Genomic DNA, 56477 nt, shown 5'->3' on the forward strand with positions numbered 1-56477 from the left:
CCGCGCCCCCCGAGACCAGGCGGTTGGAGACATAGTAGCGCAGACGACGACCGGCCTTGGTCGTGTGGGTCGGCGTAAGCCGGTCGCCGGTCTCGTCGCGCAGCTTGCCCGTGAGCCAGGCCGGCGACGGGGACGTGGTCTCATTGGTGTCCGAATGACCGCCTCGCGTGCGGGAGCGGCCGGAGCGTGTCTGCAATAGGGTTTGAACGCGCTCCCAGAGCGCGTCGTCGATGAGGGCGTCGTGCTGCCCGGGCCAGACCTTGTCCTTGTGCCGGATCCGGCCGCAGTAAAGCGGATTGCGCAAGATGTGATAGATCTGCCCGCGCGAAAGCGGCTTGCCGCCTGTGACCACGTCTTTGGTGCTCTTGCGTTCCTTGGACCGAAGACCTTCACGCCTCGCGGCGTCTTCGACCCGGCGCAGGCAACCGTGGTCGGAATAGAGTTCAAAGAGACGGCGGACCGTTCGGGATTCCTCGGGATTGACCCTGAGTACGCGCGTGGCACCGTCAGGAGGTCGATCATACCCAAGAGGCACGTTGCCCCCCATCCAGAGCCCCTTCTTTTTCGAGGCTGCTATCTTGTCGCGGATGCGCTCGGCCGTGACCTCGCGTTCGAACTGGGCAAAGGACAGGAGCACATTGAGGGTCAGCCGTCCCATCGACGACGATGTGTTGAAGGCCTGCGTCACGGACACGAAGGAGCAGCCGGCGGCCTCGAGCCGGTCGACCAGCCTCGCGAAATCTGCCAGCGACCGGGTCAGGCGGTCGATCTTGTAGACGACCACCATGTCGATCCGGCCGGCGTCGATCTCGCCCAAGAGCCGCTGCAGGGCAGGGCGCTCGAGTGTGCCCCCGGAGATCCCGCCGTCGTCGTAGCGGGCAGGCAGCCTCTTCCAGCCCTCGTGCCGCTGGCTGGCGATATAGGCCGCGCAGGCCTCGTGCTGGGCATCGAGCGAGTTGAAGTCCTGATCTAGCCCCTCGTCCGAGGACTTCCGGGTGTAGATGGCACAGCGGATCGTAGTCCTGGTCATGACCGGCCTTTCCCCGTGAGGCCGAAGAACCTCGGCCCGGACCAGTGTGCCCCGGTGATCTCCCGCGCGATGACCGAGAGCGACCGCCAGGTTTTGCCGTTCCAGAAAAAGCCCTCCTCGGTTACATCGACCACATGGGTGACGCCGTTCCATTCCCGCAAGAGCCGCCCACCGGGTTTGAGGCCGGGCGTGGTTGCCTTGCGCTTGGCCTCTCCCGAACGTGCGTTCAACCTGACCAGTACATGTTTTGGCAGGCCACCCATCTGTCGCGCCTGAACTTCGAAGGCGAGAAAACGGCGGAGGAAGTTCTGGCTCATCCCCTTGGGGACAGGGGATTGGAAAACCTCCGACCAGACCGCGACAAGCGCGGCCCGGTCCATGGTCTCCAGTTCCTCTACGCGGATCATTCGGTTGCCGCGGGCGACGCCGTGATCCGGTAGCGCGCCGCGCCCCCCTTGCCGTCGCTCGGGGTGGAGCGTTCAACGGTGTGGCCCGCCTTGCGAAAGCGGCTCAGCGCCGCCCGCGCCGAATGCGCCTGCCACCCGGTCGCCTTGCAGATCGCGTCCAGCGTCGCACCGTCCGCCCGCTCCAGCATAGCGCGGACCTTGTCCTTCTTCGTCTGTTTGGGTTTTGCCATGGTGTTCTCCTCTGGTTGCCGGGCCGGTCCAATGCCGCCCCCGGTACCGAGGCGCGCCCGGAGCGGCCGGGCGTGTGACCACTGACGCTCTGTTCGCGTGGGTAGTCCAGTGGGAAACGGGTGTTTAAGGAACTGATAGGTGGGCGGGAAGCGGTCATTCGCTGCGGCTTGAACCAATGTCGGCATTGTTGGGCCTCACACGCCGGGGGGACAACGCGCTCGGTCAGAACCTTCGCCAGATCGCGACCGTGTCGGCGCGTCGCCACCATCACGTTCATTTCTTTACGACCAATGCCGGATGTCTACCTCGCCAGTATCGTGTTATTTTGACGCTGGAACCACGAGGAGGAGCGCCGTTTTGCTGGAACATGCACTCGTTCTGGATTCTTTGGGGTCGCCGATCCGGCACCAGCAGAAGACGCATTCAGCTGATTGGGACGAAGTGGAGGACTTCTGCCGGTCGGTCTATATGCGATATCGGGTGCGGCCTTTGGATCGCTTGTCCCTGCCGGATGCGACCATGATTTCGGCGAAGGCGGGCTGTGTGACCATGACCCGGTTTGCCTACGGCACGGGTATCCACCTTGACCGGTTCGATCCTGACGCCGGAAACATCCTTGTTCTGAACACCTTGCGCGGGGCACTGGATCATCAAACCGATGGTGGTTCTATTGAAACCGGGGCCGGCGAAAGCTTTGTCGTAGATTGTTCCAGGGCTGAATACTGGCTTGAGGGTGATCCCGACCATATGCAGCTCAACCTCACGATCCCGCATCAGGCGATGGTTGATACGGCCGAGCGGTGGTTCGGTTTCGTGCCGGATGACCGCCTGTGGACGAGCCGCGTCAAAATTGGCGGCCCCAACTCGGCCTGGCCCGCGCTGCTCGATTATGCCACCCGTGCGTTGACGCGCGAGGGCGAAGTCTCATCCGACGCAGTGTTGGCGCGGCATATCGAAGAGATGCTTTGCGTCGAACTTCTGCGACAGTGGGCATCGGCGGCCGGGTTGAGCCTCGAAACGGGGGCCCGCTGTGCAGCTCCCGCGTACGTTCGCGCAGCCGAAGAGATCATGGAAGCCGAAGCGCGCGAGGCGCCTTCAATCGGCGATGTGGCCAAACGTGTCGGCGTTTCTGCGCGGACGCTGTCTGGTGGATTTCGGAAGTTCCGGGGCGTATCGCCCCGCGCTTTTCTCGTGGCGCGGCGGCTTGAGGGCTTTCGCCAAGATCTCGAAACGATGGCTGAAGATGTGACCATCACCGCGATCGCGTCCGACTGGGGCTTTTCGAACTTCGGTGCGCTGGCTGGACGGTATCGCGACCGGTTCGGAGAAACGCCGTCGCAGACTCGTGGTCGCTCGGCGAGACGCGTCCGCCGACACTGATTTGGCTTCCGAAATCAGACAGACCATGCCGGTCGCAGACAGCGCGCACGCCCGATGTCCCGCATTCTCCCCTGCACGTCTTCAAGGGAGGAACCAATGAAGGACATCAACACAAACGATCTGAAAGCCCGCTGTGACGCCGTTCTGAATGGGCTGGTCACCGGTCCGTCGCGTGTGCCCGGTGTTGTCGCGATGGCGACGGACCGCAATGGCGACATCTATTCCGGCGCGGCTGGAGAGCGGCGTCTGGACGGCGAGCCAATGACCGAGGACACGGTCTTCGCCATTTTCTCGACCACCAAGGCCATCGCGGGCACGACAGCCCTGCAATGTGTCGAGGAGGGTCTGTTGGACCTCGATGCTCCTGCGAAGAACTACGCCCCGGCCATCGGTGCGTTGAAGGTGATCGACGGGTTCGACGCGGACGGAACCCCCCGCCTGCGCGCCCCGAAAAGCGACGTCACGACCCGCCAGCTGATGCTGCACACGGCCGGTTTCGGGTATGACTTCTTCAACGAGACCTACAAACGCCTTGCAGAAGAGCAGGGCCAGCCCTCAGTCGTCACCGGAAGCCGTGCCTGCATCGAGACGCCGCTGCTGTTCGATCCGGGCACGAAGTGGGAATACGGCACAAACATCGACTGGGTCGGACAGGTCGTCGAAGGCATCCGTGGCAAACGCTTGGGCGAGGTCATGAAAGAGAGGATTTTCGACCAGCTCGGAATGCAGGATATCGCCTTTACCCGGACGCCTGACATGAAGGAGCGGACCGCGACCATCCACGCGCGGGGCGAGGATGGCGGGTTGACCCCGATGGACGATTTCGCACTACCCGATGATCCCGAAGTCCACATGGGGGGCCACGGGCTGTACGCGACCGTGCCGGAATACATGAAGTTCATCCGTATGTGGTTGAATGAAGGTGCCGGTCCGAACGGGCGGGTCCTGAAACCCGAAACCGTTGAATGGGCCGTGCAGGGCGCGCTTGTCCCGCCGCAGAAGGTTACCATGTTGCCCGGCGTCATCCCCTCGCTCTCGAATGATGCAGAGTTCTTTCCGGGCATGCCCAAGGACTGGTCCTACACCTTCATGGTTAACGCCGAAGAGGCCCCGACCGGGCGCCCAGCAGGAGCTATCGGCTGGGCCGGGCTGGCGAACAGCTACTACTGGATTGATCGGAAAAACGGGATCGGCGGCTATTGGGCAACGCAGATCTTGCCGTTCGCAGATGGGGTCTCCTTTCCAGGGTATATGGATTTCGAGAGCGCGGTCTACGCGGCCCTATCGGGGCAATAACAGCATTTTCCCGCTAGGCTGAAGGACGGGGCGCGTGCGCGCCCCGTCCGACTTGGCGGGTTTCGGGCCTTAGATAAGTTATGATTTCAAAGAAGCCATTGGCCGCGCTTCGTCACTATCATCAGACCAACTTTCCGGGGTTCAATATTCCCTTCGGGTCCACGCTCGCTTTCAGGTGCTGCATGAATTGATACGCCGCGCCGTGTTCCGCGTTCATGTATTTCCGCTTGCCCAGGCCGACCCCGTGTTCGCCCGTCACGGTGCCGCCGAGGGACAGCGCGATATCATTCACGCTGGCCGCAAGCGCTTTGGCCCGCTCTAGTTCGTCCGTGTCTGCCGGGTCGATCAGGATGTTCAGATGGAAATTCCCGTCGCCGACGTGTCCGACCAGCGGGGCCAAGAGACCCGCACTCTCGATCTCGACCTTCGTGCGTGTGATGCACTCTGCAAGCGCCGAGATCGGCACGCAGCAATCGGTGATCAGCCCTTTCGCGCCCGGCTTAAGCGCCCGACCTGCGTAATACGCCTCGTGCCGCGCCGCCCAGAGCGCATTGCGTTCCTCCATCTTCGTCGAAGACGCGAAAACGCTCGCCCCATGCTCCTCCGCCACTGCTTGGAACAGGTCCACCTGCTCGGCGACACCGGCTTGGCTGCCGTGGAATTCAAGGAAGAGGTGCGGCTTCTCCTGCAGGCCCAGCTCGGGCTTGAACAGGTTCATCCCCCGCATCTGCACGTCGTCCAGAAGCTCGATACGCGCCATCGGCAGGCCCATCTGAATCGCGAGGATCACGGTGTTCACGGCATCGTCGACGGTGTCGAACGCACAGGTCGCCGACAAGATCGTGTCGGGCTGGCCGTGCAGTTTGACGGTCAACTCGGTGATGATGCCAAGCGTGCCTTCCGCACCTATGAACAGATGGGTCAGATCATAGCCGGACGCGGATTTGCGCGCGCGGCTCCCGGTCCGGATCACCTCGCCGGTGGCAAGAACCACTACCATCGCAAGGACGTTTTCGCGCATCGTTCCGTACCGCACCGTATTGGTGCCGGACGCGCGGGTCGACGCCATGCCGCCCATCGACGCATCTGCGCCGGGGTCCACGGTGAACATCAGGCCGGTTCCGCGCAAAGCGTCGTTTAGTTGCGTCCGGCGCACGCCCGGCTGCACGACAGCGTCGAGGTCGTTTTCGTTGATCGCCAGAACGCGGTCCATTCGGCTCATGTCGAGGCTGATGCCGCCCGACGCAGGCACGACCTGACCTTCCAGCGATGTGCCGAAACCGTAGGGCACGATCGGGCAGTCGTGGGCCGCACAGATCTTTACGATCCGGGACACTTCCTCAGTGGTTTCGGGAAATGCCACGGCATCCGGACGGACCGGTGGGGTGTATGCTTCGTCATGCGCATGCTGATCGAGAATCGAGGGGCCGGTGGACAGACGGTCACCCAGAGCTGCGCGCAAGTCATCAAGCGCCGCGTCGATGTTCGTCGTGCGGGTCATATCGTTCATCGGTCGAAATCCTTACGTCTCGGGCGGCGGGGTTGCTGCCGGCGCGCCCATGTTCATCGCGATCTCGCGCCCACCGTAGCGCTCGATCATCGCGTCCTGATCGGCGAAGGCGAGGTCGTTCATGGCGCCCGGATCGCAGATCTTCTCAAGCTCCGCTTCCATCTGGGCGACGACCTCGGCATAGGCCGGATCCGTTCCCAGATCGGTCATTTCCTCGGGGTCGGCCTCCAGATCGAAAAGCTCCGGGGCGAACCCGTGATAGTGGATGAGCTTCCACCTGCCTTTGCGCACCATGTAGGCGGCCGAGACGGCGCCCACTGCGTGATATTCCGAGAAGATGACGCGCTCGGCGTCTTCCTCTGCGGCGGCGATGTCGTATAGACTTGCGCCGGGCCGGTCGCCCGGTAACGACGCGCCGAAGTGCTCGATGATTGTCTGGGACACGTCGAGCAGGCTGACGGGCGTCGCGCAGCGCGCGGCCTTGGCGCCCGGTTCGGACAGGATCATCGGCACGGCCACCGACTCTTCATACATGTTCGATTTGCCCCACAAGCCACGCGCACCGACGTTGTCGCCGTGATCAGAGGTGTAGATGACAGTCGTGTCGTCCATCTGGCCGCTCGCGTCGAGCGCATCCATCAGGTGCCCGATATTGTCGTCAAGGAAACTGCACAGCGCAAAGTAGCAGGCGACAGCGGTCAGGCGCTCTTCTTCGTCCTTGAACGCCTTGTCGCCGCGCAGCGCGTTGTTCTGCTTCGCGACCCAAGGGTGCTGAACATACCCGTCGTCGGGCCGGCTCTTGATGGGCGGCAGGCTGTCCAGCGGATACATGTCCAAATACTCCTGCGGCACGATCAGCGGGAAATGCGGCGCGACGAGGCCCACGTAAAGGCACCATGGCTGGCCATCTTTGCGGGCGGCCGCATCGGCAAGCCAGTCGCGTGTGCGGCTGACGACGGCCTGATCGTAGCGCGTGTAATTGCTTTCCCCGGCACCGATATAGGGGCCCAGCATACGCCCATCCTTATAGACCCGTTCGTCCTCGCGCCGGATGGAGCCCCACACCATGCCCACCCCGTTAACGACCTGCATCGGGATGTGTTCGACGTCGAACCCGGCGTTGTCAGCTTCGTCGCGGTAGTGAAGCTTGCCAATGGATTCGACCCGCACGCCCTTGTCCTGAAGCGCATGCCCCCAGCCCCGGGGATCGCCCGTGTACGGCATGGCATTGTCCCACAACCGGATGTCATGGACATACCGGCCAGTCGCAAAGGCCGCACGCGCGGGCACGCAGATCGGCGACGGCGTGTAGGCGTTCGTGAAGGTGATGCCGCGTTCTGCGAGCTTGTCGAAGTTCGGCGTCTTGACCAGCGGATGTCCGAGATAGGACATGGCGCGGGCCTGATGCTCGTCCGACATGATGACGAGAAGGTTCTTTGATCTGTTCATGCGCTTGGGTCTTCTTTGTCGAATTCGGTCAGCTCGGCAGCGGCGCTCAGCTTGGCGAGCGCGCTGACGATCATGTTTTGCTCGGCAGAGGACAGCGCCGCCATCAGCCGCCGGTTCCGGTCGTCGAGGATCGGGCCGAGTTGGTCCAATACCGCCCGGCCTTTTGGCGCGAGCTTGAGTTCCGATTGCCTCTTGTCGCTGGGGTGGGGTCCAACCTCGATCAGGCCTTGTTCGACGAGACTTCCGATCGTTTTCGAAAACTGGCTTTTGTCGAACCCGAGCGTCTTGCGCACGGCGGTGGAGCCGGAGGCGACCTGCATTCCGATAACGCGAATGATGCGCCATTGCGGCAGGGTCAGTCCGTCCTGGTTCGACAGCACGGCACGGGCCTGAGCGGCGAGTTTCATGTCGAGTTGGTGGATCTGATAGGCGAGCGGCAGGAATGTCTCGAACGGGTCGAGTGTATCGTCGGTGCTGTCGCGATCTCGTGGCATCTGGTCGTCCTCCCGTTCTTAGTCATTTTCCAATAAGGTGGACAAGTCAACCTTTTTCGTTGACTTGTCCACCTTATTGCGGCACGAATCTCCCATCCAAGGGAGGACCTCATGACCACTATTATTAAACCGCTCATCGCGGCTGCCGCTCTGTGCGCCGCACCCCTCGTCGCTCAGGCACAGGACTGGACACCGCCGGGCCCGATCACGATGTACATCGGCTTCGCTGCCGGTGGCGGGGCCGACACGCAGGCCCGTCTGATCGCTCAGGGTCTGGAAGAAAAATTCGGCTGGACCGTCATTCCGCAGCAAGCCCCCGGCAACTCCGGCCTGAACCTTGCAGCTGAACTCGCGAACGCACCGGCGGACGGCACCGCGATCGGGATGGTCGTTTCCGAAACGCTGACCTACTCCGCGCTTGCAGCCGGTGATCCCGCGCTGCAACTGGACAAGTTCACCCCGGTCGCGACAACCGCTCAGTTCCAGATGGGTCTGGTTGCGATGAGTGGCGGCACCTTCGACAGCTGGGACAAAGTCAAAGCCGCAGCCGAAGCAGGCACGCCGATCCGGTTCGCCACCGCTTCGGACCGTCAGGCCGACATGGCATGGCATCTAGGCCAGAAGGTCGGCATCGACTTTAACATCGTCGAGGTTCGTGGCGGTGCTGGCGTCATGGACGGCCTGCGCGGCGGTGACGTCGACATCGGCTGGGTTGCGGGCGCGCAGTCCAAATCCGTCACGCAGGGCGAGATGACCAACATCGCGCGCGGTATCAAGACGCCGCTGGCCGACACGCCCGATGCACCCGTCATCACCGACCTCGGCAGTGACTACCTGCTGGACGGCTACTTCATGTTCATCGCCCCAGGCGACATGGACCCTGCCGCTCGCGCAGCGATCGGCGATGCGATCCGGGCCGTGGCCGAAGACAGCTCGACCGACGCGAACGGCATGCTGACCAAAGCCTTCGGTGGCCCTGCGGTCGTCACGGGCGAAGATCTCGACATCTACATGCAGCATTCCGTCGAAGACGCCGCCAAGCTGATCGAAGCGGTGAACGGCTAACCGAGCCGCAATAGGAAAAGCCAGTGCGTCGCATCAATCAGAATATGGTCCTCGGGGCCCTGGTCGTCGCACTGGCGCTTTTTGCACTGGTCGTTTGGGTGCCGAACGACACCGTCTCCGGCTTCGTCCAGTCCAAGCGCGGACGCGTCACGATTGGCGACGCGATGGCCCCCGGCCTCGCATTCGGACTTATGCTCCTGTCCGGATTGATCCTGCTTCTGGAGGCCCGGAAAAAGGACATGGAGGGCGCGCTCGGCGCGCGCAACTTCGCCTTCCTGACGCTCGCCATACCGACCTGCATTGCCGCGTTCATCGTCATGGCCTGGGCCGGGCCGCTCGCCGTCGCGATCTTTAGCGGCGAGGGCGACACCTACCGGAACCTGCGCGACACGGCGCCTTGGAAATACCTCGGCTTCGTCCTTGGCGGCACCGGTCTTGTGATGACGCTGATTTCACTGGTCGAAAAGACGGTGACGCTGAAGGCCGTCCTGATCGGACTTCTGGCGACGCTCGTTCTCATCGGTGTCTTCGACCTAGCCTTCGACAACCTTCTTCTGCCCCCGAATGGTGATCAATGAGCGAGACGCTCCAATACATCGGCCTCGGGATCATGTCGGTCCTGAACGGACCCGAGTTGTTCTCGATCTTCGGGGTCGGCATTCCGATCGCGGTCGTCATGCTGATCGCCGGCCTTTTCACCGGGGTCGCCGTGGGGGCGACGCCCGGCCTTGCCGGACCGATGGCAATGGCGATCTCGCTCCCGCTCCTAATCTCGGCGTTCGGGTTCACGCCTGACGCGCTGCTGCCGGTCTTCGCCTTTCTAATCGGGATCATGAAAGGGGCAACGATTGGCGGCGCGGTCCCCGCGATCCTGTTCAATCTGCCCGGCACGCCGGACGCGATGATGACCACACTCGACGGGCATCCGATGGCGCGCAAGGGACAGCCAAAGCGGGCGCTGCGCATCGCTCAGATCTCCTCGGTATCAGGCGACACGTTCTCGGACCTCGTCCTCTTTATCTGCGCGCCGTTCCTCGCCGTCGTGGTCGAGCGCTATCTCGACCTCCCGGAGAAAACCGCACTGCTCATCTTGTCGATTTCGTTCATCGCAGCGGTCATGGGCGCGTCGGTCGGCAAGGGACTTTTGTCCGTTAGCCTCGGCCTCATCGTCGCGTTCATCGCTTCCGGCAACGATCTGTCGCCCCGCCTGACACTTGGCCTGCTTGCGCTGCGCGACGGGTTTTCCCTGATCTCGGCGGTCCTCGGCGTTCTGATCGTCGGGGAAATCCTGTCGACCCTCGAAGAGCTCTGGCGCAACAAGTTCGCTCTCAAGGTCACGGATGTCGGATCGGACGGCGCGGCAGACGGGCTTCAGCAGGGCGACATCCGCCGGATCGTCCCCTACATCGGCAGGGGCGCGGTCGTGGGCACAGTGATCGGCGCACTTCCGGGTGTCGGATCGACCCTCGCGGCCACCCTTTCATACACGCTGGCCGACCGGCGGCACCGTGCAAAGTCGCCGCCGGGTGGCGCGAAGTTCGGAACGGGTGCGCCAGAAGGGATCGCAGCGACCGAGGCCGCAAACTCGGCCGTTTCCGGCGCGAACCTCATCCCGGTGCTGTCTCTCGGCATTCCGGGCAACGCGGCGGCGGTGTTCCTGATCCTCGCAGCCGACAGCATCGGCGGCTTCAATCCTGGCCCGGCGGTGTTCACATTCACGCCGAACGAGATCAACCCCGAGCTTGTCACTGCGTTCGGCATCTTCACTCTGATGGCACTCGGCAACATTCTGAACTGGACCGTTGGCGGCTCGTTCATGCGCGCGTTGGGCGTGCTCGCCAAGGTCCCGGCACACTACCTGTTGCCCGTCGTCCTGCTGGTCGCACTCACGGCGATCTACGTTCAGGAAACCTCGATGTTCGCGATCTGGACGACGCTCGGCTTCGGCCTATTCGGTTACTTCATGCGAAAGATGCAGGTTCCAGTTCTGCCTTTCGTCATCGCCTTTATTCTTGCAGGACCGATCGAACGAAGTGCCCGCGAAGCGTTTTCGGCCTCCGGCGCCGACCCGTGGTTCCTGTTCAAAAGCCCGATATCGGTCGCGTTCCTTTTCTTGTCGCTCGCGGCTTTGGTTTTCCTGTCGCGCAGCAGCAAAAGGTCGAAGTAATTCAAGCGCGCGATGCGGAGTTGGTTTGCCGCTCCGCAATCAGTCTCACCAAGAGCAGACGTGCGTCTCGTCCGGCTAGAACGGCCTGTATGGGCCGAAGGCGATACCAGGCGGAAACCCGTGCGTAAACGTAGCCGTCAACACATGTGAGCACCCAACACTGCAATGTCGCCGTGAGACGGTCTGTGTTCTTCGATCTGACCAACCCGAACCGAGAACTTTTTCACCTGCTACGGCAACGTCAACCCGTCAAATTGCAATAGTAATTTGTTTTCTAATGGGTTTCTGGATCGAGGAATGGAATCGTCAAAAATCACTTTCCTCGTAGACATTTAATCTCAAATTGCATATGCATTTTGATGCGCACAACGGGAACATGATGTCCGATCAGACCAATCGGTTCGCCGATTTCAGGGGACTTTTCGACCTGAAAACCAGCGCTCAAGACGTCCGTCGTGGTGGGTCGCGACGCAAAACCGATACCAAGCTCAGGGAGGAGCGAATGTTCAATAAACTTGTAGCCAGCGTCCTAGCCGGTTCGATGCTGTTCGCCGCATCGTCCGCCACCGCCCAGTCGGACTGGAAATCGAGCCCAGAAGTGGAGGAGCTTTACGCAAAGGCCAAAGAGGAAGGCTCTGTGGTCATGTGGGGCACCAACGGGCGCGAAGTCGAGTGGATTCCGGCCGCCTTCGCCGCCGAGTTCCCGGGCATCGACGTGCAGGTCGTTGGCGACAATGACATCGTGACCAAGGCGATTGCGGAAGCACGTGCAGGGCGGCACGAGGTCGACGTTTTCTGGCATTCCATCACCGGCGTTCAGCCTTTGAACCAGCGCAGCCTCTTCAGTGCTGTGGACTGGTCTCTCTTCGGTGTCGATCCCGCAAACACGGCCTTCGACGAGGGTATGGGGTTCACCAACAACATCGTCTACGTGTTCGCCTACAACACGGAACTGGCAGACACCGAGAACCTGCCGACCAACTGGAAGGATTTGCTCGACCCCAAGTACAAGGGTCAGATGGCAGGGAGCCTTTTCCTTGCACCCCGTCTCGTTTCGGCCCTGTCGATCGAGTGGGGTCAGGAAGAAGCACTCGATTTTGCGCGTGGCCTGATGGAGCAGGACATGCTTCTGACGCGGGCGCCGCGTGACACGTTTCTCCAGTCCGGTGAGCGCATCTATGCAGCCATCGAAGTCGACACGCTTCCGAAGCTCTGGGCGGAAAGCGGTCTGCCGGTCGATTTCGTCGTTCCCGAACCTGCGGTCCTTGGACAGTTCGGCTCGGTTCTGATGAACGATGCGCCGCATCCGAACGCAGGGCTTCTGCTGGCGGGCTGGCTCGCGTCCGAAGAAGGCAAGGCGGCGCGCAAGGCCGCGATCTTCGAAGACGACCTACGCCCGAATGCCGATAACGAACTGGCGCAGATGATCTGGGCCGATGGCAAAGCGGTCGTGGACGATACGCCTGAGGTGATCGAGGCGCGGTCGGCCCTGTACAAAGAAGCTGGCGATATCCTGTCCGGTCAGGCCGACTAAACGCAGATGGCTGAGATTTCCATGACACAGAGTTCCGAACGGAACCGCGAGCGGCGCCCCAGGCGCCGCTCGGAACTTGGCCTCGCGGCGTGGATCATCATCATCGCCGGAACGGCGCTTGCGATCTACCTGATTGCCGTTCCCTTGCTGATGCTCCTCTTCACAGCATTCAGGGGCCCTTCCGATTTCCTGCCCTTCGAGCCCGGGGCGGGCTGGACACTGGGCAACCTGATCGACGTCTACACCTCGTCGGTGCTTTATACCCGGATCATCCCGGACACACTCATCTTCGCCGGCGGCTCGGTCACGCTGAGCTTCACGGTCGGGTTCACGCTTGCGTGGCTCATCGAGCGTACCGATCTGCCCGCGCGCGACACATGGTTCACGTTGATCCTGTTCCCCATGCTGGTGCCAAGCATCGTTCTGGCCATCGCGTGGATTTTTCTTATGGGTCCGCAAGCCGGATGGTTGAACGTCGCGCTAGAACAGGTGTTCGGTGTAAAGGGCGTGGTGAACGTGTTCTCCATGGGCGGCCTGATCCTGTGTCAGTCGCTTGCAACCATTCCGTTCACCTATCTTTTGCTTTCCTCGGCCCTGCGCACGATGAACCCCTCGCTGGAAGAGGCGAGCGGCGCATCAGGTGCCTCGTCCCTGACCACGTTCAGGAAGGTGACCGTGCCTGTGCTCCTGCCCGGTCTGCTCGCGCCGCTGATCCTCGTGACCCTCGTGACACTGGAGCAATACGAACTGCCCTCCGTCATCGGCGTGCCGGCCCAGATCAACGTGTTCAGCTACCGGATCTTGTACGAGCTCAATCCGGCCGACGGCTTGCCGAATTACGGCGGTGCGGCAGCGGTGGCGCTCCCGTTCCTGCTGATGGGTATTCTTCTGCTCGCGCTCTACAACCTGGCCGTCCGGCGCGCCGACAAGTTCGTGACGGTGACGGGCAAGGCATATCGCCAGCGGCGGCTGGAGCTTGGTCGCTGGAAAGTGCCGTCGATGCTGTTTCTCAGCGCCTATGTGCTGCTCGCCGGGATCCTGCCCGCGCTCGTCCTTGTCTGGACCGCGTTCTTCGGCTTCGCCCCTCCGTCACTCGCCTCGTTGTCATCTTTCTCGGCCGAGCCGTTTCAGAGGCTCTTTGCAAGCCGCGAGTTCTGGCTGGCGATCCGCAACACGTTCTTCGTGGCGGCTGCTTCCGCAGCGATCATCACCATGCTGGGTGGTCTCGTCGCGTGGGTCGTCATGCGGTTGAAGTTTCCAGGGCGCACGCTCCTCGACTTCTTCTCGTTCATGTCTATCGGCATTCCGTCGGTCATCGCAGGTTTGGCGATCATGCTGCTCTACCTGACGCTGCCTGTGGGGATCTATGGGACCGTATGGATCCTCGTGATCGCCTATAGCTACCGCCTTGCCATCTCCACTCGGCTGGCAAAGGCGGGGCTCTTGCAGATGCACAAGGAACTGGAAGAGGCCTCGTCCGCGTCCGGAGCGACCTGGATCAGCACACAATGGCGCGTAGTTCTTCCCCTGATGCGGCCGGCACTGTTTTCCAGCTTCGTTCTGCTCTTCATCGTGGGGGTGCGCGAGTTCACACTGCCGCTTATCCTGCACAGCCCGGACAATGTGGTTCTGTCCGTGCTCCTGTGGCGGCTGTACCAGAACGGCGACACCATCGGGGCGGCGGCCCTTGGATCGCTCATCGTACTGCTCGTCATTCCCATCGTCATATTGGCGCGCCGCGCGCTGTCACGTTCGTCCTGAGGTCAAACCATGTTGAAAGTCACGAAACTCACCAAGTCCTATGGCGCGGTTCAGGTCATCCACGGGATCGACTTCACGGTTCCCGAGGGCGAATGCTACGCGCTACTCGGCCCGTCTGGTTGCGGCAAGACAACGACACTGCGCTGCGTTGCAGGTCTCGAAACCGCCTCTAGTGGGCGGATCGAAATTTCAGGCCAGGTGGTGTCCGATAGCGAACGGGGCATATTCGTGCCGGTTCATGAGCGGCCCATCGGGATGGTGTTCCAATCCTACGCGATCTGGCCGCACCTCAATGTATTCGAGAATGTGGCCTACCCACTCCGGGTCCAGCGTCCGCGCGTCGCCAAGTCCGAGATCAGGGAACGGGTGAATTCCGTGCTGAACACGGTCGGCATGTTGAAGATGGCGGACCGGTCAGCGACCCAGCTTTCAGGTGGCCAACAGCAGCGCGTGGCGCTGGCCCGGGCTCTTGTGCGCGAGCCAAAGCTCTTGCTTCTCGACGAACCTCTTTCGAACCTCGACGCACAGCTTCGCATCACGATGCGGAACGAACTGGCGGACATGATCCAGCGGGTCGGCGTCACCGCGTTGTTCGTTACCCACGATCAGGCCGAGGCCTTCGTGCTTGCGGATCGAATGGCCGTGATGAACGGGGGCTTCATCGCGCAAGAAGGAAGCCCGCGCGAGATTTACCGCATACCGGAGGACCCTTTCATCGCGGAATTCCTCGGGTCGGCCAACATCCTGCGCGGTAGGGTGGGGGAACTCGCACCCGGCGGTCGCGCTGCGCTTCACATACACGGCGGCCCCGACCTTACGCTTGCCTATGAAACGCCCGTGACGGCGGGAAGCGAGGTCGATCTGGTTCTGCGGCCCGAGCGCCTGCTCTTGTCCGCAGAGAAGCCCGAGATCGACGCCAACGTATTCGAGGGCCGCATTCGGAAGCTGAGTTTTCAGGGCAACGTCACCGAGTGCGAGATCGACATTGAGGGCGGCCTGACCCTGCGTGCTGTCTCGGCGCTTGACGACGATCTGGTCGAAGGGATGCCAGTCTGGGTGCGTGCGCCGCACGCGACGGTCATTCCAGCGAAACAGGCGGCTTGAAATCCACACATTGAAAAGGCGCTGCAACCCGACCGGTTGCAGCGCCTGTTTTGTTTTGGGCCCGCCGCATCAAGCGGTGGGCGTTTTCGCTTATGCGTTGGGCGCGTCCTCGATCCAATTGCCCGCCGGGCTGTCGATCCATTCTTCGCCGGGCACGAAGGCCACACCAACCGGGTCGCCGCCTTCTTGCACGATCTTCACCTGCCGCAGCATGAATCGGCGGAGCATGACGATGGCCTGGTCCGTCGTCCCGAGGTGCTCATGGTTGTGCCAGGTAATGTCGCCCTGTGCCTTCTGCGCTTCATAGTCACCCGGGAACATCTGATGCTCCTCCTCGGTCAGGTCCTCCCACAGCTTGCCGTTTTGGCGCGAGCGGATGCCTGACAATTCACCCTCTTTCGTGACGCGGCCGACCGTATAGATCCGGAAATGGGTGTCGTCGATCGGCAGGACAAAGCCGATGGATTGGCAGCGACCCGGTGTCAGCAACGGAGAAGGCACGACACGTAGCGTCGGGATCTGAACCTCCGTGATCCGGCGCAGGCGCTTGCCGTCGCCAAGGTCACGGTAGGACGTCGTGCGCACGCCAAGCGGTTCGTTCGTGAAATCGCACTCCGGCATGGTCGCCATTTCCGGCACGAACTGCGTTCCCGAGAAGGTCGAGTGCAAGACCACCACATGGAACGGGTCCATCACGTTTTCCCAATGCTGGAACCAGTTGAAGTCGGCGATAACAGGGCCGCCGCTTCCGATGGAAATGTCATTGGCCTCGAGGAATTCGCCATCCTCGAACTCCTCAAGCAGTTTGTATCGGGGCAGCAGCGGCTTTTTGTCGGCCGGTCCCATGTAGGCCCAGATGAGGCCATACCGTTCCTCGACCGGATACCACGGCTGGCGAACCTTCTCGCGCTGCCCTTCGCCCATCTTCGGCTCGCAGGGTTGTTCCAGACAGTTGCCTTCGGCGTCGAAAAGCCAGCCGTGATAGCAGCAGCGGATGCCACGGTCTTCGACCTTCCCGTAGTAAAGCGACGTGCCCCTGTGCGCGCAGCGTGGGTGAACGACGCCGACGGTTCCCGAGCCATCGCGGAACAGGATCAGATCTTCGCCCAGAGCGCGGATTTTTCTTGGTGTCGCGGTGGCATCCGCCGCCAACCCGACCGGGTGCCAGTAGCGGCGCAGGAGTTCGCCCATAGGCGTGCCGCGCCCGACGTCCGTCAGGTTCGTGTTTGGTTGGGGCGCTTTCAGATTATACGCCGTGTCAACGATGGGCATCGACCCTTCCATGTCTTGTCCTCCACTTGTTCAAGCAATTCTGACGCGCGTTGCGTTGCGTGCAGATTAGCCCGCTCAACTAGCAAATTGCAACTGCAATTAAAGGCGCGCAGATGAGCCTGCGCGGGAAGGTGGAATTTTTATTCTGCCGGGTTTTCTGCTGTGTTTTCGATCAAGTGGTCGATGTGCGTGCCATCATCGACCCGCTTGCGCACGATGGCCAAGAGTCGAAACAATGTGTCACGATCCTCGTCAGTCAGATCACTCAGGAGCCATTCGTTTCGACGCTGGGAAATGGGGGAAATGCGATGATAAATTCGCCAGCCTTCGTCGGTAACCGTGGCCGGGCCGAAATAGCGTTTGTCGCTGCCGCCAGACCATTCGACCAACCCTTTTGCGCCCAATGAACGCAATCCGCGACTGGCCTGAGGCGGGCTGATGTTGCAGGCGCTGGCGATTTCCTTTCCGGTTTTCGGCCCCCGCGTGCAAAGTGTCAGCAGGCAACGCCATTCGAGCATGTTCAGCCCGGCGACCTTGTGAAGGATCTTGTTGGTCTGGTGTTCGACCGCATCGTTCAGCCATGAAAGACGGACCGAAAGCATCTCGGCCATGACGACGTCGCCTTCGTCCCGACGCGGCGGAATTGCCAGTTCGTCCGGACGTAACTCGCGCACGGCCTGAAGGTCCGACATAGCTCTCAAATCCCTTGTTTCACTCGCAATTTACGTCTAGCACGCCCGGCCAAGGCCAACAAGCTTCGCTACGCGGCATTAATTACCCTTGCAAATTGCATATGCAATTTGTAGGACGAGAGGTGCGAAACAGGCCCTCGAGCCGCAGGATCACGGAGACAATTGCGAGTGAAGGACGGAATGCGACAAGTGCGGGTGCGCCTGATGCGATGGGAGTGTACCGGCGTGCTTCGGGTCGAGTTGGAGCCGCTGGCCGGCGAACTCACTCCGCCCGAACCAGGCGCCCATATCGACGTTTCCATTCTAGACGCGCCGTTGCGCCAATACTCGCTGACGGCGGGCAGCGATACGGGGCATTACGTGCTTGGCATCCGCCGCGAAGTGCAGAGCCGAGGCGGGTCCGAGGCGGTTCACGACCGACTGCGCCCCGGTGACGTCATCGACATTTCTGAACCGCGCAACACCTTTCCCTTGGCGGCGGATGGCGAGGTTCACCTGATCGCCGGGGGAATCGGGGTGACGCCGATTCTGTTCATGGCCGAAGCACTGGCCAAAGTGGGCCGCTCCTATCGCTTCACCTATTGCGCGCGTTCGCGGACCGACGCCGGGTTTTTAAGCGACGCTCTTACCCTTGGTGCGACCCTTCACTTCGATGACGAAGACGGAATGCCCGATCTGGCCCCACTGACTTCAATGGCCCCGGACAACGCGCATCTGTTCTGCTGCGGGCCGGCGCCGATGCTCGACGCTTTCGTGGCGGCCTGTGCGGACCGGCCTGCCGACCATGTCCATATCGAACGCTTCGAGCCCCCGAAACTCGAAGCAGGGGCAGGCGAATTCGTGGTCGAGCTTGCTAGAACCGGGGCCGAAGTCATCGTGCCGTCCGACAAAACTATTTTGGACGCCCTGATCGATGCAGGTCTTTCGCCGGAGCATTCCTGCGGCGTGGGCGTCTGTGGCACCTGCGAAACGCGCGTCCTCGCGGGCGAGGCGGACCACCAGGACCTTGTCCTGACCGACGAAGAACGCGCGGAGGGAGCGATGCTGATCTGCTGCTCCCGCGCCAAGACAGACCGTCTTGTGCTCGATTTGTGAAGCGCGACGACGACCCGGCCAGTGGAGGAGCCAGCCAATGAACGAAATGACCGCTTACAACCTGAAAGAGCCGGTGCCCAACCCGCTCCTCACAGAAACCACGCGCGGCACGCCGATGGGCGAACTCCTGCGTCGTTACTGGCACCCGGTCGGATTGTCTGAAGATGCGACTGCGACGCCGAAGCGAATTCGCGCGCTCGGAGAGGACCTGATCCTGTTTCGCGACGGCTCAGGCACGGTTGGCGTCGTCCACCCGCGCTGCGCCCATCGCGGAACGTCGCTCTACTACGGCAAGGTCGAAGACCGCGGCATTCGCTGCTGTTATCACGGCTGGCTTTTCGACGCCGAAGGCAATTGCCTGGAACAACCCTGCGAGCCGAAGATGGGCGAAGGGCAGCGCGAGAAGGTTCGCCAGCCGTGGTATCCGGTCGAGGAACGGTATGGCCTCATCTGGGTCTACATGGGACCACCGGAAAAGAAGCCGTTGCTCCCGCGATACGAGCTTCTTGAAAACCTTGACGACGGCGAGTTGCTGGAAACCGACGACACCTCTATCGGCGGCGGCGGTCCGGTGATCTGCGATTTCAACTGGTTCCAGCATTGGGAGAACATCATCGACCCGTTCCACGTGGTCGTGCTGCACGGCACGTTCTCGGGTTCACAGTTCGTGCCCGAGATGATGACCATGCCCGACTGCCACTTCACGACCGAGGACTTGGGCGTGCGCACGACCTCTTTCCGCGATCTGGGCGATGGCAAGCGGCTGCGGCGGATTTCCGAGGTTCAGATGCCGACGCTCCGCGTCGTTCCCAGCCCGATCCTTGCCGAGGGAAGATGCCAGTTCATCGGGTTCTGCCTACCGATCGACGATGTGAACTTCCGCATCTACACGGTCGGCCGCGTCAAGACGGCGGGCGAGTTGCGGGGTCATCGTGGCACGCGCGGTGAAGGGAAATACTGGGAAGACCTGAGCGAAGCCGAACGACGCGAGATGCCTGGGGATTACGAAGCCCAGAAAGGGCAGGGCGACAAAACGTGGCACAACCACGAACACCTCGGCACGACCGATCAGGGCATCGCCATGCTCCGGCGCTTTGTCCTGCGTCAGGTCAAGGCGGTGCAGGAGGGTGGCGATCCTGTCGGAGTGGCCTTCGAGCCGGGCCAGGAATGGATCGAAACGCCCGCCGGAAACTGGATCGAAGAACCGGCTTGAGCCCGATATCTATCCCGCATCCGAAAAGCTGGAGATCATCCGCCACGTCGAAGGTTCGCATCTGCCGACGAAACGAACCTTGGACAAGGTGGACTCCCTAGAACCACGTTTTATCGCTGGTATAACAGGTATCAAACCGGCGGGCCTGATGCACTTGAGGACCGCCGCCCCAGACCGTCGCGGGTCTGGATCGTATCCCGGAACCTATTCGCGAGAAGGTCAAGGACCTGGCCCTCATGAGGCGCTCACTGAAGCGAATTCGGGGCCAGGAACTCTATGGAGACGATACGGAGCTTGAATTGAGTGCGCTCTTCTTGGAAATGATCGCATTTCCGACTGCCAACTGGGAGCCGAGGACTTATGAGGTCCTAAATGCTGAAATCGATCGAGTCCTCGAAGAGGAAGGCTGCGAAAGGCCAGCATAAGGGCTTCTGCTACTCTCCTACAGAAGAAAGCGTGGCTATCGGCATGTTCCTTGAGACAATTGTCGTCAACGAAGCCGAGCATATGACTTCTGCCTCCTCTCTCTAATTGGTTCCGCTTAGATGCTGGAGGCGCCTCCGAAAGCTCACTCGTTCTCACGACTGTTAAGGTTGCTGAGGTTGTCCACAAACCGGCGCAACATGTCCGTGAACGCTTCAATCTCCTCGTACGTGAATCCATCAAGGAGCATGCGTTGGCGTTCGAGCGCCTCTTCGAGTATGCAGGCGTGTAGTTCTTTGCCTTTTTCGGTCAACCACCAGCCTCGACTGCGCCCGTTTGCGTGGAGGTCGCCTTTCCGCACCAGCGCAAGCTCCTCCAGCCGCGAGATGCAGCGGCTTACGGCTCCTTTGTCGATCCCTATCGTGTTGGCTGACTCCGTCACGGTCGCCCCCGGCTTTCGCGTGAGCATGACCAGCATGCGCCAATCTACAGCACCAATCCCGAACTTTTCTGCATAAGTCTTGGCCGCGGCTCGCGTGAAACGGTTGGCGGCGAAAGTCAGCAGAACGGTTGGGCTTCGCGAAAAGCTCAAGGTGCGGCTTGTTTCACCATCCTCATCCTCGACGTCGACCAAGAATAGGGAGTCGAATGAATCAAATTCGTTTTTCATGAAGAGACGTTAGACAAACTCTCCGGCGGACAACAGCGGACTTTTTGTTGTCGCCACAACATAAAGTTGACGCAACAACATCGGTTTCTTAACGTGGCGATGCAGCGGGTCGATTCGCCCGTCGCTATTGGGAGGAGTTACTGATGAATGCACCGGTGAGCCGGGCGGCCGCGGGCTGTCCGATGGATCAAGCGTCGCGCGAATTTCAGCCATTCGAGCATAGCGGGATGTATGAGTTCCTCGCTTCGATTCGTGAGGCGGTCCCAATCTTCCATGCGCCGGAAATCGGCTATTGGGTTGTGACGCGCCGAGAGGACATCGAGGCGATCATGCCCGACAGCGAACGATTTTCGGCGGCGTTGGCTACGCAGCCAGTCTTTCCTTGGCCGGAAAGTGTTGGGCGTTACCTGACGGACCGGAAGTTCACCAATGAAGCTGTCCAGGTGGCCTGCGATCCACCACGCCATACCCGCATCAAGACTTCAGCAACCAAGTTTCTGAATATCCGGCAGTTCATGTCCTATGAAGACCGGATCCGCGAACTGGCCCGTAGCTATATCGATAAGATGCGCGGCAAGGACACAGTCGACTTGGTGCAGGCGTTAACCTATGAATTCCCCGCGCAAGTCGTGTTTCTGCTGCTCGGCGTCACGGATTTTGATCCAAGGAAGATCAAAGAATGGGGCGACCTGAGGCTTCATATGATCTGGGGCCATGCAAGCGACCAAGAGCTTGATCAGGCTGCGCGCGATCTGGCTGATTTCTGGGACTACACCGTCGATTTGGTGGAAGACCGCAAACACGCCCCAAAAAACGACTACCCCAGCCTGTTATTCCAGATACGCGACGGCGATGATGACGTTCTGACCGAGAACGAGATCAGAAGCCTTGTCTTCGGCCTCCTTTTAGCGGGGCACGAAACGACGACGAACGCGGCAGGCAACATCATTCTGGAGTTGATGTATCATCCTGAGCAATGGAACGCGGTCGTCGAGGACCTATCGCTTGCAAAGAATGCGGTCGAAGAAGGTCTTCGTCATTCGTCTTCGGTGGTGGCTTGGCGGCGGCAGGCGAAAGAACCGGTGTCAGTCGGAGGGGTCGACTTGCCCGAAGGCGCAAGACTTCTTCTGTCTCTCGCATCTGCGAACCGCGATCCGGGCAAATTTGACGCGCCCGATACTTTTGACATTCGACGTAGCAACGCGAGAGAGCATATGGCGTTCGGAAAGGGGCTCCATCATTGCCTCGGCGCTCCGCTCGCGCGACTGGAACTCCGGATTTTGATCGAAGAACTCGCTACTGCATTTCCCAACATGGAGCTGGCAAACGACGACATCGACTTCACACGGACTCTCTCGTTTCGGGGACCTTCGCGGTTGCCGGTGCGATTGAACGAAGCGCGCTAAGATTTGGGGTGAACATGGTTCAGATCACTTTTGTTCGACCCGATGGAGTGCGCATTCCAGTCAAGGCCGAAATTGGAAATTCCGTCATGGAGACAGCGCAGCGCGCTGGTGTTGACGGGATCATCGCCGAATGCGGCGGAGCGATGGCCTGCGCGACGTGCCATTGTTTCTTCGACCCGGCGACCATGGAGAAGATCGGCCAGCCGGAGGGAGCCGAGGACGACATGCTCGATTTCGCCGCGACCGAGCGCACCGAACACAGCAGGCTAAGCTGTCAGGTGAAGGTGACGCCTGCTTTGGAGGGCGCAGACATCACCATACCCGAGGACCAGTTCTGAGGGACGAGCCCGCCTCAGGGCGGGTAAACGAGTTTTCATTTTCAGGGAGGAAAAACATGAAAACGACAAAGAGGATCCTTGTCGCCGGTATTGCGGCGCATTTTGCGACAGCCGCTTTGGCGCAGGACGACCCGCGTGTGTTGACGATTGCCTCTTGGGCCGGACCCAATCATGTCGTGAACGCCGATATGTGGCCTGCGTTCGTGGACCGCATCGAAGAGGTTTCCGACGGCGCTCTAACCGCCGAGATCAAACTCAATCTGGTGCCGCCGCCGGCCATGGCCGATTTCGTGCTAGATGGCGGCGCCGACATTACCTTCATTTTTCATGGATACAACGCGGGGCGTTTCGTCGTCCCTCAACTGACCGAGTTGCCGGGGGTCGAGGGTAATGCCGAGGCTGCCTCGATTGCGTATTGGCGGGTCTGGAAAGAGCATCTTGAAGCTGCCGGCGAACAGGACGAATTCAAAACTATCGCGATGTTTCAACACGGTCCGGCGCAACTTCATTTGACAGAGGAAATCGAGAGCCTTGCCGAGGTGGACGGAATGAAGATCCGAGCGCCGGGAGGGGTCGGCTCAATGGCGATCGACGGGCTCGGCGGAGTAGGTATCCAAGTCCCGGCCACCAAAGTCTATGAAACTTTGTCAGCGGGCGCAGCAGATGCCGTGAGCATGAATGTGGACGGGCGCATCGGCTATAACTTGGATGAAGTTGCCCCGGTGATGTTCGAGGTTCCCGGTGGCCTGTATCGTGGCTCCTTCGCGGCCATCATGTCAAAGGACACGTGGGAGAGCTTTGATCCCGAATTGCAGGCGGCACTCGATAAAAAGATCTTTGGTGAGCCGATGTCGGCCCTGTTCGGGCGCCTCTGGGACGGCGGCGACGTGGCCGCACTCGAAAACACCCGAAGCCTGGGAAATCCGATCATTGAAGCCTCCCAGGCAGATATCGACCACTTTGCCCCGATCATTGAAAACATCAAGGCCACCGTAATGCAGCGAGTCTCTGAGCGAGGTGTGGACGCAGTGGCAGCAAAAGCGATGTTCGATGAAGAGATGGCCAAAGCTATGTCGGAGATCGGCTCTTGATGCGAACGACAATCGAGCGCGCGGTGCAATCGGCCGCGCGCTTGCCCCTCTGGATCGCTGGTGCCAGTCTGCTCACTATGATGGGTCTGACCTTCGCGGATGTCGTCATGCGATCTTTCGCGAGTGCCCCTATCACCGGGGCAGCGGAGATAACCGAGATCCTACTTGCAGCGACAGTTTTTGCCGCCATGCCCGCTACTTCACTCTGGGGCCGGCATATCTCAGTGGATCTGTTCGATAGTTATCTGTTCGCTCGCGCGCGCGACGGCCTGATGAATTTGATTTTCGGGGTGCTTCTCTGGTGGCCCGTCATAAAATGTTGGGAGAGTGCGGCCCGGACAATGGGATACGGCGAGGTGACGCTTTATTTGCGGATACCCGTGGCTTGGCTACTGTTTTTCATCGCAATTGGTCTCGGGCTATCGGCGGCGGCAATGATCTTGCGCGGGATATTTATCCTATTCCTTCCGCGCGTGAATCCCGATGACGGTGCGCGCGGCGTTACCGAAGCCGAGTCGCAATGACACTTCAATTCTGATTTCGAAAAGGACGCTGAAATGACACTCGCCCTTATCGGTTTTGCCGCCGTTCTCCTTCTCGTCTTCCTGCGGGTGCCAATTGCGTTGGCCATGGGGTCTGTCGGTCTTGTGGGATATGGCTATGAAACGTCCATGCAGGCTTCGGTGTCGATGACCGCACGGCTGGTAACGGACTCAGCTCGTGACTATGGTCTGTCGGTTATACCGCTTTTCGTCCTGATGGGGCTCTTCGTGAACCAATCCGGAATGAGCCGCGAAATCTATCGCGCGGCGAACGCGTTCCTCGGTCATTGGCGCGGTGGACTTTCCATGGCGACCATTGCTGCCTGCGGAGTATTTGCGGCCATCTCAGGTTCATCGCTGGCGACTGCGGCCACGATGAGCCGTGTCGCCATGCCCGAGATGCGACGCTATGGATATTCCGATGGGCTGGCGACGGCCTCCATTGCGGCAGGAGGCACGCTGGGTATCCTGATTCCGCCCTCGGTCATACTGATCATCTACGGCCTGCTTACTCAGACATCTATCGCCTCGCTTTTTCTGGCTGGGCTTGTTCCCGGGCTTCTCGGCATTCTATTTTATCTCGCCGCCGTCGCATTCGTCGTGTGGCGCAAGCCAGAGTCAGGACCAAGGGGCGAACGTCAGCCTTGGTCCGAACGGCTCCAGGCATTAAAAGGCGTGGGTGCGGTTGTGGCCCTTTTCGTCTTCGTGATCGGTGGGCTTTACGGCATCCTTGATTTCTGGCCATTGAACCTGAGCTTTTCTCCGACGGAAGCGGCTGGAATGGGTGCAATGGGCACCTTTGTGATCGCTTTGTGGCGCCGGAAATTGCCTTGGCTCGCACTAAAACGCGCACTCGCTGAGACCTGTATCACGTCCGCCGGACTTTTTGCCATTCTGATAGGCGCATGGGTGTTTTCCAACTTCGTGAACATCGTAGGGCTGCCTGAAGCACTCGTGGCATTCGTGACTGGGAATGACATCCCTCCGATTGCGGTAATGGGGCTGATCCTCTTAATCTACATCGTTCTTGGTTGCGTGTTCGAGAGCTTGTCGATGATGGTCCTCACGGTGCCGGTATTTTTCCCTGTTGTAAGCCAGCTTGGTTTCGACCCGGTTTGGTTCGGGATTGTTGTCGTGGTCGTTACTGAAATTAGCCTGATAACGCCGCCAGTCGGCCTAAACGTATTCATCATGCGTTCGGTCGTCGGCGATGTGTCGACCGGGACAATCTTTCGAGGTGTCACGCCTTTCTGGATCGCGGATATCTTTCGGCTTTCCGTGGTTGTCCTGCTGCCGGCAATCGTTCTGTTCCTGCCGCGGCTTTTGAACGGCGCCGGATGAGTTCAGATTTTCAAACGAATGCTATGGTGGAGTTCGGCTACAGAGAAATCGAGATAGCGGCTCGTTGAGTCCAACCCTTTTCTCTGCAATTGGGCAAGGATTGAGCCAAGCGAACTCACGGTTCGCAGCACCTGTGGCCAATACTTTTCGAAATTTTCCGAATAATCTTGAGTTGCGGGCCAAACAGGGAGAAGCAAGAGTAATGTCGGACATCGTCGTCGTCGGGTCAGGGCAGGCCGGAGCCGCCCTCGTCGCCAAGCTGCGACATCTGGGTCACGAGGGGGCGATCACGCTGATCGGGGAAGAGCCCGTGGCCCCCTACCAGCGTCCGCCCTTGTCCAAGGCCTACCTGCTGGGCGACATGACGCTGGAGCGGCTCTACCTGCGGCCCGAGACGTTCTATCCGGAGCATGACATCACGCTCGTGAAGGGCACCCGGGTCGACGCGATCGACCGGGAGGCCAAGCGCGTCCACCTCGCAAACGGTGAAGAGATCGCCTACGATCAGCTCGCGCTGACCACCGGCTCGGTGCCCAACCGCCTGCCCGCCGCGATCGGCGGGGACCTGCCCGGCGTCTACACCGTTCGCACGCTGGAAGACGTGGACGCGATGGCGCATGAATTCGCCGAAGGACGCAAGGTGTTGGTCGTGGGCGGTGGCTACATCGGGCTCGAGGCTGCGGCGGTGGCCGCAAAAAAGGGCATGCACGTCACGATCATCGAAATGGCGCAGCGCATCCTGCAAAGGGTCGCGGCGCCCGAAACCTCGGACTACTTCCGCAAGCTGCACCGTGACCACGGGGCGACCGTGCTGGAAGACGTGGGCCTCGCCCGCCTGACCGGCGGGGAGCACGTGACGGGGGCGGAGCTGACCGATGGCTCGAAGCTTGACGTGGATTTCGTCATCGTCGGCGTGGGCATCAAGCCGGACACTGCACTGGCCGAAGCTGCCGGGCTCGACATCGAGAACGGCATCAAGACGGACGAGAAGGGGCGCACCTCGGACCCGGCGATCTTCGCCGCGGGCGACTGTGCCTCTTTCCCGTACAAGGGCACGCGCATCCGGCTGGAAAGCGTCGGCAACGCCATCGACCAGGCCGAGCTCGTGGCCGAGAACATGCTGGGCGCGGAGAAGGATTACCTGGCCAAGCCCTGGTTCTGGTCCGATCAATACGACACCAAGCTCCAGATCGCCGGGCTCAACACCGGCTATGACAAGGTCATCACCCGACAGGACAGCGAGACGGCGGTGAGCTACTGGTACTACGCGGGCGATGACCTGGTTGCGGTGGACGCGATGAACGATCCGCGCGCCTACATGGTGGGCAAGCGGCTGATCGGGGGCGGCAAGAGCCCGGACCCGGCTGCGGTCGGCGACACGGACACCGACCTCAAGGCGCTTCTGAAAGCGTAGGTTTCTCCCGTCGTGCCCACTGGGAAATCTATTCCCGGTCTTGTCAGAGGAAATTGATCAAGTAGTGTTTGAAGCGGGAATTTCAGCGCCGGTCGCTTTCACAGGCCCTGTCAGAGGAACTTGGCTTGAGGTGGGGCAGGGCGCTGGTTAGCGTTCGAGCAAGCCCAAGCCGAGCCCCTTCAGCTACTTCAAAACTTCGCCCGAGATCATCCGTTTGGCGGTGATGCTGTACTTTCGATTTCCGCTCTCGCTGCGAAATGTAGAAGACCTGCTCCATGAACGCGGGATCGATGTGAGCCATGAGACAGTCAGGTACTGGTGGCATCGGTTCGGGCCGATGTTTGCTGCCGAGATCCGCAAGCGCCGGATTGAGGGAATGCGCTCCAGTCGCTGGCGCTGGCACCTCGACGAAATGTTCGTGAAGATCAACGGTGAGCGGCACTATCTTTGGCGGGCTGTGGATCACGAAGGAGAGGTCCTGGAGAGCTTCGTGACCAAGACCCGGGACCGGAAGGCCGCCATGAAATTCTTAAAGAAAGCAATGCGCAAGCATGGCGGGCCGGAGACGATCGTGACCGACAAGCTCCGGTCTTACGGTGCTGCCTTGAAAGAGCTCGGAGCGGATACGCGGCAGGAAACGGGCCGCTGGGTGAACAACCGCGCCGAGAACTCGCACCTGCCGTTCCGAAGGCGGGAACGTGCCATGCTACGTTTCCGGCGCATGCGAAGTCTCCAGAAGTTCGCTTCCGTCCACGCCTCAGTCTCAAATCATTTCAACCAGGAACGCAGCCTCTCGAGCCGACCCATTTTCAAGGCCAACCGCGCCGCCGCTCTGACCGAGTGGCGTGGTCTCTGCGCCGAATAAGAGGCAGCGATCCTGCCCTAGCTGAGACTGGTTCGAATTAGTCTGCCAGCACCTTTATCGCCAGAAACGCGAAATCGAGATTGCGGAGCAGATCCTTGATGACGCCCAGCGCGACATTTTGAGCTATGGCTGCTCTGAGAGAGCCTATCTCGAAATGCTTTATGAAGCTGGCCGCACGCTTTGCTCAATGGATATCGACTTCAAGATTGTTCGCGCTTACTCGAGCTACCTGAGGCCTTGCCTGGTGCGGTCGCGTAGCCGGGGGTATGGAAGATTTGTGGGTCTTGCGATGCGGTATTCTGATCTCGCTCTAGATAGGATAAGCGAGCGGATCCGGTTGATAGGTAGTGATAAGTGGCAGACTGTTATTGAGTCCGCACTTGACGACGAAATCAATCATATTTCGAAGGAGAAGATAGGGAAAGAAGGCTTCTTAGAGGTTGATCCTCTTTTTGGCTATTATGCTTCCGGCTCTCAGCAAGTTATCAAACGTCTTCGCTCTGAAAAAGGTGTCGATGCTGAGCGCGCCTTTGTGTTGGGTGACCTGCGCTAAGTTTTGAGTTTGCATTAGTCCCAGTCGACCAATTTAACCAATAAGGCACATTAGTTGGAGAAGGTTGGATGTGAGGCCCATCCCCTCCGCCATTAAGTCCTATCTCTGTCAGCGCAATCTTTCTTTCCCTGTTTTCTGCCGTTTTCCCGGGCACTTGGGCTATGCCATCTGACAGAGAGGCGGTCGAAATGCCGTGAGCTGGCGCGATTTCTGCGTTGTGACTCTGTAGGCACCATCACGGGATTCGGTTGACCAAGACGAGTTCAAACTCGCCACACGGCGCCGACTACCCGCCCAGCCCGGTCAAAGGTCAGTCAGCGTCCCCAGTGCGCGTTCGGCGGCGAAGGCGATGGTTTCCGACAGGGTGGGGTGGGCGTGGATGGTCAGGCCGATGTCATCCAGACGTGCGCCCATCTCGATGGCCAGCGTGACCTCGGCCAGAAGTTCCCCCGCGTTGCGGCCCACGATGCTGGCCCCGAGCAGGCGGTTGGCGGCCGGGTCGTAGACCAGTTTGGTCAGGCCGTCCCGACCGCCCGAGGCGAGGTTGCGCCCGCTGGCCGCCCAAGGGAAGGAGGTGGCCTTGACCGTGCGGCCCTCGGCCTTCGCCTGCGCCTCGGTCAGGCCGACCCAAGCGAGTTCCGGGCTGGTATAGGCGACCGACGGGATGAGCGTGGTATCGAGCGCGGCACGGTGGCCGGAGATGACCTCGGCGGTGATGTGGCCCTGATGCGTGGCGCGGTGGGCCAGCATCGGATTGCCGGTGACATCGCCGATGGCGAAGATGCTGGGCACATCCGTGGCACCCGTGGCATCGGCTTCGATCACACCGCGATCCGAGACGCTAAGCCCAGCAGCCTCGGCCCCGACCTTGTCGCCATTGGCGCGGCGGCCGACGGACTGGATCACGGCCTTGGCCTTGATCTGGCCCTCGAATGCGCCGGTGCAGGTCAGGGTGACGGTGGCCTTGGTCGTGGTGACCTCGGTCACCTGCGTGCCGGTATGGGTGGTGATGCCCTCGGCCTCCAGTGCGTCACGCAGGATGGCAACGGCCTGCGGGTCGGCCCCGGGTGCGATCTGGTCCGCGAGTTCGACGACGGTGACCTCTGCGCCAAGCGCGGAATAGACCGTGGCCATTTCCAGCCCGATGATGCCGCCGCCGACGATGGCGAGGGTCTTTGGCACGTCCCGCAGCTCAAGCGCGGAGGTGCTGTCCCAGATGCGGTCGTCCTCGGGCCAGCCCGGCAGTTGCACGGGGGCCGAGCCGACGGCGATCACCGCTTTGTCGAAGCGGATTTGGGTGCCCTCGATCTCGGCGCTGTTGGGTCCGGTCAGAGTGGCTTTGCCTTGCAGGGTCGTGACCTTGCGGCGGCCCGCCAGCCCGGTAAGCCCGCCGGTTAGGTGCCCCACGATCTCGTCCTTCTTCGCCCGCAAGGCATCGAGGTCGAGCTTCGGCTTGCCGAAGGTGATGCCCCAATCGGCCATGTGTTGCGCTTCGCGGATGATTTCGGCGGCATGTAAAAGGGCCTTGGACGGGATGCAGCCTTCGTTCAGGCAGACCCCGCCCAGCCGGTCGCGCGCATCGACGAGCGTGACGGAAAGCCCCAGATCGGCCGCGCGAAAGGCACAGGCATAGCCGCCCGGACCTGCGCCGATGACGAGAAGATCGGTGGTGTCAGTCATGGCATCCCTCAGACCAGCATGTTGCGGGGATCTGCGATCAGGCCCGCGTAGTGGGTCATGAACCGGGCCGCATCGGCACCGTTGATGACGCGGTGGTCGTAGGACAGGTCCAGTGGCACCATCGGGACCGGGCGCGGTGTGTCGCCGTCCCAATGGGTCACGGTCTCGGTCCGCGTGATGCCGAGGATCGCCACCTCGGGCGGGTTGACGATGGGGGTGAATGCCGTGCCGCCGATGCCACCCAGATTGGTGATGGTCATCGACGCGCCGCCCATTTCGTCCTGCCGGACCTTGCGGGCCTGGGCGCGACCGGCAAGATCGGCGATCTCGGCCCCGATCTGCCAAAGTCCCTTGCGGTCCGCGTCCCGGATCACCGGCACCATCAGGCCATGCGACGTGTCCACGGCGATCCCGATATGCACGTAGTCCTTCAGCACGAGGTCTTCCCCATCCGGCGTCAGCGAGGCGTTGAAACGCGGGAAGGCCCGCAACGCACGGGACAGGGCGACCACGTGGAAGGCCAGCGCGGTCAGCTTGACGCCGCGCGCCTGCGCCTCGGCCTTCCAGTTCTTCCGCAGCGCCTCGATGGCCGAGACATCGGCACGCTCGTGGTGGGTCACCGCCGGGATGAGCGCCTGCGCCGCCGCGAGGTTTTTCGAGGCCACCTGCGCGAAGCGGCTCATGGGTTCCTTGGTGACCGGACCATACTGGCTGTGATCGAGATCCCAATAGGAGGTATCCCCAGCACTCGCCGCAGGACGGGCGCTCCCGGATACATCCTCGGCACTGATGGTCGTTCGGCCGAGCTTTCGGGCGAGGGCGTCGATGTCGACTCCCTGTTCGCGGGCGAGACGGCGGGTGGAGGGGCTGGCAATCGTGTCTGACATATTCGCCCCCTACCAGTCGGCGGAGATGTATTGGGTTTCCATGAACTCGAGCATCCCTTCGTGGCCGCCTTCACGCCCCAGCCCGGATTGTTTGGTCCCGCCAAAGGGCGCAGCCGGGTCGCTGACCAGACCCCGGTTCAGGCCGACCATGCCATAATCCAGCCGTTCGCAGACCTGTAAGGCCCGTTTGAAGTTTTCGGAGAAGACATAGGCGACAAGGCCATATTCGGTGTCATTCGCTCGACGGATCACGTCCTCCTGGTCGGTGAAGGTCTGGATCGCGGCGACGGGGCCGAAAATCTCGTCATGAACGCAGTCGGCGTCTTCCGAGACGTTCGACAGAACCGTGGGCGGGTAGAAGTAGCCCTTTCCCTGTGGGACGTCGCCGCCGCATTCGACCTTGGCCCCCTTGGCTACGGCATCGGCCACGAACGCGGCCACCTTGTCGCGGGTATCGGCGTTGACCAATGGTCCCACGTCCACCGACGGATCGGTGCCGTCCCCTACCTTGAGCGCGCTCATGCGCTCGGCAAGGCGCTTGGTGAACGCCTCGGCGATGTCCGCGTGCACGTAGATGCGGTTGGCCGCGGTGCAGGCTTCGCCCAAGTTGCGCATCTTGGCGAGCATCGTGCCTTCGATGGCGGTGTCCATGTCGGCGTCTTCAAAAATCACCACGGGCGCGTTGCCGCCCAGTTCCATCGCCGGTTTCAGCACCTGATCGGCGGCACCTTTCAGCAGCTTTCGACCCACTCCGGTGGAGCCGGTGAAACTGACCACACGCACGCGCGGGTCATGCAGCATGTGATCGACCAGCGCGCCCGTCCGGCGCGACGGCAGGACATTGACCAGCCCCGGCGGCACGCCGGCCTCTTCGAGGATCGGCATCAGCGCGAGCATGGTCAGCGGCGTTTCCGAGGCGGGTTTGATGATGACGCCGCAGCCCGCAGCCAGTGCCGGGGCGATCTTGCGGGTGCCCATAGCAGCCGGGTAGTTCCACGGCGTGACCAGCACGGCGAGGCCCGCGGGCTTGTGCTGCACGACGATGCGGGCGCCGCTGGATGGCGCGTGGGTAATCAACCCGTCCGCGCGCACCGCTTCCTCGGCGAACCAGCGGAAGAATTCGGCGGCGTAAGTCGCCTCGCCCTTGGCGTCCGTTCCGGCTTTGCCGTTTTCCAGCGTAATCAGATGCGCGAAATGGTCGAGTTTCGCGGTCATCAGTTCCCATGCCTTGCGCAGCACCTCGGAGCGTTCGCGCGGCGTGCGCGCGGCCCAGTCGGCCATTGCCGTTTCGGCGGCGTCCAGCGCGGCATCTGCATCGGCGATATCGGCAGAGGCGACCGAGGCCAACACCTCTTCGGTCGCGGGGTTTATCACGTCGAAGCGGTCGTCGGTCTTGCGCCATTCGCCGTTGATGTAGAGATCGGTGTAGTCCATTTCGGTCTCCGGTCAGATCAGAGCAGGTGGCGGAGCGGCTGCTCCACCCGGCCTGCGAAGTCGGAAAGTAGCTGGATCGCCGCGCGCGCTTCCATGTCGGCGGCGGTGCATTCCAGCGTGAGGATCAGCCCCGCGCCGTGCGCGGTGAGCGTGAGAACAGGCGTATCCTCGCCACCCAGATCTATCCCCGTCAGCGATGTGCCACGCAGGTCGCGGATCGTCAGCGCCGGGGCGTCTTCGGTTTCGCTCACGCCGGACAGGGCCCGGCTGGCGGGCAGGGCATAGGTGGTCGATTTGCCGAACCGTTCGACAGCCACCGGGGCGGCGGCGTGCAGAGAGGCGGCGGCGAGCCCGGCGATCACCGCGTCGGGATCGATCGGGCCGTGCGCCTCGGCGATCCAGTCGGTGAAGGATGGAAGGCCATCGCGCGCGATCTCGGCCACGAGCCGGCGCGATGCGGTCGGGGCCGCGGATGCAGGGGCCGCATCGGGCATGGCATGCAGCGTGTCGAGGTCGGCCACATGGTAGGGCTGCGGATGGCCCGCCTTGGCCAGACGTTCAAGGTCCAGCCCCTGTTCCATCGCAAGGCGGCGCGCCTTGGGCGAGGCAAGGATGCGGTCGCCTGTGGCGGCGGCGGGTTTCGGCGCAGGACGTTTTTCTGCTTGTTCAGGCGGCGTCGCCTCGGCGGCGGGCGTCTGCTCCGCCTTGAGCGAAGGCGTCGCCTTGGCGCTGCGGGCCACGGCGTTGTCCGGCTTTTCGGCGCTTATGATGGCGACGGCGGTGCCCACGGGCACCTCTTCACCGGCCTCGGCCAGTGTCGCCGCAAGGTAGCCGTCGCGCCCGGCCTCGACCTCCATCGTGCTCTTGTCCGTCTCGACCTCGAACAACACATCGTCGGCGGACACCGCGTCGCCCGGTGACTTGTGCCAACTCACGAGCAGGCCGGAATCCTGCGTCATGCCAAGCTGCGGCATAGTGACGGCGTGACCTTCGGGCAGGTCATCCGCGGCTTCTTTCGGTCCAGTTTCGACCGGCGCCTGCGACGGGGCGGGGGTGTCATCCTCGGCACTCTCCGAGATCCGGGCGATGACGGCGCCCACCGGCACATCCTCGCCTTCGCCCGCCGTGACACCCGTAAGGAACCCGTCCGCCTGTGCCTCGACCTCCATCGTGGCCTTGTCGGTTTCGACCTCGAACAGCGCGTCGCCCTTCGACACGGCCTCGCCGGGCGACTTCAGCCAAGACACGATCTTGCCCGCGTCCTGTGCCATGCCCAGTTGTGGCATCGTCACGTCATGCGGCATGGATAAGCTCCCCGGCGCAGAGTTTGCGCGCGTTTGCCACCACGCCCTCAGGTGTCGGCACGGTGATGTCCTCGAGCGCGGGGCTGAACGGCACCGGCACGTCCATCGCGCCCATGCGCAGCACCGGCGCGTCGAGATGGTAGAACGCCTTTTCGTTCAGACGCGACGCGATCTCGGCGGTGACGCCGTAGCTTTGGTGTCCCTCGTCGATCACGATGGCGCGCGAGGTCTTCTTCACGCTGTCGAGCAGCGTCTTTTCATCCAGCGGCACGATGGTGCGCGGGTCGATGACCTCGGCTTCGATCCCTTCCTTCGCGAGCATCTCGGCGGCCTTTTCCGCCACCTGCACCATCGAGGATGTGGCGATCAGGGTGATGTCCTTGCCTTCGCGTTTCACGTTCGCTTCGCCGAAGGGGATCAGGTATTCCTCCTCCGGCACCGGGGCCTTGTCCTGATACATCAGCTTGTCTTCGAAGATGACGACCGGGTTGTTGTCGCGGATCGCGGTCTTCATCAGCCCCTTGGCCTCGTAGGCCGATGAGGGCAGGGCGACCTTCAGCCCCGGAATATGCGCGACCAGCGCCTGAAGCGACTGGCTGTGCTGCGCCGCCGAGCGGCGGGTCGCGCCGAGGTTGGTGCGCAGGACCATCGGCACCGACAGCTTGCCGCCAGACATATAGTGCTGCTTGGCCGCCTGATTGCAGAGCTGATCCATCACGAGATAAAGGAAATCGCCGAACATCAGGTCCACGACCGGCCGCGCGCCGGTCATCGCGGCACCCACGGCGAGGCCGACGAAACCGGGTTCCGAGATCGGCGTGTCGATGACGCGGTCGGTGCCGAATTCCTCGACAAGCCCGGACAGCACCTTGAACGGCGTGCCGGCCTCCGCCACGTCCTCACCCAGAATGAAGACGGTCTCGTCGCGCCGCATTTCCTCGGCCAAAGCTTCGTTCACGGCCTGGGACAGGGTGATTTCTCGCATTGTCATTCTCCTCAGTCCGCGTAGACGTGCATGTCGACCTCGGACGCGTCCGGGTAGGGCGCGGCCTCGGCATAGGCGACGGCGTCGGTGGCATCCTTTTCGATCTCGGCGTTCATCGCCTCGATCTCTTCCTCGCTCGCGATACCCTGATCGACGAGGTAGCTGCGGAACCGGATGATCGGATCGCGGTTCTCGCGCCAGTCCTTCTCTTCGTCCTTGGAGCGGTAGTATTCGCGGTTGATGTCGCCGACGTGGTGGCCGTGGTAGCGGTAGGTTTCCAGCTCGACGAAGAACGGCCCCTCACCCTTGCGACAGCGCGCGACGAGCTTTTGGGTCAATTCGTTCACCGCGAGCACATCCTGCCCGTCGACCTTGTGCGCCTCGATCCCGAAAGCCTCGGCCCGTGCGGTGATCGAGCCTGCCGCGATCTCGTCCGTCCGGGTATATTCGGAATAGCCGTTGTTCTCGCAGGCGTAGATGACGGGAAGCTTCCAGAGCGCGGCCATGTTCATGACCTCGTACATCAACCCCTGTGCGGTCGCGCCGTCCCCGAAGAAACAGACGGTGACGTCGTCCGACCCCTGAAGTTTCGCCCGCAGGGCCGAGCCGGTGGCGATCCCCATCGATCCGCCGACGATGGCGTTTGCGCCGAGGTTCCCGTGGCTTTGGTCGGCGATGTGCATCGATCCGCCTTTGCCGCGGCAATAGCCCTCTTCCTTGCCGAGGAGTTCGCAGAACATTTCCTTGAATTCCGCACCCTTGGCGACACAGTGGCCGTGTCCCCGGTGGGTCGAGGTGATGCGGTCGTCGTCCGTCAACGCCTCGCAGATACCGACCGCCACGGCCTCTTCCCCCGAATACATATGGGTGAGGCCGGGCATTTTGGCGGAGAGGTAAAGCTGGTTCGCATTGTCCTCGAAGGTACGTATGCGCACCATCTGGCGATACATGCGCAGGTAGTCCTCGGTGTTGGTCTTGGATTTCGCCATGGTGTCCTCCCGAAGGTGGGGTTCACCCACCCTACGATTTGGCCGTAGGGTGGGTGCGAACCCACCGATCAATAACGGTTCGCGATGGGCAGTTCTTCGGCGGGGAAGAGGCTGATGACTTCGACCCCGGTCTCGGTCACCACGACTTCCTCTTCGATCCGTGCGGCAGAGTATCCGTCGGCGGCGGGGCAATAGGTCTCCAGCGCGAACACCATGCCGGTCTGGATCTCCATCGGGTGCTCGAGGCTGACCGCACGGCTGATGATCGGCCGTTCGTGCAGCGCGAGGCCAAGGCCGTGGCCGAACTGCAACCCGAAGGCGGCGTCTTCGTTCGGGAACCCGAATTCCTCGGCCTTGGGCCAGAGCTTCGCCACCTGATCGGTCGTCACCCCCGGCTTGATCGCCTGGATCGAAGCGTCGATCCATTCGCGCGCCTTGACGTAGGCATCGACCTGCGCGGGCGTCGAGCGTCCGATGTTGAACGTCCGGTAATAGCAGGTGCGATAGCCCTGATAGCTTTGCAGGATGTCGAAAAACGCCTGATCGCCGGGGCGGAACAGCCGGTCGGTGAAGTTGTGCGGGTGCGGATTGCAGCGTTCGCCGGAGATCGCGTTGATCGCCTCGACGTCGTCCGACCCCATCTCGTAGAGCATCTTGTTGGACAGCGCGACGATGTCGTTCTCACGCACCCCCGGTTTCAGCTCTTCGTAGATCATGTGGTAGACGCCATCGACCATGCTGGCCGCCTGCGTCAGAAGTTGGATTTCGTCCCAGTTCTTGATCTCGCGCGCCGCGAGCATGATCTGCTGGCCGTCGACGACATGGAGGCCCTCTTCCTGCAACGCATGGAACATGGCTGTTTCGGCGTAATCGACGCCCACCGGCATGTCCGCCATGCCGGCCTCTTTGATGAGGCGCGCGATCTCTTTCGCGTATTTGCGCATGAGCCCGAACTCGGGCGGGATCGTCCCGCGCATCCCGACGACACCGGCAAGGCAGTGGTCGGGCTCCAGCCAGTCGGAGTAGCGCTTGTGGTGCATGGCGGCCGAGCCGAAATCCCACACATACGGGCTGTCATCCCCGGTCAGAAGGCAGAAGCGGCACATCTTGTCCCGCTCCCACTCGCCGATCTTCGTGGCCGAGACGTAGCGGATGTTGTTCACGTCGAAGAGCAGGAGCGTCCCCGCATTCGACGCCTGGAGCGCCTGGCGCGTTCGGGCGAGCCGGTAGCGGCGCAGGCGGTCGTGGTCGATCCGGCGTTCGAAATCCACCGACATGTGCCCCGAGGCGGGGAGGCGGTCGCGCCACTCCCAGTTCGGTTCGAGGTCCTGGGGGGTGAGCATGTTTGGCAGAAGGGCACGTGACATTGGGGTCTCCTCCGGGGTCGCACTGCGACCCTCATCTGTCATTTGTAATTTAAAGTCAGTGCGTTACTGGATGCACCAGCCGCCATCGATGTGGATCATCTGGCCGGTCATGTAGTCGCTGTCGTCGCTCGCGAGGAACGAGGCGGTGCCGGTGATGTCGTCCGGGTAGGACACGCGCTTGATCTGCAGAGCGTCGCGCACGATGTCCTCGTAGGCCTGCCCTTCGCGATCCTTGAATCCGATGTCGACGAGGTCCTTGTCGAGCTGTTCCCAAAGTGGCGTGACCACCACGCCGGGGGCGTAGCCGTTGACGGTGATGTTGTGCTCGGCGAGCCCGATGGCACCGCAATGCGTGAGCGCGAGGCAGCCGTATTTCGAGGTGCAATAGACGGTCACGTCGACCAGCGGCTTGCGGGACGCGATGCTGCCCACGTTGATGAGCTTGTAGGGGTGACCCTCCATCGGACCCTGCGCGATCATCTGGCGCGCGGTCTCCTGCATCCCCAGCCACATCGCCTTGGTGTTCACGTTCATGATCATGTCCCAGTTGTCTTCATCGATATCCATGAAGAACCGGGGCTTGTTCAGGCCCGCGTTGAAGAGACCCACGTTGATCGACCCGAAGGCGTCGACCACGGCGGCGACGGCCGCCGCGTTGTCCTCGCGCTTGGTGACGTCCATCCTGACCGCGATCGCCTTGCCGCCGCCCGCACCGTTGATGCGGTCCGCGACGACCTTGGCCTCGTCGCCGTCCAGGTCGCCGATGCAGACGTTCGCGCCCTGGGCCGCGAAGGCCTCGGCATTGGCCGCGCCCATGCCGCGGGCGGCGCCGGTGATCAGGATGTTTTTCCCCTTCAGGCGATGTGGGTCCATGGTGTCCTCCCTAGGTGACCGGTGTTCGTAAAATGGCCTCGGCCTTGGCCTGCGCGCTGGCGAGCGCGTCCGCCGGGCTGACCAGCCCGCGCAGCATGTCGTGCAGCTCGTTGCCGCAGACGGTGATGATGTCGGAGATCTGGGGCACGGGCGGGCGCGGCCAGAACTGAAGCTCGTCGCGCCAGGACATCTGGTCGACAAGTTCGAAGATCGGTGACAGCCGCCGCACCTCCGGGTCCGCGCCGACCGAGTAGCGGGGCGCCGTGCGGCTGCCTTCCTGTGCGTAGAGCTTCTGCGCGGCGGGTGAGGTGAAGGCGATCAGCGCCTCCACCGCGTCCGGAATCCGCTCCTCGGCGAGATTGGCCGGGATGCAGAGCGCATAGCCGCCAACGGGCGCGATGGGCGCGCCTTCGGGGCCGTGCGGATGCGGCAGGTAGCCGGTGTTGCCATGCGCGGCGCAGGATTTGTCCAGTTCGAAATAGGGCGCGAGCAGGGTGTAGCCATAGGCCATGGCGACCGACCCGGCGGCATAGGGGCGCACGCGCTCGTACCACGACATCGACAGGATATCGGGCGGCGAGAACTGCATGAGCTCCATGAGGTATTCCGCCGCCTCTCGGGCGCGCGGCGAATCGAGCATCGGCCGGAAATCGTCGCGTTCGAGGTGATCGGCGTCATAGCCGCCCGCGATCTCGGGCAGGTCGATGATCGGCTGACCGAAAGCGGCGCAGGTCATCATGAAGGTATGGCCGAGCGCCGTGCCGCGGGCCGCGTTCCATGCCACGCCATAGCGCCCCCGACGGGGATTGTTGAAATGCCGCGCCGCCTCGATGACACGTTCGATGGTGTGCGGTGGTTCCAGCCCGGCCTCGGCGAACCAGTCCTTGCGATAGAACATGAGCTCGGGCGTCGTCTGGCTCGGCACGCCATAGGGCACTTCGTCCCAATGGGTCGCGCGCCAGCCGGCGGTGTGGAAATCGCTGGGCTCCAGCCGCGCCACGTCCATCACGTCGGGCAGGGGCCGGATCACGCCCTTTTTCACGAACTCGCCGAGCCACGGCAGGTCGACCGCGATAAGGTCATAGCGGCTTCTGCTTCGGGTGGCGTTGCGCAACGCCTCTTCGCGCAGCCTGTCGATGGAAAACGCGCGTTGGTGGATGTCGGTGCCGACGATCTGCTCGAACTGGCGCTTCAGGTTCTCCATGACCATGAAGGTCGGGTCACCGTGGACCAGAATCCGCAGGCCGCCCGCGAGCTTGAGCGACTGGGGCAGGGCGCGGGGCGGCGCGATCATCGTCTGCCCCGGCTGGTAGGAGCCGCCGAAATAGTAGTCTCGGGCGCCATCGGTTCGCCGCGCGCCGCCATAGGCATCCTGCGCGATTCGGTCGATCCGGTCCGCGACCTGGCTGAAGACCTCGAACAGGTGCGCGCTGGGATGAAGCGAGACGCTCTTGCCCGACTTGGTGCGCGGGCGCTGTTCGATGAAACCCGCGTCCATCAGCTCGCTCAGTTTCCGGGTGCCGGTGGCATAGGGCACGCCCGAGGCCGAGACCATCGCAGAGGGCGACACGACGCGGCCCTCGAAATGGCTATGGAGCAGGTGCAAAAGCATGTTGAGGTGCGGGTTCGCCGTGCTCGGCTCGATCCCGTTGTCGATCTCGGTCGAAATGCCCTGAAGCAATGTGACGACCCGCAAAACATCCGGACTGTCGACCATCGCCGCGACGGCTTTGGCGCTGACCGGGCCATTCTGTCCAGAATGAACAAGTTTCACGGGGTCGTGATGCATTGGGTCCGTCTTTTGCATGTTGCGGGTCGGTCGACGTTTGTTTGTCATGTCCGTCCTTCCGAAGTTGTCCAAAATGGGAGGGCTGGCGTATCGCCATTTTATCCAAAATGGATACCATGCTTTTCAGATTGAACAAAAAGGGGGCGTCCAACCCGCGACAAAATCGCGCTCGATGGAAAACAGGTTGCAAGGGGCGTCATGTCCCGGGCTGGGAGGACAGCCGCAATCGTGACAACATAAGTTTGGGAGGACCAATCACATGAAGATCTCGACCAAGTTTGCGCTCGTTTGTTCGACCGCGATGCTGGGCACCGCCGCCTTTGGCGAGGCGCACTCGAGCTACACCATCGGTATCACGCAGAACAACGTGGGCGTGGACAGCTACCAGACCACATACGAACAGGCCTTCATCGCGGCGGCCGAGGAAAACGACGCCGTTGAGGTCGTCGTGCTCGACGCCGGTGGCGACGTGGCGCGCCAGATCGCGCAGATGGAAGACCTCATCCAGCAGGAAGTCGACGCGATCATCATCTGGCCGACGAACGGCGAGGCGGTGATCCCGGCGGTGCGCAAGGCGAGCCAGGCGGACATTCCGGTGATCGTCACCAACTCCAACATCGCCGAGCAGGGCTTCGACTTCGTCGCCTCCTTCTCGGGCCCGGACAACATCACGCAAGGCGCCCGGTCGGCGGAAATCATGTGCGACCGGTTCAAGGCGCAGGGCATCGAAGGTGAAGCACAGATCGTGCAGATCTCGGGCCAGCCCGGTTACACCACGGCCATCGAACGGGCCAAGGGCTTCGAAGATCGCCTTCCGGAAGTCTGCCCGGACGTGACGCTGGTGGAAACGCAGCCGGGCGACTGGAACCGCGAAAAGTCGCAACAGGTCATGGAAGCCTTCCTCGTCAAATACGACGACATCGACGGCGTCTATGCCGGTGACGACAACATGGGTGTCGGCGCACTGAACGCCGCCAAGGCCGCCGGCCGTGCGGGCGACATCACCTTCGTCGGCGCCACCAACTTCGCGGTGGGCTACGAAGCGATGGCCGCGGGCGAATACTGGGGCTCGATCTACCAGTCGCCGGTGGACGACGCGGAAGCCGCGCTTCAGACCGCGATCGACGTGCTCGACGGTAAGGACGTGCCGTTCCTGAACTACTTCGATACGCCGAAGATCACGCAGGACAACATGGACGAGTTCACCAAGCCCGTCTTCTGATCTCCTCCCCGGATGCGCGGGGTGCCCCGGCGCCTCGCGCATCCAGTTTTGTTTTTTCCACGTAGTGAATTCGAAAGGGGCGCACATGGCACGTGTCGCTGGACGGTCCTGTATCGTGACGGGCGCAGCCCAGGGAATTGGGAGAGCCATCGGGGAGGCGCTTCTGGACGAAGGGGCCAAGGTTTGTTTCGCCGATATCAATGGGGACAAGGTCGGGGCCGTGGCCGAGGCGAACGCCGAACGGGCCGCGCAGACCGGGGCCCGCGTGACCCACGCCGCGGTCGACGTGACGGACCGGGAACAGGTCCGGGCCATGATCGATCACACGGTGTCGCTGTTCGGACGCCTCGACGTGAAGTTCAACAACGCAGGCGTCAACAAGCCGATGAACTTTCTTGACGTGACCGAGGACAACTGGAATTTCGTCATGGGTGTCAACGGGTTGGGTTGCATGATCGGAATGCAGGAGGCCGCGCGCCAGATGATCGCACAGGGACGGGACGACGACGGCATGGCTGGCAAGATCATCAACACCGCCTCCGTCGCCAGCAGGCAGGGCTTCGACAATGTCGCGCCCTACTGTGCAAGCAAATGGGCGGTGGTGTCGCTGACCCAATCGGGTGCCCGCGACCTTGCCAAGCACGGGATCACGGTGACCGGCTTCGCGCCGGGCGTCGTCGCCACCGAGATGTGGGAGCAGGTCGATCAGGACCTGATGAGCATCGGCGCGGCGGAACGGCCCGGTCAGGCGATGGAGGAGTTTTCCGCCGAGATACTCAAGGGGCGCGTCGCGACGCCCGCGGACGTGACCGGAACGACATCGTTCCTCGCGGCCCGCGACAGCGACTACATGACGGGACAGATCGTAATGATCGACGGTGGCATGACACTGGTGTGACGTGCCGGCCATAGGGAGGACAACATGGCTGAATTGACGAGGAAGGGATTGCAGGGGTTCCTGGCGCGGCAAGGCATTCTTGTCGCCTTCGCGGTCTTCATGATCGCCTTCGCGGTCGCCAATCCGCGTTTCATCGACATCGACAACGTCTTCGGGGTGATCCGTTCGTCGGCCATTCTGGGCGTCATGGCGCTGGGCGTCACCTTCGTGGTGATCGGCGGAAACCTAGACCTGTCCGTGGGGTCGATGATGTCGTTCTCGACCATCGTGGTGCTCGACCTGCATGACAAGATCGGCCCGACGCTCGCCATTCCGTCGATGTTCGCGATGACGCTGGCGCTCGGCGCGTTCATCGGGATTCTCGTGGGCTACCTCAAGCTCAACTCCCTGATCGTCACCCTGGGTATGCTGTCCGCGATCCACGGCCTGACGCTTACCTACTCAGGCGGCAAGAACATGGACATCGCCGACAAGTCGGGGACGTGGTTCAGCGTCTTCGGACAGGGGAGCGTGGCGGGGTTGCCGATGCCGATCCTGATCTTCGCGGGGCTGGCGATCGTGCTCAGTATCATCCTGTCGCGCACGCCGTTCGGGCGAAAGGTCTACGCGGTGGGCGGCAACGGGGTCGCCGCCACGTTCTCGGGCATCCCGCGCGCGCGGGTCGTGTTCATGACCTATCTCATGTCGTCCTTCTGCGTGGCGACGGCCGGGTTGATTCAAGCGAGCCGGTCGCTGGGCAGCCAGAACACCGTGGGGCAGGGCATGGAGCTTGAGGTTCTCGCCGCCGTGATCCTTGGCGGGGCCTCGCTCCTCGGTGGGTCCGGCACGATCTTCAAGACGGTGATCGGCGTGCTCATCCTCGGCTTCATCCAGAACGGTCTGTTGCTGTTGGGCCTCGCCTTCTACGCGCAATACATCGTGACCTGGATCATCATCATCCTCGCGGTCTGGCTCGACATCGCAGCCAAGCGCGGCGGGTTGTGGTCGCGGATCGCGTGAGGAGGGGACGATGAAAAACGAAACCCGAGCGAACCTTATCAAGCAAGGCGCGATCTGGGCCTTCATCCTGGTCGAGCTGGCCTTCTTCTCCATCGCGGGAGAGTTCCTGTCGGTGACCGAGACGGCCTTCATGGATTTCGACAACATGCTCCTGCTGCTCAAGCAGTCGGCGCCGATCGGGATCATCGCGCTGGGCATGACGATCATCATGATTAACGGCAACATCGACCTGAGCGTCGGCGCGACCTTCGCGCTCGCGGCCATCGTGTTGCTCGACAGCATGACATGGCCGTTCATGCAGACGCTGGGCAACTGGGCCATCCCGCTCGCTTGGCTCTTCGCCCTCGCCACCGGGGTCGTCCTTGGCGCGATCAACGGGCTGATCGTGTGGAAGACCGGGGTGGACGCCTTCATCGTCACGCTCGGTTCGATGCTGGGCTACCGTGGCCTCGTCTTCATGTACAACGGCGAGCAGCCGACCAGCCACCTCAACTGGACGCTCGTCGATTTCGCCGAGGCGCAGTTCTTGGGCCTGCACACCGCGACATGGTTCCTGCTCGGCGCGGCGATCCTGCTGTGGCTGCTGATGACGCGGACGGTGCATGGCCGTAACGCCTATGCCATCGGCAACAACCGGGATGCGGCCGTCAACGCGGGCATCCGCGTGGGCCCGCATTTCCTGTGGAATTTCATGCTGATCGGCTTCCTCGCCGCGCTTTCCGCCGTCGTCTTCTACTCCGAAAGCGGCTCGGTGAACCCGAACGACGGGATGCTCTACGAACTCTGGGCGATCACCGCCGTCGTGCTGGGCGGCACCAAGCTGTCCGGTGGCTACGGCTCGATCATCTCGACCCTCGGCGGCGTCATAGCGATCCAGCTTCTGCGCAAGGGTCTGGGCCACATCGGGGCGGATACCGAGACGGTGAACCTCGTCATCGGCCTGATCCTGATCGCGGTGCTGTTTCTGGATCGCCAGCTCAATCGCAAGGGCAAAGAGGAGCTTAGAACATGACCGACCAGACGCCGGCCCTGCGCCTCGAGGGTATCGTCAAGACCTTCCCCGGCGTGCGCGCGCTTGACGGTGTGTCCCTGACGGTCATGCCCGGAGAGGTCCACGCATTGATGGGTGAGAACGGCGCGGGCAAATCCACGCTGATGAAGGTGCTGGGCGGAATCCTCGCGCCGAACGAGGGCCAGATCTTCATCGAAGAGCAGCCCACGGTCATGTCCTCGCCGATGAACGCCAAGGCCAAGGGCGTGGTCTTCATCCATCAGGAACTCAGCCTCGCCGATGAACTGACGGTGGCCGAGAACATTTTCCTTGGCGAACTCCCGAAGAAAAGCTTCGGGCGTGTGGACTGGCAGCGGCTTTATGACGAGACGGACGCGATCCTGAAAACCCTCAACGTGGGGTTCGCGGCCCGCACCCGGGTCGGCGACCTCTCCATCGCGAACCAGCAGATGGTCGAGATCGCGCGCGCCCTGACCGTCGAGCCCCGTGCCGTGATCTTCGACGAACCGACCGCGTCGCTCACCGATGCCGAAAAGGTCGTGCTGTTCGAGGTGATCGCCGACCTTCAATCGCGCGGCGTGGGGGTGATCTACATCTCTCACCGGATGGAGGAGATCTTCAAGATCACCGACCGGATCAGCGTCCTGCGCGACGGCCAGTATCGCGGCACGCTCAATACCGCCGAGACGAATGAGGAGGAGGTGACGCAGCTGATGATCGGGCGAACGCTCGACCTGTCGCGCAACGAAAGCACGCATGAACTGGGCGAGGTGGCGCTGGAAGTGCGCGGGCTGAGTTGCGGGGGCCTGTTCGAGGACGTGAGCTTTTCGGTCCGCCGGGGCGAAGTCGTCGGGTTCTACGGCCTCGTCGGCGCCGGACGCACGGAAATCGCCGAGACGCTTTTCGGCCTGCGTGAACCCTCCGCCGGGACGATCCACCTCGCTGGGGAAGAGGTCAGCATTCATTCGCCTGCGGACGCGATCAAGCGGGGCATCTCGCTGGTGCCGGAGGATCGTAAGGGCCAGGGGCTGATCCTCGGGATGAACTGTCGCGACAACATGACCCTGCCGCAGGTCTCGGACCTGACCGCGGGCCCCTTCGTCAGCGATGGGGCCGAGGTCGCGATCTTCGATCAATACCGCGACAAGCTCGACATCCGCACCCCGGGCTGGCGGCAGCTCGTCGGCAACCTGTCGGGCGGCAACCAGCAGAAGATCGTGATCGGGAAATGGCTTTCCATGAGACCCGAGGTGCTGATCGTGGACGAACCGACGCGGGGCATCGACGTGGGCTCCAAATCCGAGATTCACAACCTGATCCGCGAGCTGGCCGCGCAAGGCTACGCGGTCATCGTCATCAGCTCGGAAATGCCCGAGGTGCTGCACGTCTCCGACCGGATCGTCGCGATGTTCTCAGGCCGCGTGATGCGCGAGTTCACCGCCGAGGAAGTGACCGAGGACAGCCTGATTCAGGCGATTTCGGGCCTGACGGGGAAGTCAGCTTAGGGACGGTGGGCAATTGGTTGCGCTGAGGGTGGCGACGCCGAGAATGTGCCGCCGTTGGGTGCGGGGTTTGATCTTTTTGGTGAATATCCGCACGGCAGGCTGCGTCTGACGCATCGCTGTGCTGGATCGAATATCAGCAAGGTGTCGATGTATCATGGGCCCGGTTCTCGATGTGGTGTCGCTGAAGCTTGACAGAAACTCACGACGCTGTGGGACCCATCCATTTGAACAAGCCAGCATTTGCGGATGCCTTATTGTTCAGCAAAGGCGAATGCTTTGCCACGCGCCCGCGTCTCGCCCCCGTGGGGTGGTGGTGAATTCCCTAAGCTACTTGCGTGGCTTGGCGCTCCGCGTGCTCCACCTCGCCGGACCCCGCCCATGCCGCTCTACCGCCAGTTCCTTCCGTCCAACCCAGCCTATCGCGCCCCATAAGAAGCAACGTTGCTCGGCAACTTCACCAATCAGCTGATCACTTTGGCGACAGCTGCTGCTGCTCGATGGGCGGCGGCTCCATCGCTCCGGTCATGATCGCCACGGCGTCGGACATCGAGTAGTTCTCGGGATCGATCACTGCGTGCCGCTTGCCGAGCCGGTGGATGTGGATGCGGTCCGCCACCTCGAACACATGCGGCATGTTGTGGCTGATGAGCACGATGGGTATCCCGCGCGAGCGCACGTCCTTGATCAGCTCCAGCACCCGCCGGCTTTCCTTGACGCCCAAGGCGGCGGTGGGTTCGTCCATGATGATGAACTTCTTCGCGAAGGCCGCGGCGCGGGCCACGGCGACGCCCTGACGCTGGCCGCCGGAAAGGGTTTCGACCGCCTGATTGATCGACTGCACCGTCATGAGGCCCAACTCTGTCAGCTTCTCACGGGCGATGCGCTGCATTTCCGGCTTGTCGAGCATCTTGAACCAGCTGCCCATGATGCCGGGTTTGCGGATCTCGCGCCCGACGAACATGTTGTCCGCGATGGACAGGGCGGGCGACAGGGCGAGGTTCTGGTAAACGATCTCGATCCCCTTGTCGCGCGCCTCGATGGGCGATGAGAAGTGGACCTTTTCCCCGTCGATGACGATCTCGCCATCATCGGGTTGCACCGCCCCGCAGATCGCCTTGACGATCGACGACTTGCCCGCGCCGTTGTCCCCGATGACCGCCAGAATCTCGCCCGGATACAAGTCGAAATCGGAGTGGTCGATGGCGGTCACGCGCCCGTAGCGTTTGACGATGCCGCGTCCCTTGACGATGGGTTCGATGGTTTGCGTGGTATCGGACATCAGCTCGAAACCTTTCTGATCCATTGGTCGATGGCGACCGCGATGATGATGAGCCAGCCGATGGCGAAGACCTGCCAGAGCACGTCCACCTGTGCGAGACGCAGGCCCGACTGGAACACGCCCACGATCAGCGCGCCGAACAGCGCCCCGAGGATCGAACCCCGGCCACCGAAGAGCGAGATGCCCCCGATCACGACGGCGGTGATGGATTGCAGGTTGCCTTCGTAGAACGAAGTGGGCGAGATTGACCCGACCCGACCGATGGAAGCCCAAGCCCCGATGGCGGCGACAAGTCCGGCCAGCGCATAGACCGAAATCAGAGTGCGGTCGGTGCGTATGCCGGCAAGTTCCGCGGCTTCCTTGTCGTCACCGATGGCATAGACATGGCGGCCCCAGGCGGTCTTGTTCAACAGATACCAGAGCGCCGCGAAAACGATCACCATCAAGATCGACCCGAAGGTGATGCGGGCGGAACCGACCGAAATGGCCTGACCGAAAATCTTGAGAAGCGGCGCGGTGTTGTCGATATCCTCGCCCCGGATCGACTGTGCGCCGGACAACCAGAGCATCAGCGCGTAGAAGATGTTCCACGTCCCCAGCGTCGTGATGAACGGTGGTAGCTTGATCTTGGTGACGAGAAACCCGTTCAGCAGCCCGGCCCCGATCCCGCCGCCGAAACCGATCAGCAGCGCGAGCGGCGCAGGCACGCCAAGCTCGACCGCCAGTTTGCCGGAGATGACCGACATCAGAACCATGATCGCGGCTACGGACAGGTCGATCCCCGCCGTCAGGATGACAAGGCTTTGCGCAGCGGCGAGGATACCGATGATCGAAACCTGCTGAAGGATCAGCGACAGGTTGAAGGGCGAAAAGAACCGCTCGCCCGCGATCAGGCCGAAGATGATGACGCTGGCGACCAGTACGATTACGGGGACCATCGTGGGGTTGCCGTGCAGGAAATGCTGCGCCTTGGCGACGAAGCCCTTTCGCTCGTACACGAAGGACGCGACGTTCGCGTCGCTGCTGTCCAGCGTGTTTTCGAAATCCTGTCGGTTCCGGGTGCTCTTCTGAACATCGGCCATGCGTATCCTCCCTGCGGTCCCGAATGGTAACACGGGGACCGGCGAAACAGGTGGTAATTTCGGGAATGTAGGTCGGGGGGCGATCCAGCCGCCCCCCGTGTCAGTGGGTTAGCCCCAGCAGAGTTCCAGCGCCTCTTCGGACGTGATCGACTCGATGCCGTCCACCGGCTGGTCGGTCACGAGCTGGACGCCCGTGTTGAAGAAATCCAGCCCTTCGCTGTTCTCGGGCTTGGAGCCGTCGGCGGCGAAGGCGGCGATCGCTTCGATACCCTTGGACGCCATGAGCAGCGGGAACTGCATCGAGGTCGCGCCGATCACGCCAGCGGCGACATCGCGCACGCCGGGGCAGCCGCCGTCGACCGAAACAATCAAGGCCTGATCTTCGAGACCTGCGGATTTGAGCGCCTCATAGGCACCGGCAGCGGCGGGTTCGTTGATCGTGTAGACCACGTTCACGCTCGGATCGATCTGCATCAGGTTTTCCATCGCTGTGCGGCCACCGTCGGCGTTGCCGTTGGTCACGTCGTGGCCGATGATCCGGTCGTCATCCTCGTCACCGATGTCGGTCGGGTCCTTGATGTCGATGCCGAAGCCCTGAAGAAAACCGCCGTCGCGCAGGTAGTCGACCGAGACTTCCGACGGGTTCAGGTCGAGCAGCGCGATCCGCGCGTTCGCCGGGTCGTCGATGGTGGCGGCGGCCCACTGGCCGATCAACTCACCGGCCTTGAAGTTGTCGGTGGCGAAGGTGGCGTCGGCCACATCTGCGGGCTCGAACGGGGTGTCGAGCGCGATCACCAGAAGGCCGGCGTCGCGGGCCTGACCGATCACCGGCGCAAGGGCGCGGCTGTCGGACGGGGTGATCAGGATGCCTTTCGCGCCGGAGGCGATGCAGGTTTCGACCGCAGCGACCTGCGTTTCGACGTCGCCGTCGATCTTGCCGGCGAAGGTCTGAAGCTCGATCCCATTCTCCTCGGCGCCTTTCAGAGCGCCTTCTTTCATCTTCACGAAGAACGGGTTGGTGTCCGTCTTGGTGATGAGGCAAGCGCCGACCGGCTCATGCGAAGCGGCCTGCGCGGCGCCCGTGATCAGAGCCAGCGCCGACGCGGCCGACGCGAGTTTCAGGGTGTGCGTGAATGCGGATTTCATGACCATCCTCCCAGAAGTCAAAGTGAATACCAGAGCCGAAAGACCGACCCCACAATTCGCAAAAGGCAGTGATTCTGGGCGATCTGTCAATAAATAAATCAATCTGATTTACTATTGACAGGACCGTCCCGATTTCCGACCTTTGGCGCCAGTTCGTGTGGGAGGCGCGCGGAGCGGAATGAGTAAAAGCGCAATTAATCAAGGCGTTGATGACGGGCAGGTCGGAGCGGGTGTGCTGACCGCGGCTGTGCGCGGCTCCAACCAAAGCGGGATGCGTGCCCATAATGAGCGCCTCGTGCTGACGCTCCTGCGCCAGCGCGGCCCCCTTGCCAAAGCCGACATCGCGCGCACGACCGGGCTGTCGGCGCAGACGGTTTCGGTGATTATGCGCGCGCTCGAAAGGGACGGTCTGCTCACGCGCGGAGAGCCGCAGCGTGGCAAGGTGGGGCAGCCCTCGGTGCCGATGGCCCTCGCCGCGGACGGTGCATATTTCCTCGGCCTGAAGGTCGGGCGAAGAAGCCTCGACCTCGTTCTCATCGATTTCGTGGGGCGTGTCGAAGGCCGGGTGCATATCACCCACAAATTCCCGACCCCCGAGGGCGTCGTGCGGTTCGCCAACAGTGCCATCGACCAGCTTCTGGGCCAGTTGACCGCACCTCAGCGCGCCCGCGTGTCCGGTCTGGGCATCGCGATCCCTTTTCAGCTTTGGGACTGGGCCAAGCCGCTTGGTGTGAAACCGGGAGAGCTGGCGGAATGGCGCGACCGCGACGTCGCGCGCGAAATCGCGGAAAACTGGGATTTCCCCGTCTACCTCAAGAACGACGCGTCGGCGGCTTGCGGCGCCGAGTTGGTCTTTGGCGAAAAGGACCGGCCCAGCGACTTTCTTTATTTCTTCATCGGGTTCTTCGTCGGCGGCGGGCTGGTCGTGGACAATGCGCTTTATACCGGACGGACAGGGAACGCTGCCGCACTTGGGTCGATCCCGCTCGGGATGAGTGGTTCCCCAACCCGGCAGCTGGTTGATGTCGCCTCGCTCGCATCCTTGGAAAACGCACTTATCGCGGTCGGCGGAAACGGAGACATGATCTGGGAGAACCCGAAAAGCTGGTCCGTGCCGGACGCCATCCTCGATCGCTGGATGGACGAGGCGTGCGAGGGGCTTGCCTACGCCATTCTCTCCGCAGTCTGTCTGATCGATTTTCCACAGGCGATGATCGATGGTTGGCTGCCAGACGACATCCGGGCGGAGATCGTGAAACGCACACATGATCGTGTCGCAACCGCCAACCTCGCCGGCATCGCGACGCCGGATGTCCGTTCAGGTACGATCGGTAGCGATGCACGGTCCCTCGGCGCGGCCAGTTTGCCGCTGTCCGAGCGATTCCTCGTAGATAAGGATGCGTTCCTGATGCGTTGAATTGGCGTGTGGAGTGGTTGGTTTCGTTGTTGTGTGCGGTGGCTAGCCGCGTCCGCGCTGCGGTGGAGGGACTCGAGACGCGTGTGGCTCGTCATTGATGACCTTGAGCAACCACACACAAAGGCCGGACCCGCACAAACAATCGCACCGGAAGGGTCGGCCTAGGTCGCGAGGGTTGCCAACGCGGTGCGAAGGTCGTTGGGCAGGGCGACCGGTCGGCGGCTTTCTGCGTTGACGCAGACATGCACGAAGTAACCTTCGGCGGAGGTCGCTTGATCGTCGTTTCTAAACAGCCCGATCTCGTAGCGCACCGAACTGCGGCCGACATGCGTGACCTTCAACCCGGCGGTCACGGTGTCGGGGAAAACGATCTCGCCGGAATAGCGGCATCCGCTTTCCACCACGAGTCCGATGGTCTTGCCCGACTTCGGATCGAGCACGCCGTGCTCCATCATCCAGCCGTTGACCACCGTGTCGAACAGCTCGTAATGCACGACGTTGTTGACGTGGCCGTATACGTCGCCGTCGCGCCAGCGCGTCTGAAGCGCGCGGAATGTCGGATAATCCTCGCGCGTCGAGGGCGCCGGGCGGTCGGCCATCACCACGCCTCGCGGTAGATGGCCAGCGCGTCGGCCTCGCTCACATCGCGGGGGTTGTTGACGAGCAGACGCTGCTGGAGCATCGAATCCGCGGCCATTTTCTCAAGCGCGGTTTCGGGAATGCCGACGTCGCGCAGGCGCGTTTCCATGCCCAGTTTCGACGACAGCCCGGCAAGTTCGTCGATGAAGACGGTGCACAGGCGATCGGCGTCGTTGCTGCGTTCGAGATGCGGAAAGGCATCGTAGGCGATTTCGGCATAAAGGTCCGCCGCGACCGGCGCGTTGAAGCGAAGGACATGGGGCAGGACCAGCGCGTTCGACAGGCCGTGGGGCACGTGGAATGTCCCGCCGATCGGATAGGCGAGCGCGTGGACGGCGGCCACGGGCGAATTGGCAAAGGCCTGACCGGCCAGCATCGAACCCAGCAGCATCGCGCCGCGTGCATCGATGTCGGTTCCGTCCATCACGGCGGTTTCGATGTTCGCGCCAAGCAGCCGAAGTGCTTCACGGGCGAGGAGCTTTGACACCGGATTGTTGTTGGCGCTCTTGGAGGCATAGGCTTCAATCGCGTGCACCATCGCGTCGACGCCGGTGGCGGCGGTGATCGCGGGCGGCAGGCCAAGGGTCAGTTCGGCGTCCAGAACCGCGACGTCGGGCAGGATCACGGGGGAGGAGACGCCCCGCTTTTCCTCTTCGCCGACCGTGATGATCGACACCGGCGTCACTTCGGACCCGGTCCCGGCGGTCGTGGGAACGAGCACCAGGGGAAGGCGCGGTCCCTTGGCGTTCGCGACGCCCCATGCCGCGTCGAGGTCTTCGCCGGAGCCAAGGAGAAGCGCGGCGAGTTTGGCCACGTCAAGCGACGAGCCGCCCCCGAACCCGATCACGCCGGTTGCGTCCGCTGCACGTCCCGCCTCGGTCGCGGCCATCAGCGTGGCGAGGCTGGGGTCGGCCTCGACCCGGTCGAAAACCGTGACCGCCACCCCAGCGTCTTCGAGGTCGGCCAAAGCGGGGTCGCACAGTCCGAGCTTGCGCAGGCCGGGGTCAGTGACGAACAGGCAACGCTCGCCCACGGTCGGCTTGGCGAGTTCGCCCATGCCCGCCGCCGCGCCGGGCCGGAAGACGACGGATTTCGTCGTGTTGAACGTGAACGGTGCGATCATGGTCCTCCCTCCATCCCGGTGCGATCCGGGTCTTTTTATCCGCGGTCGGGCGCGGTGCCATCCCCCTTTGCGCCGGGGGCCGTGTCCCCCGACTGCAATCGCCGCGTCGCTAGGATGCGCCGGTCGCGCCAGCTTTGGGCGTCGGGGATCGTGCCCACCGGCTGTCGGCGGGTCATTTCGTCGTTTATCTTCGCGACGAGGTCAGGCCCCCAGTCGTAGTCGGTGCGGGCGTCCGCGCCCATTTTCTTCATCATCCCTTCAAGCTGACCGACGAAGCCGGCAAACCCTTCGTGGGCATTGAGATGGGCCGTCATGAACGGCCCGATCGAGGCCCAGCGAAGTGCGAGCCCGCTGGTCATCACCCGGTCGATGTCGGCCGCGCTGCAATACCCTTCGCCCACCAGATGCATCGCCTCGGCGACCAGCGTGTATTGCAGGCGATTGAGGATGAACCCGTCGATTTCCTTATTTACCGTGATCGGTTCCATGCCCGCCTCGGTATAGAACCGGCGCGCCCGCTCCACGGTTTCGGGCGCCGTCAGTGGCGTGGCACAAAGTTCGACCAGTGGGATGTGCGATGGCGGATTGACCGGGTGACCGACAAGCGCGCGCTCGGGATGCGGGATGTGGCTGAGGAATTGCGACCCCGGCAGGGCCGATGTCGACGAGAGGAGCAGGCAGTCGTCGGGCGCAGCCGCGCCGATCTCGTCGAAGAGTGCACGCTTGATGGAAAGGTCTTCGCGTACGCTTTCCTGCACGACCTCGGCGCCGGACAGAGCCTCGTCCAACGACCCGGCCACACGGATGCGCGCACGGATGACGGCAGGTGCCTCGCCCGTCGGCATCTCGCGGCCGAGTTGTTCGAGCGTCGCCTCGATCCGGGGCAGGGCGCGGGCGGCGATGGTGTCGGCGTCAGCGTCGTAGAGGACGACCTCGTGGCCCGCGCGGGCGAACACCGTGGCCCAGCCGCATCCGACCGTTCCTACGCCGATGCAGACGACCCGTGCCATGTTCAGCTCGCCGAATCGTCGATCTCGGACCACTTCGCTTCGAAGTCCCAGATGCGTTGGAAGCCGATCAACTGGTTGAACTCGGAAAAGTCGAACAACTCGATGTTGGGGGAGTTCGAGGTGCCTTCGGTCTTCAGCACATTCAGCGCACGTTCGGCCGCCGCTGCGGCGGCGAGGCCGGTGAGCGAGGGGAAGATGGCGAGGTTGTACCCCATGTTCTCAAGCGCCTCGGCGGTCAGGATCGGCGTCTTGCCGCCATCGGCCATGTTGGCCATGGTCGGCGCGTCGATCAACTCGTTCGAGCGGCGCATTTCGTCCTCACTCTCAAGCGCCTCGACAAAGACGACGTCGGCGCCGGCATCGCGGTAGGCCAGACCCCGGTCGATGGCCCCTTGGAACCCTTCTACGGCGCGGGCATCGGTGCGCGCGATGATTAACGTCTTGGGCGACTGACGCGCCTCGCAGGCGACCTTGATCTTGTTGACCATGTCCTGCGTCGGCACCACGCGCTTATAGGGCGTATGCCCGCATTTCTTGGGAAATTCCTGGTCTTCAAGCTGAATGCCCACGGCACCCGCAGCCTCGTACCCGCGGACGGTGTGGTCGACGTTCAGAAGACCGCCATAGCCGGTGTCGGCATCCGCGATCACGCCCGCCTTCACGGTGCGGCACAGCGTTTCCACGCGGCCCACCATGTCGGTGTAGGTCGCGATCCCGGCGTCGGGGATACCTTGCTGGGACGCGGTGCCCCAGAACCCGGAGGAATAGACGAAATCGAAGCCGACCTTGTTGCTTACGACGGCGGTGATCATGTCGTGGATGCCGGGGGCCACAACGAATTCGCCGCGCTCCAGCACGGCTTTCAGGCTGGGTCGGGTCATTCTTGCTCCAACGTGTTGAGATAGTCGATGACGTCGCTTTCCGAAACGACGTCGCCGTATTTCGCGTCCATATCGAAAAGATTGGCTTCGTGCGGGGCTTCGTGCCGGTCGCCAACGGCCTCGCGCGGGATGATCGGGATGAAGCCGTGCGAACAACTGTCGATACAGGTGGCGCGCACGCAACCGCTGGTCGTGACGCCCGTGTGGATCAGCGTGTCCACGCCCCAGGACGCGAGCGTCGAGGCGAGCGAGGTGCCGAAGAAGGCGCTCGGGTATTGCTTGGAAATGACCAGCTCGCCTTTACCGACCTCCAGCCCCTTGGGCCAGTCGCCCATCGGGTTGCCCTGGATGAAGTTGCGCAGGGGTAGGGCCTTTTGGAAGAACCGCCCCCCGTCCTTGCCTCCGGCCTGATAGACGACATTGGTATAGATCACCGGAACGCCCTTTTGCCGCGCGACTTCGCGAATGCGCAGGGCAGAGGCGAGCGCATCGTCCACATCGGCATAAAGCTCGCAGGCTTCGTTGAAGTAGCCTTCGACGAAATCGATGAAGATGAGCGCGGGCCTCCGCCCGAAGCCGATCCGGTTGCCGTAGGCGCGTTTGTAGTTTTCGACGAGGTCCGATTCCGTGCTCATCAGGCTGCGTCCTCTTCCGATTTGATCTGTCCGAATTGCTCGGGCGCGAGGACGAGCCAGGGCGTCTCCCGCGCGCGGCGTTCTTCGTAGGCCGCGAGGGCTTCGGCGTCGTCCGTCAGGATCGCCCCGATCTCGTCCAGACCGGCCATCAGCGCGCGCTTGCGGTTCGCTTCGATCTCGAAGGCGATGGCCGTGTCGCCCACCCGGATCGTCTGCGAAGGCAGGTCGACTTCGACCTCTTCACCGGCTCGCGCGGCCTTTTCCATGCGCGCCATGTCCTCGCCCTGAAGGCGGATCGGCAGCACACCGTTCTTGAAGCAGTTCGCATGGAAGATCTCGCCGAAGCTGCGCGCGATCACGCAGCGGATGCCGAGGTCGGCAAGCGCCCAGACCGCCTGTTCGCGGCTCGACCCGGTGCCGAAGGTTTCGCCGGTGACGAGGATCTGGGCCTTGTCATAGGGCGGCTGGTCGAGAACGAAGGGTTCGTTTCCACCGCGCCGTTCGTTGAACGCATACCGCCCAAGCCCGTCGCGTTCGAGCAACAGCAGGAACCGCGCCGGGAAAATCACGTCGGTGTCGATCGCATCTTCCATCAGCGGGGCGGCGACGCTTCGCAGTTTCGTCAGTTTTTCCATCGTTACAGATAGTCCCTCACGTCGGTGATATGCCCGGCAATCGCCGCGGCGGCGGCCATCTGCGGGCTCATCAGGTGGGTGCGCCCGCCGATCCCCTGCCGCCCCTCGAAGTTCCGGTTCGACGTGGACGCGCTCCGCTCTCCCTTGGACAGGCGGTCGTCGTTCATGCCCACGCACATGGAACAGCCGGCATCGCGCCATTCGAAGCCCGCCGCGAGGAAAACGCGGTCCAGCCCTTCGGCTTCGGCGATGGCCTTGACCGATGCCGACCCCGGCACCGCGATGGCACGAATGCCCGGCGAAACCTTGCGGTCGGTCAGAACCTTCGCCGCGGCGCGCAGATCTTCGATCCGGCCATTGGTGCAGGAGCCGATGAACACCGTGTCGATGGCCACGTCGGACAGCCGCGTTCCGGGGGTGAGCCCCATGTATTCAAGCGTCTTGCGCATCTTTTCGCGTTTGCCGTCGTCCTGAAGCGTCTCGGGGTCCGGCACCACGCCGTTGACCGGCAGGGTGTGCTCAGGCGTCGTGCCCCAGGACACCTGCGGTTCGAGCGTCGAGGTGTCGAACGTGATCTCACGGTCGAAAACGGCGTCCTCGTCGCTGCGCAGCGACATCCAACTGGTCACGGCGGCATCCCAAAGCTCGGCCTTCGGGGCGAGCGGGCGGTCCTTGAGATAGGCGATGGTCTTTTCGTCGGGCGCGACCATGCCGACGCGGCTGCCCGCTTCGATGGACATGTTGCACAGCGTCATGCGGGATTCCATCGACAGGTCGCGCACGGTCGAGCCTGCGTATTCGATGGCATAGCCCACACCGCCCCCCGTGCCGATCTTGGCGATGAGGGCGAGAATCACGTCCTTCACGGTCACCCCCGTCGGCAGGCCGCCTTCGAGGTTGACGCGCATGGTTTTCTGCCGGCGCTGGCGCAGGCTCTGGGCCGCAAAGACGGTGGCGCATTCGCTCGCCCCGATGCCGAACGCGATGCAGCCGAAGGCACCATGGGTGCTGGTGTGACTGTCACCGCAGACGAGGACCGATCCGGGCAGGGTGAAGCCGAGTTCCGGGCCGATCACGTGGACGATTCCGTGCCGGTCACCTTCCATAGGGAGATAGGTGATATCGTGGCGCTTGGCGTTCTGCTTCAGCCGGTCGACCTGCGCCTGAGCCAGTTCGTCCGCGAACCGGCGGCCGTCTCGCTTTGTCGGGACCGCGTGGTCGGCCACGGCGACATGGGCTTCGGGTCTGCGCACCTTGCGCCCCTGCTTCTCGATGGTGGCGAAAGCCTGCGGGCTGGACACCTCCTGAACGAGGTGCCGGTCGACATACAGGAGGGCTTCGTC

52 protein-coding genes and 2 pseudogenes (2 of these 54 cut by a window edge) are annotated in these 56477 nt (G+C 62.4%); 26 read left to right on the forward strand and 28 right to left on the reverse strand.

Features of this window, described 5'->3' with window-relative positions; translation table 11 throughout:
- The 3 genes in view from HOY44_RS15590 to HOY44_RS15600 are tightly spaced (each overlapping or abutting the next) and all read right to left on the reverse strand, a layout consistent with a single transcriptional unit that may run on beyond the window.
- A protein-coding gene (locus tag HOY44_RS15590) for a recombinase family protein (RefSeq protein ID WP_287435870.1) crosses the window boundary here: on the reverse strand, positions 1-1030 show its 5' portion. The gene continues 650 nt to the left of window position 1, outside the view; only the first 1030 of its 1680 coding nucleotides appear in the window; its start codon is at positions 1028-1030; the stop codon falls past the left edge of the window.
- Entirely contained in the window at positions 1027-1437 is a 411-nt protein-coding gene (locus HOY44_RS15595; RefSeq protein ID WP_287435872.1) for a DUF2924 domain-containing protein, read from the reverse strand. Before HOY44_RS15595 ends, HOY44_RS15590 begins: the two co-directional genes overlap by 4 nt.
- A complete protein-coding gene (locus HOY44_RS15600) occupies positions 1434-1667 on the reverse strand; it encodes a DUF3489 domain-containing protein (RefSeq protein WP_287435874.1) in 234 nt (77 codons plus the stop codon). The genes HOY44_RS15595 and HOY44_RS15600 overlap by 4 nt, the downstream gene beginning before the upstream one ends.
- A gap of 358 nt (positions 1668-2025) precedes the next feature.
- Here HOY44_RS15600 and HOY44_RS15605 point away from each other — a divergent pair, with 358 nt between their 5' ends.
- On the forward strand, positions 2026-3048 hold the full coding sequence (locus HOY44_RS15605; protein WP_287435876.1) for an AraC family transcriptional regulator: 1023 nt from the start codon (positions 2026-2028) through the stop codon (positions 3046-3048).
- Between the two features lie 96 nt (positions 3049-3144).
- Positions 3145-4344 carry a methyl acetate hydrolase AcmB gene (acmB, locus tag HOY44_RS15610; protein ID WP_287435879.1) on the forward strand — a complete coding sequence of 400 codons (1200 nt, stop codon included), beginning with the start codon at positions 3145-3147 and terminating at the stop codon, positions 4342-4344.
- A 121-nt stretch (positions 4345-4465) separates the two neighbouring features.
- Here acmB and HOY44_RS15615 read toward each other — a convergent pair whose 3' ends face one another.
- From HOY44_RS15615 to HOY44_RS15625, 3 genes are read right to left on the reverse strand one after another with little or no spacing between them, the layout of a single operon-like run.
- Positions 4466-5854: an FAD-binding oxidoreductase gene (locus HOY44_RS15615; protein ID WP_287435881.1), complete on the reverse strand. Its 1389-nt coding sequence runs from the start codon at positions 5852-5854 to the stop codon at positions 4466-4468.
- Positions 5855-5866: 12 nt separating this feature from the next.
- The gene (locus HOY44_RS15620; protein ID WP_287435883.1) at positions 5867-7303 is read right to left on the reverse strand and encodes a sulfatase family protein; all 1437 of its coding nucleotides are present in this window, start codon (positions 7301-7303) and stop codon (positions 5867-5869) included.
- On the reverse strand, positions 7300-7797 hold the full coding sequence (locus HOY44_RS15625) for a MarR family winged helix-turn-helix transcriptional regulator (RefSeq protein ID WP_287435885.1): 498 nt from the start codon (positions 7795-7797) through the stop codon (positions 7300-7302). Before HOY44_RS15625 ends, HOY44_RS15620 begins: the two co-directional genes overlap by 4 nt.
- 111 nt (positions 7798-7908) lie before the next feature.
- On the opposite strand from HOY44_RS15625, the gene HOY44_RS15630 reads away from it, so the two are divergent.
- From HOY44_RS15630 to HOY44_RS15655, 6 genes are all read left to right on the forward strand, one after another.
- Positions 7909-8862 carry a tripartite tricarboxylate transporter substrate-binding protein gene (locus HOY44_RS15630; protein ID WP_287435887.1) on the forward strand — a complete coding sequence of 318 codons (954 nt, stop codon included), beginning with the start codon at positions 7909-7911 and terminating at the stop codon, positions 8860-8862.
- Positions 8863-8885: 23 nt separating this feature from the next.
- A complete protein-coding gene (locus HOY44_RS15635; RefSeq protein ID WP_287435889.1) occupies positions 8886-9440 on the forward strand; it encodes a hypothetical protein in 555 nt (184 codons plus the stop codon).
- Entirely contained in the window at positions 9437-11029 is a 1593-nt protein-coding gene (locus HOY44_RS15640) for a tripartite tricarboxylate transporter permease (RefSeq protein ID WP_287435891.1), read from the forward strand. Before HOY44_RS15635 ends, HOY44_RS15640 begins: the two co-directional genes overlap by 4 nt.
- A 502-nt stretch (positions 11030-11531) precedes the next feature.
- The gene (locus HOY44_RS15645; protein WP_287435893.1) at positions 11532-12563 is read left to right on the forward strand and encodes an ABC transporter substrate-binding protein; all 1032 of its coding nucleotides are present in this window, start codon (positions 11532-11534) and stop codon (positions 12561-12563) included.
- Positions 12564-12584: 21 nt separating this feature from the next.
- Positions 12585-14324, forward strand: coding sequence for an ABC transporter permease (locus tag HOY44_RS15650; protein WP_040885937.1), 1740 nt, complete (start codon positions 12585-12587; stop codon positions 14322-14324).
- A gap of 9 nt (positions 14325-14333) precedes the next feature.
- Positions 14334-15428, forward strand: coding sequence for an ABC transporter ATP-binding protein (locus tag HOY44_RS15655; protein ID WP_287435896.1), 1095 nt, complete (start codon positions 14334-14336; stop codon positions 15426-15428).
- A gap of 90 nt (positions 15429-15518) precedes the next feature.
- Here the strand turns inward: HOY44_RS15655 and HOY44_RS15660 are convergent, their stop codons facing one another.
- Positions 15519-16700 carry a Rieske 2Fe-2S domain-containing protein gene (locus HOY44_RS15660; protein WP_287435898.1) on the reverse strand — a complete coding sequence of 394 codons (1182 nt, stop codon included), beginning with the start codon at positions 16698-16700 and terminating at the stop codon, positions 15519-15521.
- Between the two features lie 140 nt (positions 16701-16840).
- Positions 16841-17392 (reverse strand): MarR family winged helix-turn-helix transcriptional regulator, encoded by a 552-nt coding sequence (locus HOY44_RS15665; RefSeq protein WP_287435900.1) that lies wholly within the window; start codon positions 17390-17392, stop codon positions 16841-16843.
- Positions 17393-17572: 180 nt separating this feature from the next.
- Here HOY44_RS15665 and HOY44_RS15670 point away from each other — a divergent pair, with 180 nt between their 5' ends.
- From HOY44_RS15670 to HOY44_RS15685, 4 genes and pseudogenes are all read left to right on the forward strand, one after another.
- Positions 17573-18487 carry a PDR/VanB family oxidoreductase gene (locus tag HOY44_RS15670; RefSeq protein WP_287435902.1) on the forward strand — a complete coding sequence of 305 codons (915 nt, stop codon included), beginning with the start codon at positions 17573-17575 and terminating at the stop codon, positions 18485-18487.
- Between the two features lie 37 nt (positions 18488-18524).
- Positions 18525-19700: a Rieske 2Fe-2S domain-containing protein gene (locus tag HOY44_RS15675; RefSeq protein ID WP_287435904.1), complete on the forward strand. Its 1176-nt coding sequence runs from the start codon at positions 18525-18527 to the stop codon at positions 19698-19700.
- A gap of 10 nt (positions 19701-19710) precedes the next feature.
- Positions 19711-19951: pseudogene (locus HOY44_RS15680) on the forward strand (helix-turn-helix domain-containing protein); the annotation flags it as partial.
- A 121-nt stretch (positions 19952-20072) separates the two neighbouring features.
- A complete protein-coding gene (locus tag HOY44_RS15685; RefSeq protein WP_287437292.1) occupies positions 20073-20231 on the forward strand; it encodes a hypothetical protein in 159 nt (52 codons plus the stop codon).
- Between the two features lie 37 nt (positions 20232-20268).
- Here HOY44_RS15685 and HOY44_RS15690 read toward each other — a convergent pair whose 3' ends face one another.
- Complete coding sequence (locus HOY44_RS15690) at positions 20269-20793, reverse strand: MarR family winged helix-turn-helix transcriptional regulator (protein WP_287435906.1); 525 nt, start codon at positions 20791-20793, stop codon at positions 20269-20271.
- A gap of 143 nt (positions 20794-20936) precedes the next feature.
- On the opposite strand from HOY44_RS15690, the gene HOY44_RS15695 reads away from it, so the two are divergent.
- From HOY44_RS15695 to HOY44_RS15730, 8 genes and pseudogenes are all read left to right on the forward strand, one after another.
- Entirely contained in the window at positions 20937-22199 is a 1263-nt protein-coding gene (locus HOY44_RS15695) for a cytochrome P450 (protein WP_287435908.1), read from the forward strand.
- Between the two features lie 14 nt (positions 22200-22213).
- Positions 22214-22537, forward strand: a complete 324-nt coding sequence (locus tag HOY44_RS15700) for a 2Fe-2S iron-sulfur cluster-binding protein (RefSeq protein ID WP_287435910.1) — start codon at positions 22214-22216, stop codon at positions 22535-22537.
- A 56-nt stretch (positions 22538-22593) separates the two neighbouring features.
- Complete coding sequence (locus HOY44_RS15705; protein ID WP_287435912.1) at positions 22594-23628, forward strand: TRAP transporter substrate-binding protein; 1035 nt, start codon at positions 22594-22596, stop codon at positions 23626-23628.
- Entirely contained in the window at positions 23628-24152 is a 525-nt protein-coding gene (locus HOY44_RS15710; protein WP_287435914.1) for a TRAP transporter small permease, read from the forward strand. Before HOY44_RS15705 ends, HOY44_RS15710 begins: the two co-directional genes overlap by 1 nt.
- A gap of 33 nt (positions 24153-24185) precedes the next feature.
- A complete protein-coding gene (locus HOY44_RS15715; RefSeq protein WP_287435916.1) occupies positions 24186-25511 on the forward strand; it encodes a TRAP transporter large permease in 1326 nt (441 codons plus the stop codon).
- Between the two features lie 202 nt (positions 25512-25713).
- A complete protein-coding gene (locus HOY44_RS15720; RefSeq protein WP_287435918.1) occupies positions 25714-26925 on the forward strand; it encodes an NAD(P)/FAD-dependent oxidoreductase in 1212 nt (403 codons plus the stop codon).
- Between the two features lie 166 nt (positions 26926-27091).
- Positions 27092-27790: pseudogene (locus HOY44_RS15725) on the forward strand (IS6 family transposase); the annotation flags it as partial.
- A 154-nt stretch (positions 27791-27944) separates the two neighbouring features.
- The gene (locus tag HOY44_RS15730; RefSeq protein ID WP_287435921.1) at positions 27945-28343 is read left to right on the forward strand and encodes a hypothetical protein; all 399 of its coding nucleotides are present in this window, start codon (positions 27945-27947) and stop codon (positions 28341-28343) included.
- A gap of 303 nt (positions 28344-28646) precedes the next feature.
- Here the strand turns inward: HOY44_RS15730 and lpdA are convergent, their stop codons facing one another.
- The 9 genes from lpdA to HOY44_RS15775 all read right to left on the reverse strand — a co-directional run bounded on the left by lpdA (position 28647) and on the right by HOY44_RS15775 (position 39699).
- Positions 28647-30023, reverse strand: coding sequence for a dihydrolipoyl dehydrogenase (lpdA, locus tag HOY44_RS15735; RefSeq protein ID WP_287435923.1), 1377 nt, complete (start codon positions 30021-30023; stop codon positions 28647-28649).
- 8 nt (positions 30024-30031) lie between these two features.
- Positions 30032-30910, reverse strand: coding sequence for a 2-oxo acid dehydrogenase subunit E2 (locus HOY44_RS15740; protein WP_287435925.1), 879 nt, complete (start codon positions 30908-30910; stop codon positions 30032-30034).
- Positions 30911-30919: 9 nt separating this feature from the next.
- Entirely contained in the window at positions 30920-32344 is a 1425-nt protein-coding gene (locus HOY44_RS15745; RefSeq protein ID WP_287435927.1) for an NAD-dependent succinate-semialdehyde dehydrogenase, read from the reverse strand.
- 17 nt (positions 32345-32361) lie between these two features.
- Positions 32362-33648 (reverse strand): biotin/lipoyl-containing protein, encoded by a 1287-nt coding sequence (locus HOY44_RS15750; protein ID WP_287435929.1) that lies wholly within the window; start codon positions 33646-33648, stop codon positions 32362-32364.
- Complete coding sequence (locus HOY44_RS15755; protein ID WP_287435931.1) at positions 33638-34633, reverse strand: alpha-ketoacid dehydrogenase subunit beta; 996 nt, start codon at positions 34631-34633, stop codon at positions 33638-33640. The genes HOY44_RS15750 and HOY44_RS15755 overlap by 11 nt, the downstream gene beginning before the upstream one ends.
- An 11-nt stretch (positions 34634-34644) precedes the next feature.
- Positions 34645-35622 carry a thiamine pyrophosphate-dependent dehydrogenase E1 component subunit alpha gene (locus tag HOY44_RS15760; protein WP_287435933.1) on the reverse strand — a complete coding sequence of 326 codons (978 nt, stop codon included), beginning with the start codon at positions 35620-35622 and terminating at the stop codon, positions 34645-34647.
- A 68-nt stretch (positions 35623-35690) separates the two neighbouring features.
- The gene (locus tag HOY44_RS15765; protein ID WP_008330134.1) at positions 35691-36989 is read right to left on the reverse strand and encodes a M24 family metallopeptidase; all 1299 of its coding nucleotides are present in this window, start codon (positions 36987-36989) and stop codon (positions 35691-35693) included.
- A gap of 63 nt (positions 36990-37052) precedes the next feature.
- Entirely contained in the window at positions 37053-37862 is an 810-nt protein-coding gene (locus HOY44_RS15770) for an SDR family NAD(P)-dependent oxidoreductase (protein ID WP_287435936.1), read from the reverse strand.
- Between the two features lie 10 nt (positions 37863-37872).
- Positions 37873-39699: an ABC transporter substrate-binding protein gene (locus HOY44_RS15775; RefSeq protein WP_287435938.1), complete on the reverse strand. Its 1827-nt coding sequence runs from the start codon at positions 39697-39699 to the stop codon at positions 37873-37875.
- A gap of 211 nt (positions 39700-39910) precedes the next feature.
- On the opposite strand from HOY44_RS15775, the gene HOY44_RS15780 reads away from it, so the two are divergent.
- The 5 genes from HOY44_RS15780 to HOY44_RS15800 all read left to right on the forward strand — a co-directional run bounded on the left by HOY44_RS15780 (position 39911) and on the right by HOY44_RS15800 (position 45287).
- The gene (locus HOY44_RS15780; RefSeq protein ID WP_008330131.1) at positions 39911-40873 is read left to right on the forward strand and encodes a sugar ABC transporter substrate-binding protein; all 963 of its coding nucleotides are present in this window, start codon (positions 39911-39913) and stop codon (positions 40871-40873) included.
- An 85-nt stretch (positions 40874-40958) separates the two neighbouring features.
- Positions 40959-41771, forward strand: coding sequence for an SDR family NAD(P)-dependent oxidoreductase (locus tag HOY44_RS15785; RefSeq protein WP_287435940.1), 813 nt, complete (start codon positions 40959-40961; stop codon positions 41769-41771).
- A 24-nt stretch (positions 41772-41795) separates the two neighbouring features.
- A complete protein-coding gene (locus tag HOY44_RS15790) occupies positions 41796-42770 on the forward strand; it encodes an ABC transporter permease (RefSeq protein WP_040884557.1) in 975 nt (324 codons plus the stop codon).
- Between the two features lie 10 nt (positions 42771-42780).
- Entirely contained in the window at positions 42781-43782 is a 1002-nt protein-coding gene (locus HOY44_RS15795) for an ABC transporter permease (protein WP_138423402.1), read from the forward strand.
- Positions 43779-45287 (forward strand): sugar ABC transporter ATP-binding protein, encoded by a 1509-nt coding sequence (locus HOY44_RS15800; protein WP_287435944.1) that lies wholly within the window; start codon positions 43779-43781, stop codon positions 45285-45287. The genes HOY44_RS15795 and HOY44_RS15800 overlap by 4 nt, the downstream gene beginning before the upstream one ends.
- A 469-nt stretch (positions 45288-45756) precedes the next feature.
- Here the strand turns inward: HOY44_RS15800 and HOY44_RS15805 are convergent, their stop codons facing one another.
- The 3 genes from HOY44_RS15805 to HOY44_RS15815 form a co-directional block, all read right to left on the reverse strand.
- Positions 45757-46590 carry an ATP-binding cassette domain-containing protein gene (locus HOY44_RS15805; RefSeq protein ID WP_008330125.1) on the reverse strand — a complete coding sequence of 278 codons (834 nt, stop codon included), beginning with the start codon at positions 46588-46590 and terminating at the stop codon, positions 45757-45759.
- The gene (locus HOY44_RS15810) at positions 46566-47648 is read right to left on the reverse strand and encodes an ABC transporter permease (RefSeq protein WP_287435945.1); all 1083 of its coding nucleotides are present in this window, start codon (positions 47646-47648) and stop codon (positions 46566-46568) included. Before HOY44_RS15810 ends, HOY44_RS15805 begins: the two co-directional genes overlap by 25 nt.
- 108 nt (positions 47649-47756) lie before the next feature.
- Complete coding sequence (locus tag HOY44_RS15815) at positions 47757-48794, reverse strand: sugar ABC transporter substrate-binding protein (protein WP_148912476.1); 1038 nt, start codon at positions 48792-48794, stop codon at positions 47757-47759.
- Positions 48795-48987: 193 nt separating this feature from the next.
- On the opposite strand from HOY44_RS15815, the gene HOY44_RS15820 reads away from it, so the two are divergent.
- Complete coding sequence (locus tag HOY44_RS15820) at positions 48988-50211, forward strand: ROK family protein (RefSeq protein WP_502710710.1); 1224 nt, start codon at positions 48988-48990, stop codon at positions 50209-50211.
- 161 nt (positions 50212-50372) lie between these two features.
- Here the strand turns inward: HOY44_RS15820 and HOY44_RS15825 are convergent, their stop codons facing one another.
- The 7 genes in view from HOY44_RS15825 to leuC are tightly spaced (at most 38 nt apart) and all read right to left on the reverse strand, a layout consistent with a single transcriptional unit that may run on beyond the window.
- Positions 50373-50810, reverse strand: a complete 438-nt coding sequence (locus HOY44_RS15825) for an acyl-CoA thioesterase (RefSeq protein ID WP_287435947.1) — start codon at positions 50808-50810, stop codon at positions 50373-50375.
- Positions 50810-51970: an iron-containing alcohol dehydrogenase gene (locus HOY44_RS15830; RefSeq protein WP_287437253.1), complete on the reverse strand. Its 1161-nt coding sequence runs from the start codon at positions 51968-51970 to the stop codon at positions 50810-50812. The genes HOY44_RS15825 and HOY44_RS15830 overlap by 1 nt, the downstream gene beginning before the upstream one ends.
- Positions 51971-52008: 38 nt before the next feature.
- On the reverse strand, positions 52009-52983 hold the full coding sequence (locus HOY44_RS15835; RefSeq protein ID WP_287435949.1) for a 3-hydroxyacyl-CoA dehydrogenase NAD-binding domain-containing protein: 975 nt from the start codon (positions 52981-52983) through the stop codon (positions 52009-52011).
- Between the two features lie 2 nt (positions 52984-52985).
- Positions 52986-53864, reverse strand: a complete 879-nt coding sequence (locus HOY44_RS15840; RefSeq protein WP_287435951.1) for an isocitrate lyase/PEP mutase family protein — start codon at positions 53862-53864, stop codon at positions 52986-52988.
- Positions 53861-54499 carry an isochorismatase family protein gene (locus tag HOY44_RS15845; protein WP_287435953.1) on the reverse strand — a complete coding sequence of 213 codons (639 nt, stop codon included), beginning with the start codon at positions 54497-54499 and terminating at the stop codon, positions 53861-53863. The genes HOY44_RS15840 and HOY44_RS15845 overlap by 4 nt, the downstream gene beginning before the upstream one ends.
- Positions 54499-55134, reverse strand: a complete 636-nt coding sequence (leuD, locus tag HOY44_RS15850; RefSeq protein ID WP_138423386.1) for a 3-isopropylmalate dehydratase small subunit — start codon at positions 55132-55134, stop codon at positions 54499-54501. The genes HOY44_RS15845 and leuD overlap by 1 nt, the downstream gene beginning before the upstream one ends.
- A 2-nt stretch (positions 55135-55136) precedes the next feature.
- Positions 55137-56477, reverse strand: the 3' portion of a protein-coding gene (gene leuC / locus HOY44_RS15855; RefSeq protein WP_287435955.1) for a 3-isopropylmalate dehydratase large subunit. The gene runs 63 nt beyond the window's last position; the window shows 1341 of its 1404 coding nt (coding positions 64-1404); its start codon lies off the right edge, out of view; its stop codon occupies positions 55137-55139.

The organism is Maritimibacter sp., from assembly GCF_016774595.1.
GTDB lineage: Bacteria > Pseudomonadota > Alphaproteobacteria > Rhodobacterales > Rhodobacteraceae > Maritimibacter > Maritimibacter alkaliphilus.

Excerpts from the sequence above, each read along its gene's own strand:
- HOY44_RS15595 (WP_287435872.1), bottom strand. The coding sequence starts at position 1,437 with ATGATCCGCGTAGAGGAACTGGAGACCATGGACCGGGCCGCGCTTGTC.
- HOY44_RS15600 (WP_287435874.1), bottom strand. The coding sequence starts at position 1,667 with ATGGCAAAACCCAAACAGACGAAGAAGGACAAGGTCCGCGCTATGCTG.
- acmB (WP_287435879.1), top strand. The coding sequence starts at position 3,145 with ATGAAGGACATCAACACAAACGATCTGAAAGCCCGCTGTGACGCCGTT.
- HOY44_RS15615 (WP_287435881.1), bottom strand. The coding sequence starts at position 5,854 with ATGAACGATATGACCCGCACGACGAACATCGACGCGGCGCTTGATGAC.
- HOY44_RS15620 (WP_287435883.1), bottom strand. The coding sequence starts at position 7,303 with ATGAACAGATCAAAGAACCTTCTCGTCATCATGTCGGACGAGCATCAG.
- HOY44_RS15625 (WP_287435885.1), bottom strand. The coding sequence starts at position 7,797 with ATGCCACGAGATCGCGACAGCACCGACGATACACTCGACCCGTTCGAG.
- HOY44_RS15630 (WP_287435887.1), top strand. The coding sequence starts at position 7,909 with ATGACCACTATTATTAAACCGCTCATCGCGGCTGCCGCTCTGTGCGCC.
- HOY44_RS15640 (WP_287435891.1), top strand. The coding sequence starts at position 9,437 with ATGAGCGAGACGCTCCAATACATCGGCCTCGGGATCATGTCGGTCCTG.
- HOY44_RS15645 (WP_287435893.1), top strand. The coding sequence starts at position 11,532 with ATGTTCAATAAACTTGTAGCCAGCGTCCTAGCCGGTTCGATGCTGTTC.
- HOY44_RS15650 (WP_040885937.1), top strand. The coding sequence starts at position 12,585 with ATGACACAGAGTTCCGAACGGAACCGCGAGCGGCGCCCCAGGCGCCGC.
- HOY44_RS15655 (WP_287435896.1), top strand. The coding sequence starts at position 14,334 with ATGTTGAAAGTCACGAAACTCACCAAGTCCTATGGCGCGGTTCAGGTC.
- HOY44_RS15660 (WP_287435898.1), bottom strand. The coding sequence starts at position 16,700 with ATGCCCATCGTTGACACGGCGTATAATCTGAAAGCGCCCCAACCAAAC.
- HOY44_RS15665 (WP_287435900.1), bottom strand. The coding sequence starts at position 17,392 with ATGTCGGACCTTCAGGCCGTGCGCGAGTTACGTCCGGACGAACTGGCA.
- HOY44_RS15670 (WP_287435902.1), top strand. The coding sequence starts at position 17,573 with ATGCGACAAGTGCGGGTGCGCCTGATGCGATGGGAGTGTACCGGCGTG.
- HOY44_RS15675 (WP_287435904.1), top strand. The coding sequence starts at position 18,525 with ATGAACGAAATGACCGCTTACAACCTGAAAGAGCCGGTGCCCAACCCG.
- HOY44_RS15685 (WP_287437292.1), top strand. The coding sequence starts at position 20,073 with ATGCTGAAATCGATCGAGTCCTCGAAGAGGAAGGCTGCGAAAGGCCAG.
- HOY44_RS15690 (WP_287435906.1), bottom strand. The coding sequence starts at position 20,793 with ATGAAAAACGAATTTGATTCATTCGACTCCCTATTCTTGGTCGACGTC.
- HOY44_RS15695 (WP_287435908.1), top strand. The coding sequence starts at position 20,937 with ATGAATGCACCGGTGAGCCGGGCGGCCGCGGGCTGTCCGATGGATCAA.
- HOY44_RS15700 (WP_287435910.1), top strand. The coding sequence starts at position 22,214 with ATGGTTCAGATCACTTTTGTTCGACCCGATGGAGTGCGCATTCCAGTC.
- HOY44_RS15705 (WP_287435912.1), top strand. The coding sequence starts at position 22,594 with ATGAAAACGACAAAGAGGATCCTTGTCGCCGGTATTGCGGCGCATTTT.
- HOY44_RS15710 (WP_287435914.1), top strand. The coding sequence starts at position 23,628 with ATGCGAACGACAATCGAGCGCGCGGTGCAATCGGCCGCGCGCTTGCCC.
- HOY44_RS15715 (WP_287435916.1), top strand. The coding sequence starts at position 24,186 with ATGACACTCGCCCTTATCGGTTTTGCCGCCGTTCTCCTTCTCGTCTTC.
- HOY44_RS15720 (WP_287435918.1), top strand. The coding sequence starts at position 25,714 with ATGTCGGACATCGTCGTCGTCGGGTCAGGGCAGGCCGGAGCCGCCCTC.
- HOY44_RS15730 (WP_287435921.1), top strand. The coding sequence starts at position 27,945 with ATGCTTTATGAAGCTGGCCGCACGCTTTGCTCAATGGATATCGACTTC.
- lpdA (WP_287435923.1), bottom strand. The coding sequence starts at position 30,023 with ATGACTGACACCACCGATCTTCTCGTCATCGGCGCAGGTCCGGGCGGC.
- HOY44_RS15740 (WP_287435925.1), bottom strand. The coding sequence starts at position 30,910 with ATGTCAGACACGATTGCCAGCCCCTCCACCCGCCGTCTCGCCCGCGAA.
- HOY44_RS15745 (WP_287435927.1), bottom strand. The coding sequence starts at position 32,344 with ATGGACTACACCGATCTCTACATCAACGGCGAATGGCGCAAGACCGAC.
- HOY44_RS15750 (WP_287435929.1), bottom strand. The coding sequence starts at position 33,648 with ATGCCGCATGACGTGACGATGCCACAACTGGGCATGGCACAGGACGCG.
- HOY44_RS15755 (WP_287435931.1), bottom strand. The coding sequence starts at position 34,633 with ATGCGAGAAATCACCCTGTCCCAGGCCGTGAACGAAGCTTTGGCCGAG.
- HOY44_RS15760 (WP_287435933.1), bottom strand. The coding sequence starts at position 35,622 with ATGGCGAAATCCAAGACCAACACCGAGGACTACCTGCGCATGTATCGC.
- HOY44_RS15765 (WP_008330134.1), bottom strand. The coding sequence starts at position 36,989 with ATGTCACGTGCCCTTCTGCCAAACATGCTCACCCCCCAGGACCTCGAA.
- HOY44_RS15770 (WP_287435936.1), bottom strand. The coding sequence starts at position 37,862 with ATGGACCCACATCGCCTGAAGGGGAAAAACATCCTGATCACCGGCGCC.
- HOY44_RS15775 (WP_287435938.1), bottom strand. The coding sequence starts at position 39,699 with ATGACAAACAAACGTCGACCGACCCGCAACATGCAAAAGACGGACCCA.
- HOY44_RS15780 (WP_008330131.1), top strand. The coding sequence starts at position 39,911 with ATGAAGATCTCGACCAAGTTTGCGCTCGTTTGTTCGACCGCGATGCTG.
- HOY44_RS15785 (WP_287435940.1), top strand. The coding sequence starts at position 40,959 with ATGGCACGTGTCGCTGGACGGTCCTGTATCGTGACGGGCGCAGCCCAG.
- HOY44_RS15790 (WP_040884557.1), top strand. The coding sequence starts at position 41,796 with ATGGCTGAATTGACGAGGAAGGGATTGCAGGGGTTCCTGGCGCGGCAA.
- HOY44_RS15795 (WP_138423402.1), top strand. The coding sequence starts at position 42,781 with ATGAAAAACGAAACCCGAGCGAACCTTATCAAGCAAGGCGCGATCTGG.
- HOY44_RS15800 (WP_287435944.1), top strand. The coding sequence starts at position 43,779 with ATGACCGACCAGACGCCGGCCCTGCGCCTCGAGGGTATCGTCAAGACC.
- HOY44_RS15805 (WP_008330125.1), bottom strand. The coding sequence starts at position 46,590 with ATGGATCAGAAAGGTTTCGAGCTGATGTCCGATACCACGCAAACCATC.
- HOY44_RS15810 (WP_287435945.1), bottom strand. The coding sequence starts at position 47,648 with ATGGCCGATGTTCAGAAGAGCACCCGGAACCGACAGGATTTCGAAAAC.
- HOY44_RS15815 (WP_148912476.1), bottom strand. The coding sequence starts at position 48,794 with ATGAAATCCGCATTCACGCACACCCTGAAACTCGCGTCGGCCGCGTCG.
- HOY44_RS15825 (WP_287435947.1), bottom strand. The coding sequence starts at position 50,810 with ATGGCCGACCGCCCGGCGCCCTCGACGCGCGAGGATTATCCGACATTC.
- HOY44_RS15835 (WP_287435949.1), bottom strand. The coding sequence starts at position 52,983 with ATGGCACGGGTCGTCTGCATCGGCGTAGGAACGGTCGGATGCGGCTGG.
- HOY44_RS15840 (WP_287435951.1), bottom strand. The coding sequence starts at position 53,864 with ATGACCCGACCCAGCCTGAAAGCCGTGCTGGAGCGCGGCGAATTCGTT.
- HOY44_RS15845 (WP_287435953.1), bottom strand. The coding sequence starts at position 54,499 with ATGAGCACGGAATCGGACCTCGTCGAAAACTACAAACGCGCCTACGGC.
- leuD (WP_138423386.1), bottom strand. The coding sequence starts at position 55,134 with ATGGAAAAACTGACGAAACTGCGAAGCGTCGCCGCCCCGCTGATGGAA.